A 56,190-nucleotide genomic window follows, 5' to 3' on the forward strand; every position below is an offset into this window, starting at 1 on the left:
CAAGATCGCCACCATGCTGAAGGTGCCCGTCCAGGCCCTGTGGGGGCTGATCCCCGGCATCGAGAAGACCGACGTGGACGAGTGGGCCAGGCTCGTGCAGGCCGACCCGATGGCGGTGCTGGCCGAGCAACTCGAGCGGCAGGCCGTCGAACAGAACAGGGCCTGACCGTGGCCGGCACCGTCCGCGGGCGGGAGCTGACCGACCAGCAGCGCCGTGATCAGCTCGCGATCCGGGCGCGGATGCTGGCCGACATCATCGAGCTGTGGCAGCTGCTCGATCCCGAGCAGCCCGCCGAGACCACGGCGTCGTGGTTGGGGCAGGCCGTGCCCGCGGTGCTGCGCTACCGCAGCGAGTCGGCACGATCGGCCGCCACGTACTACGACGCGTTCCGGCACGCCGAGACGGGCGCCCGGGACTTCCGCGCCAAACCGGCAGAGGACACCGCCGCCACGCGCGCCCGGCTGACTGCCTCGCTGCTCGTGACCGGCCCGACCGAGATCCGCAAGCGCGTCGCCGCCGGCCAAGAGCCTCACGAAGCTGCGCGGGCCGCGCTGGTGATGGTGTCCGGCGCGACCGGGCGGCACACCCTCGACGGCGGCCGCGACACGGTCGTTGCCGCGGCCAAGACGGACAGGCGGGCGATCGGCTACGCCCGGGTGACCGGCGACGACCCGTGCTGGTTCTGCGCGATGCTGGCCAGCAGGGGCCCCGACTACAAGACGGCGGCCAGCGCCGGAGCGGGCCGCAACCGCTCACGGTCCGGTGAGGAGTTCGCGGGCAGCGGGTCGGCGAGGTTTCACGACCACTGTGCGTGCTCGATCGAGCCGGTGTTCCGCCGTGACGCCGCGTGGCCTGGATCGGGGCGCGAGTTCGAGCAGCTGTGGAAGGACTCGACCAAGGGCAAGGCCGGCGTCGCCGCGGTGAGCGCGTTCCGGGCGGCGATCGCCGAGCGGTCGCGCACGATGCGGGAGCAGGACGAGACGCCCGAACCGGCCCAGCCGCCCACCGTGGTGGTCGACGAGGTGGTTGACGAGCCGTCCGGGCCCGTGCCCGTCGCGGTCGACGACCTGTCGACGCTGTCCGAGGCAGCGCTCGAGAACGCGTTCGCCGACGCCACAGAAGCCGAGGACGCCGAGCAGCTCGACGCGGTGCTCGCCGAGATGAACCGGCGGCACGTGGACGGCGACCCCGGCGAGCAGCCGGTCGACGACGAGGGCCAGGAGCCCGAGGAGGAACCGGCGCCGGACCCCGGCACCGAGGTCGATCCGGAGCAGGCCGCGCAGTGGGAGCGCTACGAGCAACTGGTCTCCGAGGGCTACTCCGACGAGGAAGCGTTCGCCGAGGCGTTCAACCGCGACGCCGAGCAGCTGCGGCGTGACGAGGTGATCGCGAAGCTGCGCGCCGAGGGCTACCAGGGCCGCAACCTCGAGGCGCTCACCCGGGCGGCGTGGCGTGACGAGGTGTACCGGCGCTACCTCGAGGCCGAACAGGACACCCGCGGGCACATGCTCACACGGCAGGCGCAGAGCCGCGGGGTCGACCCGCTGTCGCTGTTCACCGGTCCGGCGCACGTCGCGCGCGCGAACGCGTCCGACGAGCTCAAGGAGTGGTGGGACGGCAACGGGCGACCCACCTACGAGCAGTGGGTCGATATGCTGCTGGGCAAGGTGATCGCGTTCGGCGGGACGGCTGGAGACGGGTGGTTGCGATGACCCCGGCAGGCGAGATGCGCGCGGCGCTGCACGCTGGCCGGCGCGCGGCCGAGACCGGGCAACCACCGGCCAACCCCTACAGCGGCACCGCTGGCGACGCGCGCGAGCGGATGCTCGCCCGCATGTGGCGGATCGGCTACCGGGCCGGCAACCCCGTCCGACTCGAGGACTGACCCCACCCCACGTACGCCGACCGGGTGCCTGATCAGGCGCCCGGTCGGCGTGCGCTGCGCCGGCCCTGCACGTGGCTGGCCCACGTCTCCCCGCCCTGGCGGCGGGGTCCATCACCACACGACGCCCCTGGAGGGCTCATGTCCAGCACCATCCTGCCCCTGCACCCCACGCTGCTCGACCCCCGCACCGGTGAGCCCTTGGAGGCCATCGGCGTGATCAACGGCCGGGTCATCTGGCCGCAGATGGGCGGCGCGCCCGACGACGAGGACGACCCGGACGACGACGAGGACGACGAGGGCCCGGAGCCCGACGACGGCCCCGACGAGGACGAGGACGACCCGGACGACGAGGGCAAGGACGCCCCCAAGGGCAAGCGGGCGCTGCGCAAGAAGAACAGCGAGAACCGCAACCTTCGCAAGCGGCTGACCGCCGCCGAGGAGAAGGCGCGCCGGTGGGACGAGCACGAGGCGTCCCAGAAGACCGACGCGGAGAAGAACGCCGACCGGATCGCCGAACTGGAGAAGTCCGCCGCCGACGCTGTCCGGCTGCGTGTGGCCCTCCGGACGGGCCTCACCGAGCGGCAGGCCGCGCGCCTGGTGGGCACCACCGAGGAGGAGCTCGAGGAGGACGCCGCCGCGTACCTCGCCGAGCTCGGCGGCGAGCAGGACGGCAAGACCGACCGCACCGACAAGGTGAAGAACCGCCCGCGCACCACGCTGAAGGGCGGCAGCAAGCCGGACGACGAGCCGGACGAGACCGACCCCCGCAAGCTCGCCGCGCGCGTGTCGCGCCGCGGCCGGGGCGGGTTCTGACCCCTCACCGCACGGCCACGGGCCCGCGGTTCCCTTTGATCCACAGGAGGCACCCGTGGCCATCACGGTGCAGAAGGCAACCAAGATCGCGCGCACCGCGCTCGGCCTGCTCGAGCGCGAGATCATCGTCACCAACCTGGTGTGGCGCGACGCCGGCGGCGAGTTCGCCGGCGCGCAGGGCGACACGATCACCCTGCGCGTCCCGGCCCGCCTCAAGGCCCGCAAGCGCGCCCTGCGCACCGCGCGCCCGTCGGCGTCCGAGGGCGACGGCATCGTGCAGATGGACGGCCTGAACGAGACCAAGGTCGACGTCTCGCTCGACACGGTCGTCTACTCCGCGGTGCCGGTCACCGACGAGGAGCTGACGCTCGACGTCACCGACTTCTCGGGCCAGGTGGTGCAGCCGCAGCTGCGCGGCGTCGTCGAAGGCGTCGAGGAGGAGCTCATCGCGGAGATGGTCGGCGCGACCTACGCGACCACCATCACCCTCGACGAGACCACCCCGCGCAAGACCCTCAACGCCGCGCGCAAGGCGCTGGACAACGCCAAGGTCCCGGCCACCGACCGGTACGTCCTCATGGGCAGCGACGTGGAGGAGATTTTCCTCAACGACGAGAAGCTCACCCAGGTGGACACCTCCGGGTGGTCGGAGACGCTGCGCGAGGCGGTGATCGGCCGCCTGTCCGGGTTCACCCTGTTCAAGTCGATCGCGCTCCCCGCGGACGTCGCGATCGTGTTCCACAAGACCGCTTTCGTGCTGTCGATGCAGGCCCCCAAGGTCCCGCAGGGCGCGAGCGCGGGCAGCTCGCAGACCTACGAGGGCATGTCGCTGCGCTGGATCCTGGACTACGACTTCCGCAACGCCCAGGACCGCAGCATGGTCGACGTGTTCATCGGCACGAACGCGGTGGTCGACGGCGACCTCAGCAACGAGAAGCAGTCGCTGACCCTCACCGGCGGCCCGACCGGCGGCACCTGGACCGCGACCTACAGCGGACAGACCACCGCGGGCATCGCGCACAACGCCACCACCACCACGGTGCGGACCACGCTCGAGGCGCTGTCCACCGTCGGCGTCGGCAACGTGGCGGTCACCGGCGCCCCCGGCGCGTGGGTGGTCGAGTTCAAGAACGCGCTCGGCGGCGCGAACCTCGCGCAGATGACCGCGTCCGGCGCGTCCCTCACCGGCGGCAGCTCGCCGGCGGTGGCCGTCGCCACCACCACCGCCGGCGGCGCGGCGACTTTCGTCCGCGCCGTCAAGATCGTCCGCGCGGGCTGACACCATGCTGCCCGCACTGGCCACCGTGGCGGCCCTCGAGCGGCGCATCGGGGTTGAGGTCGGCACCCTCGAGGGTGCCGACCTCGGCCGTGCCGAGACCGACCTCGAGGACGCGTCCAACCTCGTGCGGGCCGAGACCGGCAACGACTGGATCGGCGACGACGGCACCCCCGCCGCGCCGGCCCCGCTCGTCACGGTCGTGCTCCGCGCCGCGCGTCGCTGCTACCGCAACCCCGACGAGTTCAGCTCGGAGTCCGAAGAGGGCTACACCTGGCGCCGCGACGAAGACGCGGTCAGCCCCTACCTCACCCAGTCCGAGGTGAGCATCTGCCAGCGCTACGCCGGGGCGTCGTCCGGGCTGCACACCATCGCCACCACCCGCCGCGACCCCCGCCGGCTGCGGTACGACGTGCTGCTGTTGCCCACCTCGCACGGCGGCGACCCGCTTCCCGCCTACGACCCCGACGACGTGGGGTGGTGACCGCGTGAGCCTGCTCGACGAGTCCAACGCCCGGATCACCGTCTACCCGCAGGTGCTGTCCACCGACAGCGACGGCAACCCGGTGTGGGTGCCCAGCATCGACGGGGTGCCGCTCGAGGTCATGGTGTGGCCGCTCGACGCCGCCGAGTCGTCCGCGTTGTCGCGGGAGCCCGGGGAGGCGTATCGGGTGCGCCCGGCACGCGGTCAGCCGGTGCCGGTCGGCGCGTTCGCGGCGGTCATGTGGGGCGGCCGCGAGTGGGACGTGCACGGCGAGATCACCCCGCACAGCCGCGGCCGGGCAACCCGCCGAGTCACGTTCGTCATCCGGCCGCGCACCAAGCGGCCCGGCGACGGGGGAGAGGAGTAGCAGTGGCGTTCGTCTACCACGATGCGGCGGAGAAGATCGCGCACCTCGACGGCGTGACGGCTGCGGTCGTCGAAGCGGCCGGGCCGACTCTGCGCAGGGCGCGCGCCCTGCTCGCCGAGCACACCACCGACGACGACGGCGAGCACCACGAGGTGGTGCTCAGGCTCGGTCAGAAGACCGACGCGTTCGTTGACCTGATCGGGCCCGCCCCGGTCGCGCTGGAAATCGGGCACGTCACCCCGAAGGGGAAGATGGTCGAGGGCCGGCACATCCTCAAGCGCGCCCTCGGCGAGTAGGCGCGGTGCTTACCGTTCCCCGGGCGCAGCCGGTCGTGCTCGAGCTGCTGCGCACCGCCCACCCGGGCGTGACGATTCATTCCAGGCTGGACCCGGACGCGCTGGCCAAGCTGCCCTACGTGCTGGCGCGGTTCGGTGAGCGGCAGATCCACCATGCGCGGTTGCGGCTGGTGTCCCCGCTGACCTTGTACGTGATGGTCCGCGGGGACGACGCCGCCGCGGACACCCTCTCGGCCGCGCTCTACCAGACGTTGGAGACCGCGGCCGGTCTCAAGACCCCTATCGGGTCCCCGCCCGCCTACCTCGGCGCGTTCGAGGTGCGGGCGTGGCCGGCGGACTCGCCGCTACCCGGCCAACCCTCCGGCATCACCCGCCAGGAGGCCACCTACCTCGTGGGCATCCGACCGGCGTCGGTCACGCCCTGACCATCCATAGTGGAGGGACACATGGCGGAAAACGACGCCGCCGTCAAGGATCTGGGTAACGCCTACATCTTCCTCGGTGAGGTCGGCGCGCCCGACCCGACCGTTGCGGAGATCCAGGGGTTCGACCCGGCCACGTTCGGCGCGGAACAGCAGACCCTGACCGTCACCGGCGGCCCGACCGGCGGTGACCTCACGCTCACCGCAATGGGCGGCACCACCGGTGACATCGCGTACGACGCGACCGCGGCGCAGATTCAGGCCGCGCTGGTCGCGCTGCCGGCCATCGGCGCGGGCGACGTGGTGGTTACCGGCGGCCCGCTGCCCGCGACCCCGGTGGTGGTGACCTGGACCGGCCGGTACCAGGGGGCGGCGCAGACGCTGATCACCGTGGACGACTCCGGGCTCACCGGCGGCACCACCCCCGAGGCGACGGTCGCCCGGACCCGGGTCGCCAGCGGGCTGATCCCCGGCGGGCACACCAGCTTGGACAACGACTTCAGCCCGTTCTACGAGGGCGGGGAACGCACGGTCAGGGGGAGCAGGCAGAACCCCAACCTGAAGGAGCAGGTCGCGACCGCGCGCGAGGGTGTCGACGTCTCGCTGATCCAGGTCGACAACGAGACGCTGCTGCTGTTCTACGGCGGTGGCAGCGCGAGCGAGGCGGGCAAGTTCCAGCTGCCGAACACCTCGGCGCCGATCGAGCGTTCGTTGCTGATCGTCTACCTGGCCGACGGCGCGCCGGTGGCCCGCTGGTGGCCCAAGGTCAGCATCGGCCGTACCGGCGCGGTGCGCGACGCCAAGGGCGGCTGGCTGGAGTTCCCGATCCGGATCACCTACCTGGACCTGACCGGCCGCGCGCCGGCGCTCTACGGCGGGCAGATCGAGGACGACACCCCCTGATCGGGGCGCGTCCACAGCAGACCCCGAGGGTCGGTGCCTCGCAGGCGCACCGGCCCCCGGCCCTCGTTCCGGCCTGCGACCCGACCGAAAGAGCCTGCGATGACGTCCCTGAACGACACCCTCGCCGACGAGGCGGCCGAGCTGCCCGCCGGGATGCCCGAGTTCCGGCCGCTGCCCGCGCTGGACCGGCGGGACCGCGCCGCGCTGCTGCGCAGCGTGGCCGTGTTGACGCCGCGCCTGGACTCCCTGCGCCCGGCCGCCCCGCCACCCGACCAGGACGCGCCCGAACCGGACGCCGGACGGGCCGCGTGGGCGGCCTACGCCGAGCGGCTCGGCGTGCCGGTCGCCAAGCGCGACACCCGCGACACCATCCGCCAGGCCGTGGACGACCACCGCGCCGCCGAGGTGCCGCGCAGCGTCGAGGACGGGTACCGGCGCACCGCCGACCTGCTCGACCTGGCGGCCGACGTCGCCGACCTGCTCGTCTCGATCGCGGTCGACCCCGACCACGCCCGGCAGTGGGCGGAGCACACCGGCGAGACCGAGTTGCTGAGCGTGTTCTTCGCGTGGCTGCGGGGTGCGCAGCCGGGGGAAGCGAGGCGCTCGTCGAGCTGATCGACCGGCACGGCCGCGAGGTGGAGCGGGAACTCGCCGACAAGGGCCTGGACCTGCGGGACGTCTACCGTCCCGGCGGCGGCCCGTCCCGCCTCACCCCGCGGCGCGTGCTGGCGCTCGTCGAGCACCCGCGCGAGGGCGGTCCGCTGTGGGCGGCGCTGGCCGCCGACGTGCCCGCCGAACCGGCCGTCGAGTCGGCCGAGATGACCCACCACGGGTGGACGCTCGATCGGCACCTGCTCGCCGCGATCGTGGACCTGTTGCAGGCCGCGAACTTCCAGCGCGCCCAGGGCAAGGGACCCAAGCCGGTGCCGATGCCCCGACCGCGGACCACCAGGCGCATCACGGGCCGTGACTTCTTGCGCGCATCGCCGAAAGCGAGGCGCGTGGCAGGGAGGTGAGCGGTGACCGCTCCCGGAGGTGTCGAAGTCGGTCGGGCGAGCGTGCGGTTCGTGCCCGACACGAGCAAGCTGCCCGGCGAGCTCAAGACCCAGTTGGCGGAGATCGAGGCCCAGACGCGCGTCGAACTGCCGGTGTCGCTGGGCCGGGCCGACGTGGTCGCCGACCTGCGGCGGCTCGCCGAGCTGGCCGAGGCCAGCGCCCGCATCCAGCTGGCCGCCGTGCTCGACACCGACGGGCTCGACAAGCAGCTCGCCCAGCTCGGCCAGCAGCAGGCGGCCCCGCCGCTCAAGGTGCCCGTCGCCGACCCGATCGACACCGCGTTCCAGGCGAAGATGCGCGCGGACCTGCGCAAGCTGGCCGGGACGTTGGAGCTCAACGTCCCGGCCGGGGTGCAGGGCGAGGTGCTGCGCCGCCAGGTGTCGGCGCAGATCAAGGCGGTCGAGCGCGGGCTCGAGCTCGAGGTGCCGACCAAGCCCGGCGACGCCGCCGAGTACCGGCGCCGCCTGAACGACCAGCTGCGGCTGATCGAGCGCACGGTCGAGGCGACGGTGCCGGTCGAGATCGACCTCGAGGTGCCCGCGTCCGAGCAGGCCGAGGTGATCGCCAAGACCACCGCCACCAAGAGGCTGCTGGAACGCAACCCCGTCCGCATCCCGCTGGACATCGACACCGCCCAGCTCGACGCGCTGTCGCGCCGGATCACCGCGCTGGGCGGCACGCTGACCGGTCTGGGTGTGGGCGCGGCCGCCGGACAGGCCACCGCGGGCGGCCTGGTGGCGCTGGCCGCCGCAGTCGCGCAGACCGCCGGAGCGCTGGCGCTGATCCCGGCCGCCGGCGCGGCCGGTGTCGCGGTGGTCGGCACGCTCATCCTGGGCCTGCACGGCCTGTCCGACGCACTGAGCGCCGACACCCCCGCCCAGTACGCCGAGGCGCTGAAGAAGGTCAGCCCCGAGGCGCGCGAGCTGGTGCAGGCGCTGCGCGACCTCGCCCCGTTGGCGCAGAGCCTGCGCGAGGCGGTGCAGGACCGGCTGTTGCGCGACCTGTCCGACGACGCGCGCGACCTCGGGCAGGTGTACCTGCCGCTGCTCGAGCACGGGTTCGGCGGCATCGCCGACGAGCTGCGCGGTGCGGCCGGCGATCTCGGTTTGTTCCTGCGCGAGGCGCGCAGCGTCTCGGTGCTGCGGTCCACGCTGGAGGACTCGAAGCGGGCCACCGCGCTGCTGTCGGAGGCGCTGCGCCCGGCCGCTCGCGGCGTGCGGGACTTGGTCGACGTCGGCAGCGACTTCCTGCCCGGGCTGGCCGCGCAGGTGGGAGTGCTGGCCGAGCGCTGGTCGGTGATGATCGAGCGCTCGGCCGACTCCGGCCGGCTGCACGAGTGGATCTCCCAGGCCCTGGACCAGCTCGGCGACCTGCTCGGCATCGTCGGCAACGTCGGCCGCGTGTTCGGCGCGGTGTTCCGGGCGGGCGCGGACGACGGCCGGCAACTGCTGGACATGGTCCGCGACATCACCGGCGAGCTCGCCGATTTCGCGGGCAGCGCCGAGGGACAGGAGGCGATCGGGTCGTTCCTGGGCGCCGCCGCGGACATGGCCCGGGCGCTGCTGCCGCTGCTGCGGTCGGTGGTGTCCGTGGTCGGCGGGGACCTGGCGCCGCTGCTGGCCCGGGTCGGCGAGACCGTGGTGCCCGCCCTGGTCTCCGCAGTCGACGCGCTCGGCCGCGGGTTCGACATCGCCGGGCCGGGGGTCGAGGCGTTCGCCGGCGGCGTGGCGGCCGTGATCGAGGGCCTGGCCGAGGGCGGCGCGATCGAGGCCGTGGCGGAGCTGGCCGGTGTGGTCGGCACCAACCTGGGCCAGGCGCTTACCCTGGTGGGCCCGAAGCTCGGCGAGCTGATCACGGCGCTGGCCGACGAGCTGGCCGAGGCGCTGCCGGAGCTGGTGCCCGCGGCGATTGACCTCGCGCTGGCGCTCGGTGATCTGCTCATCTCCGCCTCACCGCTGATCGGTGTGGTGGCCGGCCTGGTCGGTCAGGTCGGTCTGCCCACGCTGACCCGGGTCGCCGAGCGACTGGCCCCGATCATCGGCGGCCTGGCCGACAAGCTCGCCGGTGGCCGGCTCGATAGGCATTTCGAGGACATCGCCGACGCTGCGGTGGAGTGGGTCGACGCGGTCGCCCCGCTCACCGAAGAGATCGTCGACCTGGCGTGGGAGATCGTCCGCGGGCTGCTGCCCCACCTGCCCGAACTGATCCGGTCCTCTGCCGACCTGGCCGAGGCCATGGTGCCCGTGGCCAAGGCCGTCGTCGCGGTGACCGACGCGCTGGCCGACCTGTCCGAGGCCAGCGACAAGATCGTCGACAGCGTGCCGGGTCTGCGGGCCGCGCTCGGCGCGGAGGGCCTGGTCGGGTCGGCGACGATGATGCTCACGCCCCTCGGCCCGCTCAAGACCCTCTACGACGCCCTGGCCAACATGGACGAGGCCCTGGAAGGCGGCACACGCGGCATCATCTTCCACCGGATCGGTGAGGACCTGGTGTCGCTGGACGAACTCCGCGAGCGCGCGGAGAGCACGTTCCTGGGGCTGCGTGACATTGTCACCACGCACGCCCCGTTCCTGACCGACATCGTGCTGGAGCAGCTGGGGCGGATGCAGGACGGCAGCCTCAGCATCTGGGGCCGGATGCTGGCCGACGCCACCGACCACTGGGGTCGGATGGAGCAGGACATCGCCGACCAGACGCTCGGCATCTCCGACGCGGTCACCGCCGCGTGGGAACGGGTGGCGGCCGAGACGTCGCGGCAGTGGGCCGAAACGGATCGGCGCGTGGCCCAGGGCGTTCGTGACGTGGCCGACGAAACCCGGCTGTTGCCGGGGCAGGTCACCGACGCGCTCGGTCAGATCAACCAGGCCCTCTACCCGGCCGGCGTGTCCCTGATCCAAGGGTTCGTGCTGGGTATGAAGGCCCAGGAGTTCGCGGTGCGACGCGCGGCCGCGTCGATCATGGAGGCGGCCTCCGGGTACTTCCCCCGGTCCCCGGCCAAGTACGGGGCGTTCTCGGGCAGGGGCTGGACCCCGTACCGGGGCGCCGCCCTGGTGGCCGGGTTCGCCGAGGGGATGCGGTCGGAGGTCGCGGGCGTCGTGCGCGCCGCCGACCAGGTCACCCGCTCGGTCAGCGCCCAGCTGCCGACCGCGGGGACGTTCGCGCCCTCCGGCACGGCGCCCGCCGGCGGGGCGACGGTCAACGTCTACCCCCAGCCGGGCCAGTCCGAAGAGTCCATCGGCCGTGCGGCCGCGCGCCGGCTGGCCCGGGGCGGACGAACCCGCTGATCGGAGGTGCGGCAGTGGCCGACGATGTCGAGTGGACACTCGACGGGATCACGTTCAACGTCGGGCCCGACGAGAACGGCGTCGAGTGGGCAGTCGAGTACGAGCGCGGATGGTCGGGCGGGGCAACTCCCCGCTCGGCCCGCTCGGTCCGGGTAAGCGGGCACGGCTCGTACCGCGGGCCCGCCTACCGCGCCGAGCGGCTCGTCGAGCTGACGTGCTGGGCCCACGCCCCGACCCGAGAGGCGCGGCGGCGGGCCGAGCACCGGCTCGCCGCCCTGTGCTCCGACCCGGGCCGGCTCTACCCGCTGCTGTGCCTCGAGGAAACCGGGCCGCTGACTGCCTACGTCGAGCTCGACGACGAGCTCGACCCGATCATCAGCCGTGACGGGCGGTGGCTTGACTTCGTCATCGCGCTGGCCGCGCCGGACCCCCGCAAGTACGGGCCATGGACCAGCGCCGAGGCCGAGCCGCCCAGCGACCCGCCGGGCGGTGTCGACGCCACCACCGCCGGGGGCGTGGACGCGACCACCGCGGGCGGTGTCGACGCCGGCGGCGGTGGTTCCACCGGCCGGCTCTCCATCACCAACGCGGGCACCGCGCTGGTCGGGCCGCTATTCGAGCTGGTCGGCCCGCTGCCCGCGAACACGGAACTGGCCGACACCACCACCGGCGAAACGCTGCGCTACACCGCCGCTATCGCCGCCGGGCAGCTGGTCGTCATCAACGCCGACGAGCACCCCGTCGAGTACGGCGGCGTGATCTACCCGGCCCGCTCGGTGCTGCTGACCAACCCCGCCAACCCCGCCGACGTCGCGGACCGGGGAGCGTTCCTCGGCCTGGTCGGCGACTGGCCCACCATCCAACCTGGACAGACCGGGACGTGGGCATTCCGGCCACCCTCGGGCGCGTCGCCCGCTGCTCGTGCCCGCATCCACCTGCGCCCCGCCAACTGGTGAGCGGCGCCCACCTGACCTGAGGAGGTCACCGTGCCCGCTGTCCTCCAAGGCCCCGACCCGTGGTTTCTCGACAAGGCGCTCGGCCCGCTGGAGCTGCGCGCGGTCCTGGCCGCCGTCATGGGCCACAACTCGTTGGGCGGCACCGGATCCGAGGGCGGCGTCATCCTCGGAGCCGGAGCCAACTTGGCGGTCGCGGCCACCTCGCCGAGCGCGTCCATGCAGCTGACGGTGTCGACCGGGGCCGCAGTCATCCCGCGCGCCGGCCAGCACGCCTACGTCGGACCGTTCGGGCCCGCAGGCAACATCGACATCGACGCGGCCAACGCCACCAACCCCCGCATCGACACCGTCATCGTCCGCGTGCGCGATCCCGAACTGCTCGACCCGAGCAATGGGGTGAGCAACAAGGGTTTGTTCGTCGAGGTGGTCAAGGGCGCCGCGGCCGCCGTGCCGGCCGCGCCCAGCCTGGCCGCGATCCCGGCGTGCCTGCCGCTGTGCGACGTGTTCGTTCCGTCCGCGCCGAACATGCCCAGCACGCCCGCGATCGTGAACGCCAACCTCACCGACCGCCGATGGTGGACCCGGGCGGCGGGCGGCATCCGGTACGCCGCCGGAGCTGAGGCCCGCGGCGGTGCGTACCCGTGGGACATGCGCGTCGGAGCGGCTGGCCTGCTGGACATGTGGGACCCGACCGCGTCCCTGTGGGTAACGCTGCTCAACCCCCGCGCGTGGACGAGCTACACCCCGACCATCACCGCCACCGGCGGGGCGCTCAACCTCGGCAGCGGGACCGGCGTCGGAATCTTCGGGCGGTACGTGCAGATCGGCAAGACGCTGATCGTGCGGATCTGGATGGTCGTCGGATCCGGCAACGACACCCGCAGCGGGCCGGCGAACTTCGGCCTGCCGCCCGGGTTCACCATCGCCAACAACAACGGCGCCGAGCAGGTCGGCAAGGCCAAGTTGTACCACCCGACCGGTGGAACCTTCTACGGTGGCATCTACGCCCAGCCCGGCGCGACGACCATTCAGGCCGTGTTGCCCGTCGACTCGACGCACAGCAACTGCCTGCCGATGCGCTCGGCCGAGCTGCCCGGCGTCACCGGCGGCGGCATCCCGTCCATCCCCGGGCAGTACACCCTGAGGCAGGACTCCAACGTGAACCTTCTCGCGATTCTGGAGATGGCGTGACCGCGCCGGAAGCCGCTGCGCTGGCCGGGCAGTCGACGCCCGCGCCGGTCGCGCCGGGCTGGTCGCTGCTGGCCGCCGAGTCCCGCACCGGCCGCGTGGTCGCCCGGCTGCCGCTCGCCGGCCAGCAGTGGGCCACCGGCCTGACGTTCGGCAGCGGCACGACCTACGAGCCGGAGGTGCGGCTCGATGGGCCACCGCGCGCCGACGGCAGGTCGGTGACCCAGCTCGTGCGGGACCTGTGCGCGCAGGGCCCGCGGGTCATGCTGGTGGGGATCTACGGCCGGCTCCCGGTCACGTACGGGTTCATCACCGCACCGGCCCCGTCGCCGACCGGCGTCCGGATCGGCACGCTGGACCTGGCCGGCCTGCTCCGGCGGCGCAGCATCATCACGCCGGGCCAGCGCGCCAACCCGTCCGCCGCGGCCGCCGACACCACCCTCGGCCCGACCAGCAAGCCCAACTTGGCCCGGCTGCTGTTGCTCCAGGCCCTCGGCGAGACCGATGGCGGCCTCCCGGTCGACGTGTCCACCGTGGCGACGGCCGGGACGCACGCGCGGACCTACCAGGGGTTCCGGTTCACCTCCTACGGCGACGCGCTCGCCGACCTGGCCGACGACGAGGACGGGCCCGACATCCGGGTCACCCCGACCCTGTCCGCCGATCAGCGGTGGGTCCGGCTGCGCGTCGACCTCGGCGAGCCGTACCTCGGCCGGTGGGGCGCCCACCACTGGGAGTGCCCCGGCTCGTGCCTGGGCATCGTCCCGGACTACGACTACAGCCAGATGGGCGCGTGGCACTACGTGCCCGGCGACGGCACCGACTACGGCAAGCCCGTGGGCGTGGCCTACAGCGGCGCCCTGCTGGCCGCCGGCGTGCCGCTGATGGACCGGGTGGACGCCACCCGCAGCCAGCTCGGCGACCTCGGCCAGCTGGCCGCCTACGCCCGCGCGAACGCCGCCGACCTCGAGGGCGGCCTCGAGGCGCTCACCCTCACCGTGTCCGCCGGCGGCGGGCCCGCGCTGGGCAGCTACGCCCCCGGCGACGACTGCACCGTCCGCACCTCGGGGCACTGGTGGCTCGGCAACGGCTTGCACCGGCGCCGGATCGTCGCCATCGCCGGCGACCACACCGAGCAGGTCACCATCACCACCGCACCCGTCCCCGAGGGAGTCCAGTAGTGGCGCAGAACCGGGTGCCCAGCAACGACGTGTGGGACTACATCCGCACCCTCGAGCGCCGCCTCGAGGCGGTCGAGGGCCGCACCCACCGGAACGTCGTGATCCCCGAGGGCGGGGTGAGGATCACCAACGACGGCGAGCTGATCGTGCAGACCGCCAGCGGGGCCTACACGTTCTACCTGATCCAGGGGGGCGACGGCCAACGCGAGTTCGGCGTGACCCGCGACAATGGCTCGTTCGTAATCCGGACGTTCTCGGTGGTCGGTGGCGCTCAGGCGTGGGCGCTGCACGACAACGGCAACGGCATCGTGGTGTCGGACGATGCCGCGTCGGGGCAGGGACTCGCCCGCCCGGCGCTCACCTGGCCCACCAGGCGCGTGCGGTTCGACAGCCTGCCGAACACCGACTCGACGACGTTCGACCCGGTCCTCGACACCGCGTTCGCGTACAAGAGCCACCCCCGCGCGTTCGCCCAGGTAGTGCACTGCGTCACGACCTCGGGCACGACCGGCGAGGCGCGGCTCATGCTCGACGGCGTGCAGGTCGGCACGACCATCCCGGTGGCGTTCAGCGTGGGCTTCGCGAACGTGGGTCCGTTCGACGTGCCCGGCACGCACATGAGCCAGCACCGCCTGGTGCTGGAGTGCCGGCGCACCGGCGGCACCGGCCGCGTGGGCGCGGACATGGTGGTCAGAGTGGAGCAGACGTGACGAGGCCCGAGAACGACCTCGCGGCCGTGCCGGTGGTCGACGCGTCCGAGCGCACCGCCGAGGCGACGGCCACCAGACCCGCGCTGTCGATCCCGCTCATGCCACCGCCCGCCGGCCTCCTCGAGGGAGAGCGGCGGGCGGCTGACGGAGGGGTTGAACCGGCGGGGGCCGACTAAGGGCAGGGCACCCGGATCCCGGTCACCGGGTCGGTGCACATGTCCGGCGGCTTGGGCGGGTCAGCCATCGGCGGCTTGGGCGTCTCCGGCGGCATCTCCACCGTGGTGGTGGTCGTCACCGGCGGCTCGGGGTCGTCAGCCTGCTGCTGCACCGGCTGCTGACGCTGCGCGGGCTGCTCGACGGGCTGCGCCGACGGCAGCACCACCGCGGTGGTCGTCGGCTCGATCACCGAGCTGGACGTCGGCGCGCTTGAGCTGGTGACCGTCACCAGCTGCTCGCCCGCCTCGGCGGGCGCCGGGTCACCCCCGGACGCCGCGGCCACGGCCACGCCGGTGACGGCCAGCACCGCCACCACGCCAGCGGCGGCCAGCAGTGCGGATCGCTTCACCTGCACCTGCATCACTCCCTTCGGTCGGCCGCTGGGCGCGCCGGCCGTTCACCAGATCTATCGGTTCAGGACGCGCAGCGCTACAGCGCGTTCCCACTTGTCCAGTTCTTGACCCTTTTGGAGCCCTCTTGTCCGGCAACGACGACGACGTGCCTCTCCGGTACGTGATGGAGCGCGTGCGCGAGCTTCAGGACGTGGTGGTCGGTGTCGGCCACAAGATCGACGAGCGGTTCGGGGAGTACGCGGTGCGGCTCGCCCGCGCCGAGCTTCGCCTCGACCTCATCGACCGGCGGCTCGACAACGACACGAGCGGGCGCCGCTACGTGATTTCCACGGTGATCGCAACCGTGGCCGTGCTGGTGTCCATCGCCGCCCTGATCGTCACCGTCTCCCTCAGAGGCTGACGGCCAACCCTAGGAGGTGAGCCGTGCGTTACACCCGCGACCTGCCCGAGGACTCCTCGGAGGACGCCATCACCGCGGCGGTCGAGCACGTCCGCGCGCACCTGTCCGCGGTCGCGGCTGCGGACGACGACCCGGAGACCAACGCCGACGACGTACGCGTGCGAGTCGAGCGGCAGCAGGGGCGCATCTGGGTGCTCGGCGAACTCGACGCCGAGCCGGACGCGCCCTACCTCGCGGCCGACTTCGACGCGTTCGCCGGCGTGCCGGCGGAGCTGCTCGAGCAGCTGCACGACGATCCGGAGGTGACCGGGTGAACGCCGTCGAGATCATCCTCCGCATCGTCGCCGTGGTCCGCGCGCTCGGCGTGCGGGTGACGTTCGAGCCCGGTTGGGAGACCAGGGGGAACGGCACGTCCGCGTCCTACGTGGGCGGCATCTGGCACCACACCGCCGGCGCGTACGCGACCAGCTGCCCCGGCCTGCTGATCTACGGCAGGTCTGACCTGTCGGGCCCGTTGTGCAACTTCGCCGGGCTCGCCGGCGGCGGGTTGCACGTGGTGGCCGCGCACCCGGCCAACCACGCGGGTGCCAGCGGCGGGCGCAGCATGGGCCCGCTGCCGGTCACCCGCCTGTTCAACCCGCGAGTGCTGGGGCTCGAGATCTGCTACCCGGGCGACCGGCCGATGACCGACGCCCAGTACCGCACGGCCGCGATCTGGGGTCACGCGGTCGCCCTGGTCCTCGGCGGTGGCGACGTGCAGCGCGTGCGCGCGCACGCCGAGACCTCCGTCGAAGGCAAGTGGGACCCCGGTTACGCACCGTCCAAAACGATCGACGTCAACGCGCTGCGGACCACCGCCGCGCACGTGGAGGAAGACGACATGAGCGAGCACACCGAGCAGCAGGTCGACGACCTGTGGCGAGCGTTCTTCAGTGACAAGAACATCGTCAACCAGACCATCTACCGGGCGGTCTGGAGCAACGGGGACCAGCTGGCCCGGATGTTCGGCGTGCTCCAGTCGCAGAGCGCCGCGCTCGCGGCCATCGCCAACGACCGGGACATCACCCCGGAGCAGCTGACCGCGACCGTGACCGGCGCCGTAGACCGGGCGGTGGACGGCCTGGCGGAGCAGCTGACCGCGAGCCTGTCGGCGCGCCTGCTGGCCGAGGTCGGCCCGGCCATGGTCGCCGTGCTGGGCGAGCTGGCCGAGGGCCAGGCGCACCGCGTGGTCGACGAGATCCAGCGACGCCTGAACGCCGCGCCGCCCGCGCCGCTGGCGATCGAGGCCAGCACCACCTGAACCGTCAACCAGGCCGGGCCCAGTGCGGGCCCGGCCGGACAGGAGTTCGATGACCACCCCCGACACCCCCGCGCCGGACCGGCACCCGCTGGCCCGGATCGCGCGCACCGTCGGCACCGTCCGGGCCGCGGTCGCCGCGGTGCTGGGCGTGCCCGCCGTGGGCCTGCTCGTCGGCGCGGACCTGCCCGGCGCACTCGACGCCGTGCTGGGCGCGCTGGTCGTGCTGCTCGGCGTGCTGGGTCCGCTGTGGACCGCGGTCACCGTGCGCCGGCGCGGCGAGCCGCTCGTCACCCCCGTGGCCGCGCCGCGCACCGCCGATGGCCGCCCGCTGGTGCCCGCCGAGTCGCGGTTCCCCGGCACGTACCCGGCGACCGACCTCGACGGGTGACCGCACAACGGCGGCCCAGTGCGGCCTGTCGTGCGCCAGGTTAGTGGTGCCCGGTGGCCGGGCATGTGAGACGCGACAGCTTCCGCACCAGGGACAGTTCCGTTGGGGAGGCCCTGGCAAGAGCCCTTCGGGGTGCTCAGCGATCAACGGACGCCAGCTCACATCGGGCCGCCGGGTACTTCCATCTGAGACCAACGACCCCCGCACCGCTGCCCCGATGGGGTGGCGGTGCGGGGGTCGTTCGTCGTTCAGCGGCGGCGCGGTCGGCGGACGGGCGGCGGGTCCTGCTCGCCGGGCTCGACCGTGGGCCAGTCGGGCAGCACCGCGTCCACCCGGACCGCGCCCGTGGTGGCGTTCGGGTCGCGACGGGTCCAGCGTTCCCAGGGCACCACCGAGCGCACCTCGAACACCACGCGCAGCGCGGCGACCGCCGCAGCGGCTTCCTTCTCCGTCACGTCGTTGATCCTGATCCGCATGATCTCCCCTATCCCCCTCGACGGTACGGCCGTGCCCGCCCCAGGGAGACCAGGGCGGGCCCGGCGGGGGCTGGTAGTCAGCCGAGGGCCGGGCACCCCGACGCGTGGTTGGTGCCAGCCTTGGCGTTGCAGGTGCAGGCGTTCTGCGTGTTGGTCCCGCGGCCGGCCCAGCGCCCGGCTCCCGGGCGCTCGGGGTTCGGCGATTCGTCCTGCCAGTCGTCGCTGTCGCTCACGGTGGTGCCTCTCTGGTGGTGGGGATGGGGACCGCGCCCGCCCCGGGGGGAGGCCGCAGGGGAGGCGGCACGGGGCGGGCGCGGTGGCGTGCACCTGCGCCCAGTAGATGAGGTGCACGCCGCCGGACCGCATGGGCGGTCCGGGGTCAACTGGCCGGCTCGTTGTCCGGCGGGTCCTCGGAGACCAGCTCGCGGAGCGCGTGCAGGTTGACCGCGCCGGCCGGGTCGCCGTCCACCAGGCGGCCGAGGGCGAGAGCGCGCATCTGCTGGTCTTCCTCGGGGGTGGGCTTGCTGTCACCCATGAGCGCCTCCGCTGGGGTTGGGGTTGGGGGTGCGAGCTCGCCGCGCCGCGCCGCCCACCGCGCCTCGAGCTGATCGGCTTCGACGGTGCCCGCGCGCACCAAGCAGAGCGGGCACAGCGGCGGGGCGTCGCCGGTGGACGCGACCGGGTCGACGGAGTGCGCGCGGACAGCCACGCCGCACGCGGCGAGCACCGGCACGTCCTCGGTGGGGAACGGTTCGGCGAACTGGTGGAACACCTGGTCGGTGTGGCTCATGCGCCACGCGTGGCCGGCCATCGTCATCATGCGGACCCCCCTCCGGGGCGGTTGTCGCACACGTAGCAGCGCTGAACCGGGCCGATGGCGGGCATGAGCAGCGCCCGCGGGGTGTCGCGTCCGCATCGCGCTCGGACCACGTCCGCGGCGCTGACGGGGTACTGGTGCTCGATCCCATCGGACGGGTCGAGCCGCCACGTCGTCGAGGCAGGGGCGGTCATGCCGCGCGTGCCGGTCGCCGGTCGGTGGTGTCGACGCCCGCCGAGGGGCGACCGGCGTCGACACCACCCTTCGCCGGGCCGGGGCCCTGACGGCGCCCGCCCCGGCGGTGCTTGGGGGGGATGGTCGCCGGGTGGCCGAGGTCAACCAGGTCGGCGCGCAGGCGCGCGAACCGCCGCGACCGGGTCAGCCGCACCGCGCCCGCCAGGACCAGGCCGCCGATCACCAAGAGCGACACGAGCCACACGCCGAACCACGTCTCGAACGGTGCTGTGATGCCCACGATCGTCACCAGTCGCCTCCTCTGAGTGGTGCCCGCCCCGGGACTTGTGAGGGTCAGTCACGCCTACCCGGGGCGGGTGCCGCCCCGGCTTCACGAGGAGTCAGGGTGCCACACGAACGTACTGGAGGAAATTCCTGTAGGCGATGCCCCGTATGGGCGGACCGGCTGTGACGATCGGTGACATCGGGGCGCACTGTGGGCACGTCCACCCACGACATGGGAGGTTCACCGATGGGCGAGAGCCCGAGTCCGACCATCCTCCGCGTGCGGCTCGGTCAGCAGCTACGGGACCTGGCGCGGAGTGCCGGGCACACCCCGCAGGCCGTTGCTCACCACCTCGGGCTGAACCCGTCCACCATCAGCAAGATCTACAACGGCCGCCAGGTGGTCAGGGTCAGCGCGGTGCGCTCGCTTGCGGCGCTGTGCGGTGCCGAGGAGCAGCTCACGGCGGAGTTGGTCGAGGTGGCTCGAGCGGCTTCCCAGCCTGGCTGGTGGGCCGCGTACTCCGACACGGTCGCGGAGTGGTTCCGCCAGCTGCTCGGGCTGGAGCAGGCCGCGAGCGTCATCATGATCTACGAGATCCAGTTCATCCCCGGCCTGCTCCAAACCGAGGCGTACATCCGGGCCACCACCCGCCGGGCCCGGCCGGACATCGCCGCCGAGGAGTTGGAACGGCTCGTCGCGTTCCGCATGGCGCGTCAGCAGCACCTGCACGACGACGGCACGCCGCGCATGACGATCGTGTTGGACGAGGCCGTGCTGTGCCGCCCGGTCGGCGGCCCCGCGGTGTGGCGCGCCCAGCTCGAGCGGCTCGTCGAGGTGGCCGAGCAGCCGGACGTCACGCTGTTGGTGCTGCCGTTCGCCGCCGGTGAGCACCCGCTGATGGGGTCGGCGGCGAAGCTGCTGAAGTTCGATTCCGAGCCGAGTCTCGACACGGTGTACCTCGAAAACGACCGGTCCGGTCAGCTGCTCAGATCGTCCGCCGAGGTCAGCGACTACACCAAGCGGTTCGCCAGGCTCGTCGAACAGGCCGCTACGGCGGATGAATCTCACAAGATGCTCGTTACGCTAGCGACGCACTTGTGAGGGTCAATCAGGCAAGGAGGTGCGGATGTGAGTCCGGACCTTGATTTCAAACACTGGAGAAAGAGCAGCTACTCGAACACCAACGGCGGTGACTGCGTCGAGATCAACCTCGGCGACGAAGTCGGTGAGGTTCGGGACAGCAAGGCCAAGGACGCCGGGCACCTGAGGTTCTCGGCGGGCGCGTTCGCCTCGTTCGTCAAGGCCGCACGCGAGTGTCGGTTCGACGGCTAGCTCGCCGCACGAGGGCCCCGACACCACCTCGGTGCCGGGGCCCTCTGCGCTACAGATCCACTACAAAACGCTCTCTGCTCGACCGTGATCCCCCGTGATCGTGCAAACCTATTTTAGCAGCTCATCGGAGGTTCGGCTCCGGTCGTGCCAGGTAAGCCTAGGGGTAGCGCCATTTGAGCGGGTTCTGCCGGGCCACGAGCCACACGCAGAGCGCGCCGGTGACGAAACCCACCACCTCGCCCCAGCTCGTGGTGTCCCCGGCGAAGGTGAGCGCGGGGTTGTCGAAGGGCCACAGGATGACGTCCAGCGGGGACAAGGGAACTCCGTTTGACCGTTGTTCGAACGCGTGTTCGAATGAACTCATGAGGCGGGACGGGCAGGGGGACGGGGCGGACCGGCGGCAGGGCGTGCCGGGGTTACCGGGACTGGTGCGCAGCGTACGAAGTGCCGGCCCCGCCGGCCTTCCCCACCACCGGGCGGACCCCGGACCCGCCCGCTGCCTGGCCGGCGACACGCCGGTGCTGCTGGCCGGCGGCCGCACCAGGCCCATCGCGGAGCTGGCGGTGGGCGAGGAGGTGTTCGGCACGCGCGGGGGCCGGTTCGTGGTCACCCGCGTGCGGGCGCACTGGAAGGCGACCAGGCCCGCCTACCGGCTGACGCTGGGCGACGGCACGCAGGTGGTGGCCAGCGGCGACCACCGGTTCCTCACCGACGAGGGCTGGCGGCACCTCACGCCGGGCCGGTGCGAGGACGCCGGCGAGCGGCCGCACCTGGTGAGGGGCGCGCGCCTGGTCGGCACGGGCCGGTTCGCCGCGCCGCCCGCGCACTTGGCGGAGTACCGGCGGGGTTACCTGTGGGGCGCGGTGCGCGGCGGCCCGTCGTGCGACCCGGACGTGCTGGCGCGCCTGCGCGAGTTCGGCGGCGGCCGGGTGCCCCGGGACGTCGACCTGGCCGAGCCGGGTGCCGGACCGGGCGACGAGTGGTCGAAGGGCTTCCTGGCGGGGTTGTTCGACGCGCGCGGCAGCTCCGCCGGCGGCGAGCTGGTGCTGTCCAGTTCGGACGGCGCGGTGTTCGACGCGGCGGTGCGGGCGCTGCTGCGGCTGGAGGTGCCGCACGCGGTCGAGGTGCGCGGCGTGCGGGTCGTCGGCGGGTTGGCCGCGCGGCTGCGGTTCCTGCACCTGATCGGCCCGGTGCTCGCGCGCGGCAGCGCGGTGGAGGACGTGGCGGTGCCGGTGACCCCCGGGTTGGAGGTGGTGTCGGTGGAGTGGCTGGGCACGTCGCGGGCCCTCTACGACATCACCACCGGCACCGGCGACTTCGTGGCCAACGGCCTGATCAGCCACAACTGCTCCGGCGGCGACCCGCGCGGCTGACCTGGTCCGGCGGTGACCCGGCGTCAGGCCCGGACCGACCGGGGGAACCCCAGCACGCCGTCCGGGTCGTAGCGGTGGGCGATCCGGCGCAGCCTCGGCAGGTTGTGCCGGTAAGCGCTCTCCGCCCAGTCCTCCTGGAGCGGGTCGAGGTAGTTGACGTAGGTGGCCCTGCCCACCAGGGGCACCAGCGCCCGCTGCACCTCGTCGACCTCGCGCGTCACCCGGTCCGGCGGTAGGTCCCCGACGTCCGCGAAGACCTGCACCGAGGTCGTGGCGCCCCGGTGCGGGTAGGCGGTGTCGGTGTCGGCCGGTCGGTCGATCGCGCCGCCCAGCGCGCTGACGACGAGCAGCGCGGCCTCCCGGTCGCGCAGCGTGCCGGCGATGGCGGCGGGGTCGGTCCACGGCCCGTCCGACAGGCGGGACGAGGCGCGGAAGGCGTTGCGCTCCGGCTGGGGCACGGCGGTCAGGGCGACCGCGGTCGCGTGGTCGACCTCGGCGTCCTCCAGGGGCGCCGGTGTGCCGACCGCGGCGAGCAGGCGGGCCACCTCGGCGCGCGTCGCGGCCGCCGGCGCGACGGCGCTGCCCTCCAGCTCCACCGTGCCGTCCGGTCGGACCACGCACACGGTGGACACCGCCTCCGGCGCGGCGGTGCTCCACGGCTGCCACGCGCCCAGCACGTCCGCCGCCGACCCGGCCGGGAACCGCGCCCGGAACACGGTGAACGCGGGCGGGACGGGGGCGGTGGCGAACTCGAACGAGGTGACCACGCCGAAGTTGCCGCCGCCACCGCCGCGCAGCGCCCAGAACAGGTCCTCGTGCTCGGCCCCGGACGCGGTCACCTCCCGGCTGTCGGTGGTGACCACCCGCGCCGACCGCAGTCGGTCGCACGTCAGGCCGAACGCCCGGTCCGCCCAGCCGATCCCGCCGCCCAGGGTGAGTCCCGCGATCCCCACGGAGTGGCAGTTGCCCAGCGGCAGGAAGCGGCCCGCGGCGATCAGCGCGGCGTAGACGTCGCGCAGCCGCGCGCCCGCGCCGACCACCGCCGTGCCGTCCGGCCGCACCTCGACCCCGGACAGCGGCGCGAGGTCGACCACCAGGCCCCCGTGCGGGACGCAGTCGGCGGCGTAGCCGTGCCCGCCGCCGCGCGCCGCCACCGGGAGCCCGGAGCGCCTCGCCTCGGCCAGGCAGTGCCGCACGTCGTCGGGGCTCGCGCACCGGGCGACCGCGGCGGGGACCCGGTGGTCGTACAGGGAGTTGAACGGCAGCCGCGCGGTGTCGTAGCCGTCGTCGCCGGGCAGCAGCAGGTCGCCGGCCAGCCGCTCCCGCAGCAGTGCCCACCGCGGTCCGACCACCTCGACCTCCTCGTCCGCACCAGCCTGCGCCTCCGGCACGCGCCCTGACAGCACCCATCGGGTGACGCCTTCGCCGGACGGGTCCACCAGCTTGGCGTACGGCATACGGTACGCTGTACGGCATGACTTCGGCACCGGGCGTCGGGGCGGGTTTCGCGCCGACCGGGGAAGACGTGGCGGGCGTGCTCGCGTGGTTCGCGCAGTGGGACGCCCTGGCGGTGGCCAAGGACGTCGAGGGGATGGCCGACCTGGCGCTGTTCCCGGTCAACGCGGTCACCGAGGGGTCGGCGCAGGCGTGGGACCGGGAGCGGTTCCTGCGGGACATGGCGGCGAGCCTGGGCGACGGCGAGGTGGGGATGGAGTCGGTCCGCACGCCGCACTTCGTCTCCGCCGACCTGGTGTTCGTGATCACCGACGCGACCATCACCGCCGGGGACTTCTCGCAGGTCGTGCGCTACGGCGACCTGCTGGTCAAGAGGGACGGGGAGTGGCTGTTCCAGACCATGGTCCAGGGCGGGTGGTGAGGGGCCGGCTCACCGCGCGGTGACAGGCTGGTGAACGGCGGCCGGGCGGTGTCGTAGCCGTCGTCGCGGGGGAGCGGCAGCCCGCCGGACAGCCGCTCCCGCAGCCGTGCCCACCGCGGCGGCGAACCGGTCGTCCCGGCCGGCGCCCCGACCGCGCTGGTCCCCGTCCACCGCGGCACGTCCCGCCGTGGCACGACCATGCCGGACATCATCACACCGGGTGACGTCGACCGCGCCGACCGTTCGGCCGCGCTACTAACAAACAGTCTTGACTGTTTGTTAGTAGCGGGGAACACTCGCCCGCATGGCCACCGAGACCAGGCAGCGGCAGGCCGACCGCAGCCGCGAGACCCGGCGCAAGCTCATGGAGGCGACCGTCGACTGCCTCGTGGAGCTGGGCTGGTCCGGCACGACGACGACGGTGGTGGCGGAACGCGCGGGCGTCTCCCGCGGCGCCCAGCTGCACCACTTCCGCACCCGCGGCGAGCTGGTCGCCGCCGCGGTCGAGCACCTGGGCGCGGAGAGCGTCCAGCACCTGAGGGACCGCGCCCGCGAGGCCGGGAGCACCACGGTCGCCGTGGTCGGGCTGATCGCCGACTTCTACGCCAGCGACCTGTTCACCGCCGCGCTGGAGCTGTGGGTCGCGGCCCGCACCGACCCGGACCTCAGGACCGTAGTGGTGCCGCTGGAGACCCGGCTCGGCCGGGAGACGCACCGGCTGGCGGTGGAGCTGCTGGACGCGGACGAGGGCGAGCCGGGCGTGCGCGAGGCCGTGCAGATCACCCTGGACCTGGTGCGCGGCCTGGCCCTGGCCAACCAGCTCACCGACGACCGCCGGCGCCGCGAGCGCATCGTGCGGCACTGGGCGCTGATGCTGGAGACGGCCCTGGGGAGGGCACGGTGATCCACGAGCTGCTGGCGGACCTGCGCGACGAGAGCCGCGTGCTCGACGACCTGGTGGCCGGGGCCGACTGGTCGCGGCCCACGCCCGCGCCGGGCTGGACGATCGCCCACCAGGTCGCCCACCTGCGCTGGACCGACCGCGTCGCCGTGCTGGCCGCCCGCGACCCGGCCGCGTTCGCCGAGCTGCTGCGGACGGCGACGCCCGACCTGGTCGACCGGGGCGCGGCGGAGCCGGTCACCCTGGCGGACTGGCGCGCGGGCCGGGAGGAGCTGGCCGGGGCGCTGACGGCCGTGCCGCCGGGCACGAGGGTGCCGTGGTTCGGCCCGCCGATGAGCCCGACGTCCATGGCCACCGCCCGCCTGATGGAGACGTGGGCGCACGGCCAGGACGTGGCCGACGCGCTCGGCGCGGTCCGCGAGCCCACCCGGCGGCTGCGGCACGTCGCGCACCTCGCGGTCCGCGCGTTCGGCTTCGCGTTCCTGGTCAACGGCCTGCCCGTGCCGCCGGAGCCGGTGCGGGTCGAGCTGACCGGGCCCGGCGGCGAGCCGTGGGCGTGGGGCTCGGAGGACGCGCGGGACCGGATCACCGGCCCCGCGCTGGACTTCTGCCTGCTCGCCACCCGGCGCCGCCACCGCGACGACCTCGCGGTCACCGCGGTCGGCCCGGTGGCGACCGCCTGGCTGCCCATCGCCCAGGCGTTCGCGGGTCCGCCCGGCCCGGGGCGGGAGCGCTCGTGATCCGCATCGGCAACGCCTCGGGCTTCTACGGCGACCGCTTCTCCGCGGTCCGCGAGATGCTGCGCGGCGGCGAACTCGACGTGCTCACCGGCGACTACCTGGCCGAGCTGACCATGCTCGTCCTGGGCCGCGACCGGGCCCGGGACCCGGAGCTGGGTTACGCGCGCACCTTCCTGCGCCAGCTGGAGGACGAGCTCGGCGAGGCGCTGGAGCGCGGGGTGCGGATCGTGTCCAACGCGGGCGGCCTCAACCCCGCCGGCCTGGCCAGGGCGATCGACGCGCTGGGCACCGGCGCCAAGGTCGCCCACGTGACCGGCGACGACCTGCGCGCGGACTTCCCCGGGGCGCTCACCGCCAACGCCTACCTGGGCGCGTGGGGCATCGCCGAAGCGCTCGGGGCGGGCGCGGACGTCGTGGTCACCGGCCGCGTCACCGACGCCTCGCTGGTCGTCGGCCCCGCCGCCGCGCACTTCGGCTGGGGCCGCGCGGACTGGGACCGGCTGGCCGGCGCGACCGTCGCCGGGCACGTGCTGGAGTGCGGCGCCCAGGCCACCGGCGGCAACTACGCGTTCTTCACCGAGATCGACGCCGCGCGGCCCGGGTTCCCGATCGCGGAGGTCGAGGCCGACGGGTCGGCGCTGATCACCAAGCACGCCGGCACGGGCGGCGCGGTCACCGTCGACACGGTCACCGCGCAGCTGCTCTACGAGATCGGCGACCCGGCCTACCCCGGCCCGGACGTGGTCAGCCACTTCGACACGATCCGGCTCGACCCGCACGACCGCGGGGTGCGGATCTCCGGGGTCCGGGGTTCGCCGCCGCCGGACACGCTCAAGGTCTGCCTCAACACCCTCGGCGGGTTCCGCAACTCCACCACGTTCGTGCTCACCGGCCTGGACGTGGGCGCCAAGGCGGACCTGGTGCGCCGCCAGCTGGAGGGCGCGCTCGGCGCGGACGGCCTGACCTGGACCCTGGCGCGCACCGACCGCGCCGACGCCGACACCGAGGAGACGGCCAGCGCGCTGCTCCACGTCACGATCAAGACCCCGGACCCGAAGCGCGCCAAGGCGTTCTCCCGGGCCGGCGTCGAGCTGGCACTGGCCTCCTACCCGGGCTTCCACGTCACCGCGCCGCCCGGCGACGGCACCCCGTTCGGCGTGTACCGGGCCGCCTACGTGCCGCGCGGGTCCGTGCCGCACCGGGTCGTGCTGCCCGGCGGGGAGGTGGTCGAGGTATGAGCGGGCCCACCCGAGGGGTTCCCACCCGAGGGGTGCCCACCCGGAGGGTCCCGCTCGGCACCATCGCCGGCGCCCGCTCGGGCGACAAGGGCGGCGACGCCAACCTGGGCGTCTGGGTGCGCACGGACGCCCGGTACGAGTGGCTGCGCGCCGAGCTGACCGCCACCCGGCTCGGGGAGCTGCTGCCCGAGGCGGGCGAGGTCGTCCGGTACGAGCTGCCCAACCTCAGGGCGCTGAACTTCGTGCTGCGCGGCCTGCTCGGCGACGGCGTCGCGTCCTCGACCCGGTTCGACCCGCAGGCCAAGGCACTGGGCGAGTGGCTGCGCTCCCGGCACCTGGACGTCCCGGAGGACCTGCTGTGACCACGACCGACCTGTTCGACACCCCGGAGCGCCGCGACCTGCGCGCCACCGTCCGCCGGTTCACCGAGCGGGAGGTGGTGCCGCACCTGGCCGACTGGGAGCGCGCGGGCGAGCTGCCCCGCGAGCTGCACCGGCGCGCCGCCGCCATCGGCCTGCTGGCCATCGGCTTCCCCGAGGCCGCGGGCGGCGCGGGCGACCTGCTCGACACCGTCGTGGTGACCGAGGAGCTGATCCAGGCGGGCGGCTCGTCCGGCCTGGTCGCCGCGCTGTTCACGCACGGCATCGCGGTGCCGCACATCATCGACGCGGGCGACCCGGGGCTGGTCGACCGGTTCGCCCGGCCCGCGCTGGCGGGCGAGCTGATCGGGGCGCTGGCCATCACCGAGCCCGGCGGCGGGTCGGACGTGGCGGCGCTGCGGACCACGGCGCGCCGCGACGGCGACCACTACGTGGTGGACGGGGCCAAGACCTTCATCACCTCCGGCGCGCGGGCCGACTTCGTGACCACGGCCGTGCGCACCGGCGGTCCGGGCCACCAGGGGGTGAGCCTGCTCGTGGTCGAGCGGGGCACGCCCGGCTTCGCCGTCGACCGCAGGCTGGAGAAGATGGGCTGGCACTGCTCCGACACCGCGGAGCTGTCGTTCGTCGGGGCCCGCGTGCCCGCGGCGAACCTGGTGGGCGCGGAGAACTCCGGGTTCGGGCTGATCATGCGGCAGTTCCAGGCGGAGCGGATCTCCCTGGCCGTGCAGGCGTACGCGACGGCGCAGCGCGCCCTGGACCTCACCGCGGCCTACGTCCGGCGGCGCGAGACGTTCGGCAAGCCGCTCATCGCCCGCCAGGTGGTGAGCCACCGGCTGGTGGGGATGGCGCAGCGCGTCGACCTCGCCCGCACCTACACCCGCGAGGTGGCGGCGCGCGTGGCGCGCGGCGAGGAGGCCGTGGCGCAGGTGTGCTTCGCCAAGAACGCGGCCGTCGAGGCGTGCTCCCACGTGGTGGACCAGGCCGTGCAGCTGCACGGCGGCGCGGGCTACCTGCGCGACACCGAGGTCGAGCGCCACTACCGGGACGCGCGCATCCTGGGCATCGGCGGCGGCGCGACCGAGGTGATGACCGAGCTGGCGGCGAGGCGATTGGGGTACACGGCATGAGCACGCTGCGGACCGCGCTGGACACCCGCTCCCCGGAGTACGCCGCGAACCGGGAGGCCCTGCTGGGCAAGCTCGCCGAGCTGGACGCCGAGCACGCCAGGGCGCTCGCGGGCGGCGGGCCCAAGTACACCGAGCGCCACCACCGGCGCGGCAAGCTGCTCGCCCGCGAGCGGATCGAGCTGCTGGTGGACCCGGACGGCCCGTTCCTGGAGCTGTCGCCGCTGGCCGCGTGGGGCACCGACCACCCGCTGGGCGCGAGCGTGGTCACCGGCATCGGCGTGGTCGAGGGCGTGGAGTGCGTGGTCGTCGCCAACGACCCGACCGTGCGCGGCGGCGCGAGCAACCCGTGGACGCTGCGCAAGACCTTCCGCGCCAACGACATCGCGCTGGCCAACCGGCTGCCGCTGATCGGGCTGGTCGAGTCGGGCGGCGCGGACCTGGCGAGCCAGAGCGAGATCTTCATCCCCGGCGGCCGGGCGTTCCGCGACCTGACCAGGCTGTCCGCGGCGGGCGTGCCGACGATCAGCGCGGTGTTCGGCAACGCCACCGCGGGCGGCGCGTACGTGCCGGGCCTGTCCGACTACGTGATCATGGTGAAGGACCGCGCCAAGGTGTTCCTCGGCGGCCCGCCCCTGGTCAGGATGGCCACCGGCGAGGAGTCCGACGACGAGTCGCTGGGCGGCGCGCGGATGCACGGCACCACCTCCGGCCTGGCGGACTTCGTGGCGGAGGACGAGGTGGACGCGATCCGGCTCACCCGCCGCGTGGTGGCCCGGCTGAACCGGCGCAAGCTCGGCCCGGCGCCGGGGCCCGTCGAGGCGCCGCTGTTCGACGAGGAGGAGCTGCTGGGCCTGGTGCCCACCGACCCGCGGGTGCCGTTCGACCCGCGCGAGGTGCTGGCCCGGCTGGTCGACGGCTCCCGGTTCGACGAGTTCAAGCCCGACTACGGCACGAGCCTGGTCACCGGGTGGGCCGACCTGCACGGCTACCCGGTCGGGGTGCTGGCCAACGCGCGCGGCGTGCTGTTCAGCGAGGAGGCGCAGAAGGCCACCCAGTTCATCCAGCTGGCCAACGCCGCCGACACCCCGCTGCTGTTCCTCCAGAACACCACCGGCTACATGGTCGGCGAGCGCTACGAGCAGGGCGGCATCGTCAAGCACGGCGCGATGATGATCAACGCGGTGTCCAACAGCACCGTGCCGCACCTGACCGTGGTCATGGGCGCCTCCTACGGCGCGGGCAACTACGGCATGTGCGGCCGGGCTTACGACCCCCGGTTCCTGTTCACCTGGCCCAACGCCAGGTCCGCGGTCATGGGCCCGGCCCAGCTCGCGGGCGTGCTGTCGATCGTGGCGCGGCAGGCCGCCGCCGCGAAGGGGCAGCCCTACGACGACGGGCACGACGCCGCGATGCGCCGCGCGGTCGAGGAGCAGGTCGAGCAGCAGTCGCTCGCGCCGTTCCTGTCCGGGCGGCTCTACGACGACGGCGTGATCGACCCGCGCGACACCCGCACGGTCCTCGGCCTGTGCCTGTCCGCGATCCACAGTGGACCGATCAGGGGCGCCGACGGCTACGGCGTCTTCCGGATGTGAGGTGGGGATGATCCGCAGGCTGCTGGTCGCCAACCGGGGCGAGATCGCGCGCCGCGTCGTGCGGACGTGCCGCGAGCTGGGCGTCTCGCCGGTGGCGGTGTTCTCCGACCCCGACGCGGGCGCGCCGCACGTGCGCGAGGCCGACGCGGCGGTGCGCCTGCCCGGCGCCGCGCCCGCCGACACCTACCTGCGGGCGGACCTGCTGGTGGCCGCCGCGCTGGAGGCGGGCGCGGGCGCCCTGCACCCGGGCTACGGGTTCCTGTCCGAGAACGCGGCGTTCGCCCGCGCGGTCCTGGCCGCCGGGCTGACCTGGGTCGGGCCCGACCCGGGGGTGATCGAGGCGATGGGCTCCAAGGTCACCGCGAAGCGGCGGGTGGCGGCGGCCGGCGTGCCCGTGCTGCCCGACCTGGACCCCGATGTCGTCACGGAGTTCCCCGTGCTGGTCAAGGCGTCCGCGGGCGGTGGCGGGCGCGGGATGCGCGTGGTGCGCTCGCGCGCGGAGCTGGCCGGGTGCCTGGAGTCGGCGCGGCGGGAGGCCGAGTCGGCGTTCGGCGACGGCACGGTGTTCTGCGAGCCGCTGCTGGAGCGCGCCCGGCACGTCGAGGTGCAGGTGCTCGCCGACGCCCACGGCACGGTGTGGGCGCTGGGCGAGCGGGAGTGCTCCGTGCAGCGCCGCCACCAGAAGATCATCGAGGAGACGCCGAGCCCGGCGGTGACCCCGGCGGCGCGGGCGCGGCTGGTCGACGCCGCGGTGTCCGCCGCGCGGGCCATCGGCTACGTCGGCGCGGGCACGGTGGAGTTCCTCTACGCCGACGACGGCGCGTTCCACTTCCTGGAGGTCAACACCCGCCTCCAGGTGGAGCACCCGGTCACCGAGGAGGTGTTCGGGCTCGACCTGGTGGCCTGGCAGCTCGCCGTCGCCGAGGGCGAGCGCCTGCCCGCCGCGCCGCCCGCGCCGAACGGCCACGCCGTCGAGGCCCGCCTCTACGCGGAGGACCCGGCGCGCGACTGGCGGCCCGCGAGCGGCACGCTGCACCGGTTCGCCGTGCCCGGCGCGGGGCTGCCCGGCGGCGTGCGGGTGGACAGCGGCGTGGAGGACGGCAGCGAGGTCGGCGTGCACTACGACCCGATGCTGGCCAAGGTGATCGCGTGGGCCCCGACCCGGCGCGCGGCGGTGCGCAAGCTCGCCGCCGCGCTGGCGGGCGCGCGGCTGCACGGCCTGGTCACCAACCGCGACCTGCTGGTGCGCACGCTGCGCCACCCCGCGTTCGAGGCGGGCGACACCCACACCGGGTTCCTCGACGAGCACGGCCTCACCGCGGCCCCCGAGGTGGACGCGCGGCCCGCCGCGCTGGCGGGGGCGCTCGCGCTGGCCGAGCGCCGCCGCACCGCCCTGCCGCCGGGCTGGCGCAACCTGCCCTCGCAGCCGCAGCGCGTGGTGTTCGGGCACGGAGACCGGGAGGTGGCGGTCGAGTACCGGCACACCCGCGCGGGCGTGGTGACGGACGTCGACGCGACCGTGGTGGCCGCGTCGCCGGACGCCGTCACGCTGGAGCTCGGCGGCGTGCGCGAGACGTTCCCGGTCGAGGTGCGCGGGGACCGGGTGGAGGTCGGGCCGGTGGCGCTGGTGCTGCGGCCCCGGTTCCCCGAGCGGCGGGCCGCGGGGGTCGAGGGCGCGACCGCGGCGCCCATGCCGGGCACCGTGGTGCGGGTGTCGGTCGAGGCCGGGCAGCGCGTGGAGGCGGGCGCGGAGCTGCTCGTGCTGGAGGCGATGAAGATGGAGCACCGCGTGCTCGCCGCGCACGGCGGCGTGGTCGAGCGGGTGCTCGTCGAGGCGGGTCGGCAGGTCGGTGCGGGCGAGCTGCTCGCGGTGGTGGAGGCGGGGGCGTCATGACGATCAACTTCACCGAGGGCGAGGAGCGGCGGGACCTGCGCGCGGCGGTCGCCGCCCTGGGCCGCCGGTACGGCCACGAGTACTTCACCGCCAAGGCCAGGGCGGGGGAGAAGACCGACGAGCTGTGGGCCGACGCGGGCCGGCTCGGCTACCTCGGGGTGGCCGTGCCCGAGGAGTACGGCGGCGGTGGCGGTGGCATCGGCGACCTCGCCGCGGTCTGCGAGGAGCTGGCCGCCGCCGGGTGCCCGCTGCTGCTGACGGTGGTCTCGCCCGCCATCTGCGCCACGGTCATCGCCCGCTTCGGCACCGGGGAGCAGAAGCGCCGGTGGCTGCCCGGCTTCGCGGCCGGCACCACGAAGATGGGGTTCGCCATCACCGAGCCGGACGCGGGCTCCAACGCACACCGGCTCACCACCACCGTGCGCCGCGACGGCGACGAGTGGGTGCTCGACGGCGGCAAGTACTACATCTCCGGGGTCGACGAGGTCGAGGCGGTGCTGGTGGTGGCCCGGCACGTGGCCCCCGGCGCCCCGCGCGGCGCGGGACCGGGCGACCGGCTGCGGCCGTCGCTGATGATCGTGCCGACCGACGCTCCCGGCTTCACCCACCGGCACATCCCGATGGAGCTCGTGTCCCCGGAGAAGCAGTTCACCTGCTTCTTCGACGACGTCCGGCTGCCCCTCGACGCGCTGGTGGGCGCCGAGGACGCGGGGCCGGCCCAGCTGTTCGCCGGGCTCAACCCGGAGCGGATCATGGCGGCGTCGTTCGCCACCGGCATGGCCCGCCGCGCACTGGACCTGGCGGGGGAGTACGCCCGCACCAGGACCGTCTGGGACACGCCGATCGGCGCGCACCAGGGCGTCGCGCACCCGCTGGCGCAGTGCGCGATCCAGGTCGAACTGGCGAGACTGATGACCCAGAAGGCCGCGGCTCTCTACGACGCTGGGGAGGACCGGGCCGCGGGTGAAGCGGCCAACATGGCCAAGTACGCGGCGGGGGAAGCGGTGGCGGGGGCGGTGGACCAGGCCATCCAGGTGCACGGCGGCAACGGGCTGTCGTCCGAGTACGGACTGGGCGCCATGCTGGCCGCGTCCCGGTTGTCCCGGATCGCCCCGGTCAGCCGGGAGATGATCCTGAACTTCGTGGCACAGCACACCCTGCGGCTGCCGCGCTCCTACTAGTCCCCGCCGGGGTCACCAGTCCCAGCGCAGACCGACCACGCCGGGGCCGGAGTCGAGCGCCACCGCGTAGGCGTAGCCCCAGGTGTCCACCGGGGTCTCGTGCACGTCGGTCGGTTCCCCGCCGGTCAGGCCGGTCGTGAACTGCTCGCAGCGGGAGGGCCGGCACCGCGAGTCGTACCTGACCTCCAGGACGTACTCGCGCACCGGGTGCCGGAAGCGGCGCGAGTAGGTGTTGTCGAACGTCGGGTGGTGCGGTGCGACGTGGATCAGCTCGTACTCGACGGCGGTCCGCTCGCCGCGGCGCAGCGGGCGGTCGAACAGCAGCTCGGCGACCATCAGCCCGTTGCGCGGGTCGGCGGACACCCGCCCGAGCCGGCACGAGCGCAGCGTGCCGATGACCGGCAGCGGGTCGCCGGGCAGCCGGGTGTCGTACCCCAGCAGCACGCGGTCCACGCCCGACCGCTCGGCGCGCAGCACCTGCCGCGAGCGCACCCGCCGGGTGCTGCCGTCCATGGCCAGCTCGACCTGATCGCGCAGGCTGAGCCGGGTCAGGTCCTGGTCGGTGGTGGTGTCGACGTCGGCCAGCAGCTCCGCGATCGACGCGTAGTCGTTCTCGCCGACCCAGCCCTCCGGTCCCGGCACCCGTGTCCTCGGCCTGGCCTTGCCGCGTGGCCGCGGCGGACCCAGCAGCGCGCTCAGACCCCCCTCGCCGACCTCCAGGATCTCCTCCAGGTGGCCCACGGCGGCCAGCGAGTCCGGTCGTTCGGGTCGCCGCCTGCCGGACTGCCAGTAGCTCAACGCGGCGATGCTCACGGCCACCCCGCGCCCCCGGAGCTTGTGCTGGACCCGCTCCAGGCTCAGGCCCTTCGCCCGGATCGCGGCCCGCAACGCGTCCGCGAAGGGGTCGGCCCCCGTGTCGACCCGTCGGGGATCGCGCAGTCGCGATTCCTGTCCGACGACTGGCGTTGGCATCTTCGCTCCGTTCTCCCTGTGGACAAGGCGAGCGACGTTATCGCGCGAAATCGCCGGCGCGGTACAGCCGATCGGGTTTGTCGACGTGAATTTAACCGAATCGGCCGCCGAATCCCGTCGGCGGTGGAATGTTTGAATTCTCATTAACAGCAGGGGTGTGAAGGCCCTGTTCGGGCCGATCCGGGCACCGGGCCACCCCGGTCCGCCCACCGTCGAGCATCCCGCACAGCCTTGGCTACGTGGGGTGATGTGGGGCACATCGGCGTGGTCAAGATCACTTCAGAGAGAGGTAACGAGCGCACGCGGGCGCATGTGCAGGCGCACGCGCGCCGACCTGCGGCAGGCCGCCCGGGTCGGCATAAGCGCTGGTCACACCGTCGTACCCGGACTGCGGAACGGTGTTCCACCGAGAACTGTCGAACGAGTTCTCCGCAACGGCGCGGAGAAGCCGCGCACTTCTTTCGCAAAGGCTTCGTCGGTATTTCTCCACAGTGTTGAATGGATGTCCAATGACCGACGGGCGCGGTTCTCCCCGAACCCGCGCCCGCGACGCCTCCCCGCGACCCGGCCGGGTTCGGCACACTGGGTTCCCGGCGCGCGACCCGCTCCGGTTCCCCCACCCCGCGGAGGAACGCCCATGCGCAAGCCCCCACCGGGCCTCGCCGGCGCGACCCCGGCCGCCGCCCCCGCCCCCGCCCACGCACACGCACACGCCGAGGCTGCGGTCCCGCACGCGGGCTCGCCCGACGCCGTCCCCGGCGGCTACGTGGTCAAGCCGGCCGACGTCGCGGCCGCCGACCGGGTGACCGCGCGGTACCTGGAGGCCGACCCCGCCGCCACGCCCGCGCGGGCGCGCGCCGACATCGTGCGCGAGGCCACCCCGCTGCCGTGGGCGGTCGGCTCCCGCACCGACCCCCACCCGGTGAAACCCCCTGCCACCCCTCCGGTGAACCCCCTGCCACCCCTGAGGAAGGACCTGCCGTGCGCAAGCTCCTGCCCGGCCTGGGCGTCGTAGCCCTGGCCCTCACCGCCTTCACCGTCCCCGCCCACGCCGAGGCCGCGGTCCTGCACGCGGGCTCGCCCGACGCCGTCCCCGGCAGCTACGTCGTCAAGGTCAGGGACGGCGCGCCCGACCCGGCCGACCGGCTCGCCGGGCAGGTCACCCGCACCTACACCGGCCCGTTCCGCGGTTTCGCCGCGACCCTGACCGAGCGGCAGGCGCGCCGGCTGGCCGCGGACCCCGCCGTCGAGTACGTCGAGCAGGACCAGGTCGTGCGGCCCTACGCCACCCAGGTCAACCCGCCGTGGAACCTGGACCGCATCGACCAGCGCGCCCTGCCGCTGGACCGCGCCTACAGCTACACCTCCACCGGCCGCGGCACCCGGGCCTACGTCATCGACACCGGCCTGAACACCACCCACCCCGAGCTGGTCGGCCGCGCCTGCGGCGGCTGGGACGTGATCGAGAACGACGGCGTCCCGCAGGACGGCAACGGCCACGGCACCGCCGTCGCGGCGGTGATCGCCAGCCGGACCTACGGCGTGGCCAAGGAGGGCCTGGTGTGCGGCGTCCGGGTGCTCGACGCCTCCGGCAGCGGCACCACCGCCGGCGTCGTCGCGGGCATCGACTGGGTGGCCCGCAACCACGTCAAGCCGGCCTCGGCGAACCTCAGCCTGGGCGGCGGCGCCTCGACCGCGGTCGACGACGCCGTGCGCCGGCTCATCGCGGCGGGCGTCACCGCCTCGGTGACCGCGGGCGGCAGCAACACCGACGCGGCGAACTCCTCCCCGGCCCGGGTGCGCGAGGCCATCACCTCGGGCGCGTCCACCGCCACCGACACGCGCGCCCCGTTCTCCAACTACGGCAGCGTGGTCGACGTGTACGCGCCGGGCGTGAACATCACCGTGCCGTGGGGCTCGGGCGGGACCAACACGCTCAGCGGCACGTCGTTCGCCACCGCGCACGTCACCGGCGTGACCCTGCGGTACCTCCAGTTCAACCCGACGGCGACCCCGGCGCAGGTGCACGCCGCCGTGGTCGCCGAGGCGACGCCGCTGTCCTGGGGCCGGCTGCTCCACTGGTCACCCACCAGGTGAGCCGAGGGGGTGAGCCGGCGGCGCGCCACCGGCTCACCCCGGCCACCCCGCCCCGGTGAAGCCGAACGCGGTGGCCGGGCGGGACGGCGGCGCCGAGGGTTCTACCACGTCTCCCACTTTTCGGGAAACCGCAGGTCACTCGGATTGTTGACGCAGTCGAACCAACTGGGAAAAGTTCACACTTCCGGACAAACCACCTGGTTGCTTACGTTGTGACCGTCAGCGAGGGCAAGGTGGCCCAACGTCACCCACCCGAGCCCTGCAAGCTCCTCGGGTTGAGGTCGGGCCACCGCATCGTAGAAGGAAGCCGCATGCGACAGTCACGACAGGTCCGGGTCCTGGCCGGTGTCGGGGCGACGGCGCTCGCCGTTACCGCGACGTCCCTGTTGGCCGCCCCGGCGCAGGCCGCCGAGGGCGAGATCCGCGCCGCGGACGCCGCGCACAAGGTGCAGAACCACTTCATCGTCAAGCTCAAGGACGGCTCCGCCGCGTCCGCGGACGGCCTGGCGAAGCAGTACGGCGGTCAGGTCGACACCGTCTTCAGCAAGGCGCTCAACGGCTTCACCGTGTCGCTGCCCGAGAAGGCCGCCAAGCGGCTCGCGGCCAACCCGGCCGTCGAGTACGTCGAGCAGGACCAGGTCTTCACCACCCAGGCCACGCAGACCAACGCCACCTGGGGCATCGACCGCATCGACCAGCGCAACCGGCCGCTGAGCACCACCTACAACTACACCTCCACCGGCTCGGGCGTGAACGTCTACGTCATCGACACCGGTGTGCGCATCTCGCACAACGACTTCGGCGGCCGCGCCCGCAACGGCTACGACGCGGTCGAGAACGACAGCGTCGCCCAGGACGGCAACGGCCACGGCACGCACGTCGCGGGCACCATCGCCGGCAGCACCTACGGCGTGGCCAAGGGCGCGACCGTCTACGGCGTCCGCGTGCTGAACAACGCCGGCTCCGGCACCACCGCCGACGTGGTCGAGGGCATCGACTGGGTGACCAACAACCACGTCAAGCCGGCCGTGGCGAACATGTCGCTGGGCGGCGGCGCCTCCACCACCATCGACGCGGCCGTGCGCCGCTCGATCGCGGCGGGCGTCACCTACTCCCTCGCGGCGGGCAACAGCAACGCCAACGCGTCGGGCTTCTCCCCGGCCCGCGTGACCGAGGCCATCACCGTCGGCGCGACCACCAACACCGACGCCCGCGCCAGCTACTCGAACTACGGCTCGGTCGTGGACATCTTCGCGCCCGGCTCGTCGATCACCTCGGCGTGGTACACCAGCAACACCGCCACCAACACCATCAGCGGCACCTCGATGGCGGCCCCGCACGTCGCCGGCGCGGCGGCCCGCTACCTCCAGGGCAACCGCGCGGCCACCCCGGCCCAGGTGGCGAGCTACCTGGTCGCCCAGGCGACCACCGGCGTGGTGGGCAGCCCCGGCTCGGGTTCCCCGAACCGCCTGCTCTACCTGGCGCCGACCGCCTGACCCGCTCCACCCGCCGGTTCGGGGCCGTCCCTCCACGGGGGCGGCCCCGTCCGCGTTCGCGGCCCCGGTCCGGCCCGGCCCGGTCCTCCCGGAGCCGCCGCGGACCGCCGCCCCGGTCGTGGGCGAAACCTGGTGGCGCCGGCCACGGGGCCGTTGGCTAGCCTTGACGACCGACCGTCAGTTGAGCTACCCCGAGGAGAGCTGTACCCGTGATGCGCACGCACGAGGCCGGGAAGCTCCGCGCCGAGCACGCCGGGCAGTCCGTCACCCTGACCGGGTGGGTGGCCCGCAGGCGCGATCACGGCGGTGTCATCTTCATCGACCTGCGGGACGCCTCCGGCGTGGCCCAGGTGGTGTTCCGCGAGGGCGAGATGGCCGAGCGCGCCCACCGCCTCCGCTCGGAGTTCGTGGTCAAGGTCGTCGGCGAGGTGTCGCGCCGCCCCGAGGGCAGCGAGAACCCCGACCTGCCCACCGGCCAGGTCGAGGTCTACGCCTCCTCCCTGGAGGTGCTCAACGAGGCGGCCCCGCTGCCGTTCCAGCTCGACGACCACCTGGAGGTCGGCGAGGAGGCCCGCCTCCGGCACCGCTACCTGGACCTGCGCCGCAGCGGCCCGGCCAAGGCGGTCCGCCTGCGCAGCGAGGCCAACCGGATCGCCCGCGAGGTGCTGCACGCGGAGGACTTCGTCGAGGTCGAGACCCCGACGCTGACCCGCTCCACCCCTGAGGGCGCCCGCGACTTCCTGGTGCCCGCCCGCCTGCGCCCCGGCTCCTGGTACGCGCTGCCGCAGTCGCCGCAGCTGTTCAAGCAGCTGCTGATGGTCGGCGGCCTGGAGCGCTACTACCAGATCGCCCGCTGTTACCGGGACGAGGACTTCCGCGCCGACCGGCAGCCGGAGTTCACCCAGCTCGACATCGAGATGAGCTTCGTCGAGCAGGACGACGTGATCGCCCTGTCGGAGAAGATCATCCGCGCGCTGTGGAAGGACCTGGCCGGGCACGAGGTCAGCCTGCCGATCCGTCGGATCAGCTACGCCGAGGCCATGGCCAAGTACGGCTCGGACAAGCCCGACCTGCGCTTCGGCCTGGAGCTGACCGAGCTGACCGAGTACTTCAAGGACACCCCCTTCCGGGTGTTCCAGGCCCAGTACGTGGGCGCGGTCGTCATGCCCGGCGGCGCCTCCCAGCCGCGCCGCACCCTCGACGCCTGGCAGGAGTGGGCCAAGCAGCGCGGCCACCGGGGCCTGGCCTACGTGCTGGTCGGCGAGGACGGCACGCTCGGCGGCCCGGTCGCCAAGAACCTCTCCGACGCCGAGCGCGACGGCCTGGCCAAGGCCGTGGGCGCGAACCCCGGCGACTGCGTGTTCTTCGCCGCGGGCGACCCGGACGGCGCGCGCGCCCTGCTCGGCGCGGCCCGGGTGGAGATCGCCCACCGGGTCGGCCTCGTCGAGGAAGGCGCCTGGTCGTTCGTCTGGGTCGTCGACTTCCCGATGTTCGAGGCCGCCGACAAGAGCGACGACGTCGCGGTCGGCAGCGGCAAGTGGACCGCCCTGCACCACGCGTTCACCTCCCCGACCCCGGAGTGGGCCGACCGGCTGGAGGAGGAGCCGGGCAGCGCCTTGGCCTACGCCTACGACATCGTCTGCAACGGCAACGAGATCGGCGGCGGCTCGATCCGAATCCATCGTGCCGACGTGCAGCAGAAGGTCTTCGGGATCATGGGCATCGGCCCGGAGGAGGCGCAGGAGAAGTTCGGCTTCCTGCTCGACGCCTTCAAGTACGGCGCCCCGCCGCACGGCGGCATCGCGTTCGGCTGGGACCGCATCGCCATGCTGATCGGCGGTTACGACTCGATCCGCGAGGTCATCGCGTTCCCCAAGAGCGGCGGCGGCTACGACCCGCTGACCGCGGCGCCCGCGCCGATCACCGCGCAGCAGCGCAAGGAGGCGGGCGTGGACGCCAAGCCCGCGGCGGACAAGCAGCAGTAAGACCGTGCTGCACCTGCGGGCCGTGAGCCCGGTCGACCGCACCGACCGGGTGCTCGACCTGCTCCGGGAGCACCCCGGCGTGACGCACCTGGTGCTGGTGCGCGGCGCCGCCGTCCGCCCCGCGGGCGACGTGGTCGAGGCCGACGTCGCGCGGGAGGCCACCGACGAGGTGGTGGCCTCCCTGTGCGCGCTCGGCCTGGACCGCGACGGCGGGGTCACGCTGGAGGTCATCGACACCGCGCTGTCCGACGCGGCCGACCGCGCCGAGGCGTCCGTGCCGGGCGACGGCGCGGACGCCGTGGTGTGGGAGGAGCTGATCGCCCGCACCGGCGAGGAGTCCCGGCTCAACACCACGTTCCAGGCGTTCCTGACCATCGCGTGCCTGCTCACGGCGGTCGCGGTGGTCACCGACTCCCCGGTCACCCTGGTCGGCGCGATGGTGGTGGGCCCGGAGTTCGGGCCGCTGGCCGCCATCGCGGTCGGCCTGGTGCTGCGGCGCTGGGACCTGGTGCGCCGGGCCGGCGCCGCGCTCGCCCTCGGGTTCCCGCTGGCGATGCTGATCACCGCGTTCGGCGCGTGGCTCGGCTCCTACACCGACCTGTTCGACCGGGACCTGGCGCTGGCCGGGCACCAGGTGGACTTCGTGTTCGAGGTCGGCCCGTTCTCCTTGATCGTGGCCCTGCTGGCGGGCGCGGCCGGGATGCTGTCGATGACGTCGGCCAAGTCGGCGGCGCTCGTCGGGGTGTTCATTTCGGTCACCACCGTGCCCGCGGCGGGCTACGCCGCGGTCGCCGCCGTTCTCGGGGAGTGGGACATATGCCTCCGTTCGATCACGCAGCTGGCGGTGAACCTGGTGGGCGTCGTGGTGGCCGCGGCGCTGGTCCTGGCGGTGCGCAACCGGCGTCGCCGGCCCCGTGACGTGGGCAGACCGCTGTCGACCGGCTGATCGGCGCGCCAATCCGGCCAAAAGGTGGCACCGGGTGCCGGGTGAGCACTACCGTCACGGTGCCCGGACGGGTTCTGTCACGTCGGTCGCCACCGGGGGTAGGGTCGGAGGCAATGAGCTTGGACATCACCGCCGGCCCCCAGGACATCGACGACGCTGCCCCCTCCGAGCTGGACGACGCGGTGAAGGCGGCGGAGTCCGTGTTGAGCGGGAGGTTCGGAGCGCCGGTCCGGCTGGCCGACCCGGAGGACCTCGGGGGAGCGGGCCGGTCCGTGGTGGCGCGCGTCCGCGTGACGCGCACCCCGTTCTCGCTGCCCCGCACGCTGGTGCTCAAGCGCTACCCCTCGCCGGTGGCCGACCGCGACCCGTTCGCGCACGAGGTGGTGAGCCACAAGCTGCTCACCGCGCTGCCCGGCGAGGACCGGCTGACCCCGGAGCTGGTGGCGCAGGACAACGCCAAGCGGCTCGTCGTGCTGGAGGACCTCGGCAAGGCGCCCCGGCTGGCGGAGAAGCTGCTCGGCTCGGACGCGCGGACCGCCGAGCGGGGCCTGCTGGCCTGGGCGCACGCCATGGGCCGGCTGCACGCGGCGACCGCCGGGCGCGACGCCGACTTCGACGCGCTGATGCGCCGCCAGGGCAGCCAGTGCTGCGCCGACCCCATCGCGGTGGACGTGCACGCGGCGCTGGCCGGCCTGCCCGACCTGCTCGCCGGGTCGCTGGGGGTGTCCACGCCGGAGCCGGTGCGGGAGTTCTCCGACCAGGCCGTGCGCGGGTTCGCCACGTCCCGCAGGCGGGCGTTCAGCCCGTCCACCTCCTGCCCGGACAACCACCTGGTGACCAGCCGGGGCGTGCGCTTCCTGGACTTCGAGGGCGGCTGCGTGCGGGACGTCGTGTTCGACGCCGCGTGCCTGCGGGTGCCGTTCCCGTCGTGCTGGTGCGCCTACGGCCTGCCGGCGGGCATGTCGGAGGCGATGGTCGCGGCGTGGCGGGCCGAGGTGTCGTCGGTGTGGCCGGACCTGGACGACGACGCGGTCTTCCTGCCCCGGCTGCTGGAGGCGCAGCTGCTGTGGGTGTGGCTGGGCACGTGGCGCGCCCTGCCCGGCCTGGGCGCGGCGCTGCCCTCGGGCCACCGGCCGCTGGACTCGCCGCCGCGCGGCCAGGTGCTGGTGGCGCGGTGGGTGCGGCTGCGGGCCGACGCGCTCGCGCTGGGGGTCAAGCACGTGGCGGCGCACGCCGATGACGTGGTCTCGGCGCTGGTCTCGCGGTACGGGGCGGCGGTGGTGGAGCTACCGCTGTACCCGGCGTTCCGCTAGCGTTTCGCCGCCGGCCGCCGGCCGGCGGCCGCCAGCCGCCAGCTGGCCCGGCTGGCCCCGCTGTCCAGCCTGCCAGCCCCGCCGGCCAGCCAGCCCGGCGGCTGGCCAACCAGCCCGGCCAACCCCAGCCCGGCGAGCCGCCTCCGCCCCGCGACGGCTAACCCAGCGGGTAGACCGTAGACCCGCCCACGTCGACCGCCTCGAAGTTGGCCGCCACCCACTCGGAGATCTCCCCGCCCCCACCCCGGCCACCCGGACCAGGTCCCTCGCCGACGAAGTAGCCGACCCGCCCCTCGGCGACGTAGCGCTGGAACTCCTCCAGCGTGGGCGCGGGGTCGCCGCCGCTCCAGCCGCCGATGCCGATGACCGACCTGCCGGAGGCCAGGGCCAGCCCCGCGGCGCTCTGCGCGCTGAGCGTGGCGGCGGCCCACGTGCGGTCGGTGCCCTTGAGCAGGTCGACCAGCTCGGCGGAGACCCCGCCGGCGATCTCGTCGCCCCCACCGGGACCGCCGCCCGCCCCCGCGTACGCCGCGGGCCCGGACAGGGGGATGGACCCGCTGTGCGGGGTGGCGGCGGTGGCGAACCCGAACGCGGCCGAGGACAGCACCGCGGTGAGCGCGGCGAGGGCCGCGACCCGGCGCACGCCCATCACGACCGCCGTGGCCACCGGCACGGTCAGCGCGAGCACCACCCAGCGGAGGGCGGGCGCCCAGTCGGGGTGGCGGGCGAGCAGCGCGAAGCCCCAGAACCCGGCGGCGGCCACCACGAGCGCGAGCGCCACGCGCGCCGGCAGGTGCCGACGACCCCGCCACAGCTCGCGCCCGGCGATGGCGACGAGCGCGGCGACGCCCGGTGCCACGGCGACCGTGTAGTACGGGTGGGTGATGCCGCTCATGAAGCTGAACACGACCCCGTTGACCAGCACCCACAGGCCCCAGAGCACCAGCGCGGCGCGGGTGCGGTCGGTGCGCGGCGCGCGGCGGGTGAACCACAGCCCGGCCACCAGCCCGATCAGCGCGGCGGGCAGCAGCCACGAGATCTCGCCGCCCATGCTCGCCCCGAACAGCCGGTCGGCGCCGGTGCGGCCGCCGAAGCCGATGTTGCCGTTGCCCGTGCCACCACCCACACCACCCGCACCGCCGCCGCCACCGAAGATGCGGCCCAGGCCGTTGTAGCCCAGCGCCAGCTCCCACAGCGAGTCGTTGGAGGAGCCGCCGATGTAGGGGCGCGACCCCGCCGGCCACAGCTCGACCAGCAGGACGAACCACCCCGCCGACCCGACCACCGCGAGCCCCGCGCCCAGCAGGTGCAGGAACCTCCGGCCCGGGGAGGTCGGCGCGGCCAGCAGGTAGGCCGCGGTGAACGCGGGCAGCACCAGCAGCGCCTGGCCCATCTTGGCCAGGAACGCGAACCCGACCGCCACGCCGGCCAGCGCCAGCCACCGACCGGAGGCCGTCTCCAGCGCCCGCACCGTGCAGTAGGCCCCGGCGACCAGGAGCAGCACCAGCAGCGCGTCGGGCAGGTTGAACCGGAACACCAGCACGGCCACCGGGGTCACCGCGAGCGCCGCGCCCGCCAGCAGCCCGGCTACCGGGCCGGAGGTCCGCTTCACGGTGGCGTGCAGCAGCCACACCGCCAGCACGCCCTCGATCGCCTGCGGCGCGAGCGCGGTCCAGCTGGAGAAGCCGAAGACCCGCGCGAACAGCCCGCTGACCCACAGCGCGGCCGGCGGCTTGTCGACGGTGATCACGCCACCCGCGTCCGAGCCGCCGAACAGCCAGGCGGTCCAGCTCCGCGCGCCCGCCTGGGTGGCGGCGGCGTAGTAGCTGTTGCCCCAGCCGGAGGCGGTGAGGTCCCACAGGTACAGCACCGCGGTGCCGGCCAGCAGCACGACCAGCGCGGGGGTGGTCCAGCCCCGGTCCGGGGTCGGCGCGTCGTGCGCCGCCGGGGCGGGTGCGCTCAGGGTCGCGGTCATCGGGTGGTCTCCAGGGTTCGGGTGTCGGTGTTCTCGGGGACGACGTCCGCGTGCGCGCCGGTCCCGGCGGGCGGGCGCAGGCGGAAGACCCAGTTGCGCAGCAGGAGGAACCGCAGCACGGTGGCCGGCAGGTTGGCCACCACGACGGCGGCCAGCTCGGCGTGACCGCCGGGCGGAGCGATCCGGTGCGCCAGCGCGAGCGCGCCGCTGGTCAGCCCGAGGCCCAGGGCGAGGACGAGCAGCCCCTCGAACTGGTGCCGCCCCGCGTGCCGCCTCCCGCGCACGCCGAAGGTGAACCGGCGGTTCGCCGCGGTGTTGCCGATCGCGGTGACCAGCAGCGCCACCAGGTTCGCGCCCTGCGCGCCCACCCCGCCGCGCAGCAGCACGAACAGCAGCAGGTAGGCCAGGGTGCTGACCACGCCGATCGCGCTGAACCGCACCAGCTGCCGCACCAGCCCCGCGGGGACGCCGGGCGCGTGCGGCTCCAGCGGTCGCCTGCCCAGTTGGGCGCTCAGCTCGCCGACGGGGATGCGCCCGGTCGCCAGGCCGCGCATCACCCGGGCCACGCCCCGCAGGTCGGCCACCGCGGTGGGGACGATGTCCACCCGGCTGTCGGGGTCGTCGACCCAGTCCACCGGGACCTCGTGGATGCGCGCGCCCGCGCGTTCGGCCAGCACCAGCAGCTCGGTGTCGAAGAACCAGCCGGTGTCCTCCACGTGCGGCAGCAGCCGGCGCGCCACGTCGGCGCGGATGGCCTTGAACCCGCACTGGGCGTCGGTGAAGCGGGCGGCGAGCGTGCCGCGCAGGATCAGGTTGTAGCAGCGGGAGACGAACTCCCGCTTGGGCCCGCGCACGACCCGCGCGCCGCGGGCGAGCCGGCTGCCGATCGCCAGGTCGGAGTGGCCGGAGACCAGCGCCGCCACCAGCGGCGCCAGCGCGGCCAGGTCGGTGGACAGGTCGACGTCCATGTAGGCCAGCACCGCGGCGTCCGAAGTGGACCAGACGGCCTTGAGCGCGCGGCCCCGGCCCTTGTGCGGCAGGTGCACGGCCGTCACGCCGGGCAGCTCGCGGGCCAGCGCGTCGGCGACCTCGGCGGTCCGGTCGGTGCTCGCGTTGTCCGCGATGGTGATCCGGAAGGTGTAGGGGAAGCCGCGGACGAGGTCGGCGTGCAGCCTGCGCACGCACGGCGCGAGGTCGCGTTCCTCGTCGTGCACGGGGACCACCACGTCGAGGACCGTGGTCGTCGGGAACGTCGCGGGTGTCATGGGCCCACCGTCGCGGGACGGGCTGGGCGCTTCGTGTGTCATGCCTGTGCCCCGGCTGTGAGGTCGTAGACGGCCACGCCGTCCACGGTGGTGGCGGTGAAGTTCTCCTCGACCCACTCGGCGATCCGCTCGGACGCGTCGCTGCCGCTCTCGGCGGGCATCCCCGCGCCGCCGAGGAAGTAGTGGACCTGGCCCTCGGCCACGAGCCGCCGGAACTCCTCCGGCGTCGGCGCGGGATCGGTGCCGTTGAACCCGCCGACGGCCATCACCGGCTTCCCGCTGCCGAGCTGGAACCCGGCCGCGTTGTTGGACCCCACCGCCGCCGCGGCCCACGTGGAGCCGTCGCTGTCGCGCAGCAGCGCCACCAGTTCCTCGCCGGGCTCACCGGCGTTCAGCAGGCCACCGGGCCCGCCCTTGCCGCCGACGCGCGAGAGGAACGTCCCGCCGCCGGTCCGGGCCGGTCCCGCGCTGGGGATCGCGCCGGAGTGCGGGGTGGCGGCCGTGGCCACCGAGTAGGCGCCGGGCCCGAGCAGCGCGGCGACCAGCGCGACCGGCACGACCACCGCGGCGGGCGCGACCGCGGCCAGGAACAGGCCCACCGCGGCCACCAGGCCGAGCACCAGCACCACCGAGGCGAGCGGCACGGACCAGTCCCGCAGCAGGAGGTGGCACTGGAGCGCCGACACGGCCGCCGCGCCCGACAGCGCCGCCGCGGCGACCGGTTCCCGCCGCTCGCGCCACAGGGCGACCGCGCCGATCCCGACCAGCCCGCCGACGGCCGGCGCCAGGGCCACCGTGTAGTAGGCGTGGATGATCCCGTTCATCGAGCTGAACACCGCGGCGGTGACCACGAGCCAGCCACCCCACAGCGCCAGCCCGACCCGCTCGGCCCGGCCCTGTCCGGTCGGCCCCCGCCCGGCGCGGTCCTGCCCGGCTTGGCCCTGCCCGATCCCGCCCCGCCCGGCCGCCCACCAGCCCGCGACGAGCAGCACCACCGCGGTCGGCAGCAGCCAGGCGATCTGGTCGCCCATCTCCGCGCCCAGCAGCCTGCTCCACCCGGTGGCGCCCCAACCGCCACCACCGCCGACGCTGCCGACCTCCTCCCCGGTCAGCCGGCCCAGACCGTTGTAGCCCAGCGCGAGTTCGAGCACGCTGTTCTCCTGCGAGCCGCCGATGTGGGGCCGGAAGTCGGCGGGCACCAGCTCGACGACCAGCACCCACCAGCCGCCCGCGACCACCACCGCACCCAGCGCGGCGACCAGGTGCCCGACCTTCCGGCCGAGCCCGGCGGGCGCGAACGCCAGGTACACCAGGCCGAAGGCGGGCAGCACCAGGAACGCCTGGAGCATCTTGGCCAGGAACGCGAAGCCCACCGCCGCGCCCGCCAGGACCAGCCACCGGGGCGAGGCGGTCTCGGTGGCCCGCACCACGCAGTACGCCCCGGCCACGAGCAGCAGCACCAGCAGCGCGTCGGGGTTGTTGAACCGGAACATCAGCACCGCGACCGGCGTCAGCGCCAGCACCGCGCCCGCGATCAGCCCGGCCGCCTCACCGGCCGTGCGGCGCACCGCGGCGTGGAGCAGCGCCACGCTCGCCACGCCCATCAGCGCCTGGGGGACCAGGATGCTCCACGCGTCGACCCCGAACAGCCGGGCCGACAGTCCCATGACCCACGTCGCCGCCGGCGTCTTGTCGACGGTGATGGCGCCCGCGGCGTCGGTGGCGCCGAAGAACCACGCGTGCCAGCTCTCCGCCCCGGCCTGGGCGGCGGCGGAGTAGTAGGCGTTGGCCCACCCGGAATCGCCCAGGCGCCACAGGTACAGCACCGCCGTCCCGACCGACAACAGCAACAGGGGTAGTCGCGCTCGCATGGGCCGAGCGTGTCCGGCCGGCCTGGGTGGTCCTTGTGGCCGCGCTGTGAGCCGGCTGTGCGCGTCGCGGCACCCGCGTCGGTAACGCCTTCGCCTTCGCCGGCGGCAGTGCCGGCACCAGCACCAGCACCAGCACCGGCGTCAGCGCGGCAACCGGACCGTGAACGTGGTCCGGCCCGGCCGGCTCGTCACCCGCACGTCGCCCCCGTGCGCCGCCACCACGGCGGCCACGATCGACAGCCCCAGCCCGGTGCTGCCCGCCGCCCGCGAGCGGGACGTGTCGCCGCGCGCGAACCGCTCGAACACCTCGCCCTGCGCCTCCTGCGGGATGCCGGGCCCGTCGTCGGTGACCGCCACCTCCACCGCGCCGCCGCCGGTGGACAGCGACGTCACCACCGTGGTCCCGGGCGGGGTGTGCACGCGGGCGTTGGACAGCAGGTTCGCCAGCACCTGGTGCAGCTTGTGCTCGTCCCCGGTGACCAGCACCGCCTCCGGCGGCAGCCGCAGCCGCCACTCGTGGTCGGGGCCCGCGATCCGCGCGTCGGCGGCGGTGTCCACCACCAGCCGCGACAGGTCGACCGGCTCGCGGCCCAGCGGCCGGCCCGCGTCCAGCCGCGCGAGCAGCAGCAGGTCCTCCACCAGCGAGGTCATCCGCACCGCCTCGGACTCCACCCGCCGCATGGCGTGCCCGACCTGCGGCGGCACCTCGTCGGTGCTGCGGCGGGTCAGCTCGGCGTACCCGCGGATCGCGGCCAGGGGCGTGCGCAGCTCGTGGCTCGCGTCGGCGACGAACTGCCGGACCCGCGTCTCGCTGGCGTGCCTGGCCTCCAGCGCGCCACCGACGTGGCCGAGCATCCTGTTCAGCGCCAGGGCGACCTTGCCGACCTCCGTGCCGGGGTTGGTGTCCTGCTCGGGCACCCGCTCGGCCAGCGCCACCTCACCCTGGTGCAGCGGCAGCTCCGCCACGCGGGCGGCGGTGTCGGCGACCCGGTCCAGCGGCCGCAGCGCGCGGCGCACCACGAACGTCCCGGCCAGGCTCACCGCCAGCAGCCCGGCCAGCGACACCCCGCCCAGGATCAGGCCCAGCCGCCACACCGTGCTGTTCACGCCGTCCAGCGACAGGCCGGTGAACACCACCTCGCCCGTCCGCGCGGGGGTGGCGACCACCCGGAACTCGCCGAGGTCCCCGCCCAGGTCCACGGTGCGCGGCGCGGCGCCCGTGCCCGAGGCCACCAGCGCGCTCACGTCGGCGGGCAGGTCCTCGGCCTCGGCGCTGTCGTCGAGCCGCACGCCCGCGGGCGCGCGGCCCGGGTCGAGCACGACCAGCAGCGTGCCGGTGCCGACCCCCGGGCCGGTCAGCGGGTCGTCGGGGCGCTTGCCCGGCGGTGGCGGCAGCGCGCGGGTGACGCGGTCGGCGGTGCGGCCGAGCTCCTCGTCCAGCTTGTCGGTCAGGAAGTCGCGCAGCGCGAACCCGCTCACCACGCCGATGACCGCGCACACCACGGCGAGCAGGGCCAGCTGCCCCACGACCAGCCGCGTGCGCAGCGACCACGCCCTAGGGCGCAGGTTTGAGGACATAGCCCGCGCCCCGCATGGTGTGGATCATCGGCGGCCGGCCCGCGTCGATCTTCTTGCGCAGGTAGGAGATGTAGAGCTCGACGATGTTGGCCTGGCCGCCGAAGTCGTAGCTCCACACCCGGTCCAGGATCTGCGCCTTGGACAGCACCCTGCGGGGGTTGCGCATCAGGTACCGCAGCAGCTCGAACTCGGTCGCGGTCAGGTCGACCGACGTGCCCCCGCGGCGCACCTCGCGCGTCTCCTCGTCCAGCACCAGGTCGCCCACCACCAGCTCGGTGCCCGCGGTCGCCCCGGTGACGCCGGTGCGGCGCAGCAGGCCGCGCAGCCTGAGCACGACCTCCTCCAGGCTGAACGGCTTGGTGACGTAGTCGTCGCCACCCGCGGTGAGCCCGGCGATGCGGTCCTCCACGGCGTCCTTGGCGGTCAGGAACAGCACCGGCAGGCCGGGCGCGTCGGCGCGCAGCCGGCGCAGCACCTCCAGGCCGTCGAAGTCGGGGAGCATGACGTCCAGCACGACCACGTCCGGGTGGAACCCGCGCGCCACGCGCACGGCGGACGTGCCGTCCAGCGCGGTGCGCACCTCCCACCGCTCCATCCGCAGCGCCATGCACATCAGCTCGGCGAGGGTGGACTCGTCGTCCACCACCAGGACGCGCACGGGACTGCCGTCCGGGCGGCGGAGTTCGGGGGACGGCCCTGCTGCGGACACTGAGCGCATGCTCCCATCGTGTGCGCGGCCCTTGAGCCCCTGCTGTGCCGGTCCTGTGTACCACCTGTGAACCACCGCCGGGGCTGCCGAGGCACGGCGGCCGACGCACAGCGGCCGCCCAAGGACCGCACAGCCCACGCACAGGCGGGCCCGCGACCGTGGTCGCCATGAGCACCGAACCCGAGAACCCGACCTGGGGGGACCCGCCGCCGCAGGCCGCCCCCGGTCCCGGCTGGAACGGCCGCCGGACCCTCGTCGCGATCGCCGTCGCCGTGGGCATCGCCGCGGCCGGCGGTGGCGTCATCTACGCCGCCGGCAACTCCGAGGCCGCCCGGCAGGGCCTGGGCGGACCGCGCGGCTACGGCGTGAAGGGCGGTCCCGGCGGCCTGGTGGTGATGGGCGGCCCGTTCGGGGACGCGCAGCACGGCGAGTTCCAGAACGGCGAGGTCACCGAGGTCTCCGACGCCTCCATCACGGTCAAGAGCCCCGACGGCTACACCACGACCTACCGGGTGGACGAGGACACCCGGGTCAACGGCGGCCAGGGCGACCTGGCCGACATCGACACCGGCGACACCGTCACCGTCGTGGCCTCCGGCGCCACCGCCGACGCCGTGCTGGAGGGCAATGCCGTGCGGGGCGACGGCGGCGGCAGGCAGCAGTCCGGCGACCGGCCGCCGGCGGACGGGCGGGGAACGCCCCCGACCCGGTAGAACTACCGGTATGAAGCGACTGGCGCTCTCGGCGCTGCTGGCCGTGCTGGCCCTGGTCGGGGTCGCGTCCCCGGCGTTCGCCCACACCGAGCTGATCTCCAGCGACCCGGCCGACGGGGCGACCCTGGCCCAGCGGCCCCAGCAGCTGACGCTGACGTTCAGCGAGCCGGTGCCCGCGGAGAGCGCCGGCATCACCGTGACCGGCCCGGACGGCGCGGCGTGGCCGCTGGGCGAGATCAGCGCCCGGGGCTCCAGCCTGGTCGTGCCCCTGAAGGCGAGCGGCTCGCCCGCCGGGCAGCACGCGCTGGCCTGGCGGGTCGAGTCCCTCGACGGCGACTTCGTGGACGGCGTGATCACCTTCACCCTGCCCGCGCCGGCCACCGGGCAGGCCCCGACCACCAAGGCCGGGACCCCGCCCACCGAGGCCCCTCCGGTCACCACGACGGAGGCCGCCACCAGCAGCGCGGCGGCGACCACCACCACCGCGACCACGGCGGCCACCACGTCGTCCGCCGTCGCCACCGCCACCGCCGCGGAGGAGGACGGCGGCGGGGTGCCGGTGTGGGTGTGGGTGCTGGCCGCGGTCGCGCTGGCGGCCGTCGGCGTGGCGGTCGCGCTGGGCCGCCGCCGCTCCGCCGCGGCCGACGACGGGGCGTCCACCGGGGCGACCGACGGGGCCGCGACCACCGCCGACCGCGCCGACGACGCCGGTTGAGGGTTTTCCGGTCGAGCGGTCAACCGTCAATGGCTACGGTCACCCCATGACCGGATCCCCCCTGCACCGCCGCGCCCTCCTCGCGGGCGGTGCCGCGACCGTGCTCGCCGCGACCGGTTTCCACTCGACGGCGCACGCCGCCCCGGACGACCGGACCGCCGGCGCGCGCCGGTTCACGCTGACCGTGCTCGGCACCACCGACCTGCACGGCAACGTCTTCAACTGGGACTACTTCGCCGACCGCGAGTTCGACGACAGCGCCCACAACGACATCGGCCTGGCGAAGCTGTCCACCCTGGTCAAGGCGATCCGCCGGGAGCGCGGCGCGCACCGCACCCTGCTCGTCGACGCGGGCGACACCATCCAGGGCACCCCGCTGGCCTACTACTACGCCAAGGTGGAGCCCATCGGCCGCCGCAAGGCGCACCCGATGGCCACCGCCATGAACGAGCTGGGCTACGACGCCGCGGCCCTGGGCAACCACGAGTTCAACTACGGCATCCCCCTGCTGCGCGAGTTCGAGAAGCAGCTCGACTTCCCGCTGCTGGCCGCCAACGCGGTCGACTCGGCCACCGGCCGGCCCGCGTTCCGCCCCTACGTGGTCAAGACCGTGTGGCGCACCGGCTCCGCGCCGCTGCGGGTGGGCGTCCTCGGCCTGACCAACCCGGGCATCGCCATCTGGGACAAGGCGCACGTCGAGGGGAGGATGACCTTCCCGGGCGTGCTGGAGCAGGCGCGCCACTGGGTGCCGAGGGTCCGCGCCGCGGGGGCCGACCTGGTCGTCGTCGCCGCGCACTCGGGCGCGGACCTGTCCTCCTCGCTGGGCGACCTGCTGCCGTTCCCGGAGAACTGCTCGGCGCTGGTCGCCGAGGAGGTGCCCGGCATCGACGCGATCCTGGTCGGCCACGCGCACACCGAGATCGCGCAGCGGTTCGTCACCAACCGGGACACCGGGCGGCAGGTCCTGCTGACCGAGCCCCTGTTCTGGGGCAAGCGGCTCAGCGTGATGGAGTTCGACCTGGAGTGGACGCCCCGGCGGGGCTGGCAGCCGACCGCGTCCCGCTCCCGGGTGCTCGACACCACCACCTCGGCCGAGGACCCGGTGATCGTCCGCAAGCTGCGCGACGACCACGAGCGCGTGGTGGCCTACGTGAACTCGAGGATCGGCACGTCCCGGGCCGCGATGTCCGCCGCGACCGCCCGGTACGAGGACACCGCCGTGCTGGACCTCGTCAACCGCGTGCAGGGCGAGGCGCTCAAGGCGGGCCTGGCCGAGGCGCTGCCGGTGCTGTCGCTGGCCTCGCCGTTCAACAAGGCCGCGGCGATCCCGACGGGCGAGGTGTCGGTGCGCGACGTGGCCGGCCTCTACGTCTACGACAACACCCTGCTCGGCGTGCGGCTCACCGGCGCGCAGCTCAAGGACTACCTGGAGCGCTCGGCGGGCTACTTCAAGGCGGTGGGCACGGCCGGACCGCACCAGCCGGACGCGCTGACCAACGCCAACGGCACGCCCGACTACCTCTACGACGTGGCCGCCGGCCTGGACGCGCCGCTGACCTACGACATCGACCTGGCCCGACCGGTCGGGCAGCGGGTGGTGGGCCTGGCCTACGACGGCGCGCCCGTGGCGCCCGACCAGGCGTTCGCGGTGGCGGTGAACAACTACCGGCAGTCCGGCGGCGGCAACTTCCCGCACGTGGCCACCGCCCCGGTGCTGCACAACCAGCAGTTGGAGATCCGGCAGCTGATCATCGAGTGGGTGCGGGAGCACGGCGAGATCGACCCGGCCGCGTTCTCCTCCACGGACTGGCGGCTCGTCGTCGACGGTGTCCCGGTGGTGGTGGCGTGACGCTGTCCGACGTGCTGAAGCCGGGGTTGGACGTGCTGTTCTGCGGGATCAACCCCGGTCTGGTGTCCGCGTCCCGGGGGCAGCACTTCGCCCGGCCGGGCAACCGGTTCTGGCCCGCGCTGCACCTGTCCGGGTTCACCCCGCGCCGGTTCGACCCGTCCGAGCAGGACGAGCTGCTCGACCTCGGGCTGGGCATCACCAACCTGGTGGCGCGGCCGAGCGCGCGGGCCGACGAGCTGACCGCCGAGGAGCTGCGGGCGGGCGGCGAGCGGCTGACCGAGGTGGCGCGGGAGCACCGGCCGAGGTTCGTGGCGGTGGTGGGCGTGACGGCCTACCGGACGGCGTTCGGGCGCAAGGCGGCCAAGGTGGGGCCGCAGCCCGAACTCATCGCGTCGTCGCGGCTGTGGCTGCTGCCGAACCCGAGCGGGCTCAACGCGCACTACCGGCCGGCCGACCTGGCGGAGTTGTTCGGCGAGCTGCGGTCAGAGGTCGCGCAGACCGGCTAACACCCGTTCGAGCAGCGTCAGGTCGGGTCCGCCGGGCGCGGCGGCGTTGTGGTGCGCCGCCACCACGCCCATGCCGATCAGGTCGCCGACGAGCACCCGGGCCACGCCCAGCGGCACCGCCAGCAGTGCGGAGACCTCCGCGACCGACCGCGGTCCGGTCGCGCACATCTCGACGATCGAGCGCTGCTCGGAGGTGCTGTCGCGCAGGGCGGTCGTGATGCCGCCGCCCTCCAGCGAGAGCAGCGTCTCCAGCCGCAGGTCGTAGGCGGCGGACGTGCGACCGCCCGTCCACGCGTAGGGGCGCACCAGCGGCCCGGAGAACTCCTCGACCACCGGCTCCGGTTCGGGCTCGTGGCCGGCCGGCACCACCGGCCACGTGTCGCTCCCGGGGTCGGGCAACGGGACGGTCCCGGCCCACCGCTCCGCCTCCGATCCGCCGGCAGTAGGCTCCCGATGGCGCTCCCTCCCCGTCCCGCCGGCGGCGGGCTGCTCCCCTTCCACCCCGCCGGCAGGAGGCTCCGGACGACGCTCCTCGGGCTCGTCCTTCTCCTCCAGGCTGCGGCGCAGGGCGGCGGAGCCGAACCGGGCGCCCGTGGCGCCCACCTCGCCGCGCAGGGACCGGCGCCGCCTGACCGGCTTCGGCTGTTCGGGTGGTTGTTCCTCCCACCCGCGGCGAAGCGCCTGCGAGCCGAACCGCGCGCCGGTCGCGCCGACCTCGCCGCGCGGCGACCGACGGCGCCCGCGCTCCGCGCCGCCGGTGGGCTCCGGCTCCGACCTGCCTGTGCTCACATCTCGGGAACCTAGACGCCGGCGCGTCCGGCTGATGTCGATCGTGTTTCGAGTCCGTGCAATCCTCGTTAACCAGGTGCCCGTGCGTCCGCACGTGCACCCGTGCGCGATGATGGGCCGGTGCGGATCCGCGAGGTGGAGATCACCGACGACATGATCAGGTTGGGCCAGTTCCTCAAGCTGGCCGGCCTGGCGGACAACGGCGCCCACGCCCGTGAGCTGGTCGAGGCCGAAGAGGTGATGGTCAACGGCCGCCCCGAGACCCGCCGCGGCGCCCAGCTCAAGCACGGCGACGTCGTGGCCGTGGGCCCCGAGAAGGCCCGCCTGGTCACCGCCCGCTGACCCATCCGTGAACGACCGCTCACCCTCCCGAACGCTCAACTCGGGGGTCGCGGAGGTACGACTCGCCGGGCCCGGACGTACGACTCGCCGGGGTGTCCGCGAGTCGTACGTTCGCGACCCCCGTGTCGTACGTTCAGGACCCCCGAGTTGAGCGTTCGGGACAGCGGGGATTGTTCCGGAGAAGTGGTGTTGGTCACCCCTGTCCGGCCGAGTGGGCGGAATTGGTTCACGGCGGTCACCTGAAGTGCCGGTCCCGTTGCGCCGAATAGCTGCTTCCACTCTGTGAAAGGGTGACCCCGGTCCGCCGCGGTGCGGGTTCGCGGGTGGCGCGTCCAGTCCTTTTTCCGCTACTTTCCGCACCTGTCCGATCCGTGCGGGAGAACCCCTGTAACGCGGTGCGGGCGCACAGCGATGGTCCTGGTCCGCCACGTCAAAGGCCACTGTGGACGCCTGCGGACGCCTGTCGCCCGGTGTCGGCGCGGGTTTTTCCGCCCCGTCGGGGGCGGTGACCTGAAGTCACCCGGTGAACCTCCTGGGTGTGCGCCGTGTGCCGCACCGATGAATCAGCATCCGGTCCACCTTCACCGCGTGTGTAACGCGCGACCGGCGTGTGACGAATGACGGTTCGCGAGGCTGAAAAACGCCGACCGCACATTTGCTGCACACCACACGCGGGTCCGTCGGGGATGCCCTGCGAAAGATGCACGTCCGTACCGGCTCAACCGGGGGAGCACCACGATGAGCGAGCAGGTCCAGCACGCGAGGCACAGACCCGTCACCCGGGTCCGGGTCACGCGCCGCACCACGCACCCGACCGTCAGCGGCTGGGAACCCGCCTACCGCTACGGCGTGATCGCCGCCGACGTCCTGTGCACCGTCCTGGTCGTCGTGCTCGCGGGCGCCGTGCTCCAGGCCCGGCACGCCTCCTTCGGGCCGCTGCCGATGCTCGCCCTGGAGGCGGTCACCGTCGCGGTGGTCCTCGGCTCGCTGTTCCTCAACCGGGTCTGGAACCCCATGGTGCTCGGCCAGGGCGCGGAGGAGTTCCGCCGCCTGGGCCGCGGCCTGTTCGGCTCCGTCGTCGCGCTGGGCCTGGGCGCCCTCGCCGCGGGGCTGCCCGGCGCCCGCCTGTGGGTCTTCGTCGTCGGACCGGCCGTCGCGCTGGTCGCGTTCCCGGTCCGCTACGCCCTGCGCCGACCGCTGCACCGGGCCCGCGGCGAGGGCCGCTGCCTGCTGCCGGTGCTGGCCGCGGGCAACGTCGACACCGTCGCCGACCTGATCTCCCGCACCCGCCGCGCCCCGCACCTGGGCTGGCGCGTGGACGCGGTGTGCACCGTCGACGGCCGCGCCGAGATCGGCGTGGAGCTGGAGGGCATCCCGGTCGTGGGCCGCTTCGGCGAGCTGGCCGAGCAGGTGCGCCGCGGCGGCTACCGGATCGTCGCGGTCACGCCCGACGCCTACTGGACGCCCCGCCGGCTCCAGCAGCTGGCCTGGGACCTGGAGGGCACCGGCACCGAGATGGTCGTCGCGCCAGCCCTGATGGACTTCGCCGGTCCCCGCCTGCACGTCACCGGCGTGCTGGGGATGCCGCTGCTGCGGGTGAGCGAGCCGTCGTTCACCGGCTTCCGCCGCGTGGTCAAGGCGACCGTGGACAAGGTCGGCTCGACCCTGCTGCTGGCCCTGCTCAGCCCGGTGCTGCTGGCGGTCGCGGTGGCGATCATGATCGACACCAGGGGGCCGGTGCTCTACAAGCAGCGCCGCGTCGGCAAGGGCGGCGCGACGTTCACCATCCTGAAGTTCCGCACCATGGTCACCGACGCCGACGCGCTGCGCGCGAAGCTCCAGCAGCTCAACGAGGGCGCGGGCGTGCTGTTCAAGATGAAGCACGACCCCCGGGTCACCGCGGTGGGCCGCTTCCTGCGCCGCTACTCCCTCGACGAGCTGCCGCAGCTGCTCAACGTGCTCACCGGCGCGATGTCGCTGGTCGGCCCGAGGCCGCCGCTGCCCGAGGAGAGCGCCAAGTACGGGCCGGACATGCGCCGCCGGCTGCTGGTGAAGCCGGGGCTGACCGGCCTGTGGCAGGTCTCCGGCCGCAGCGACCTGTCCTGGGAGGAGTCCGTGCGGCTCGACCTGCGCTACGTCGAGGACTGGTCGCTGGCCCTGGACGCGCTGATCCTCTGGAAGACCTTCCGCGCCGTGTTCG

General features: G+C 74.0%; 56 protein-coding genes and 1 pseudogene (2 of these 57 running past the window's edge). 44 read left to right on the forward strand and 13 right to left on the reverse strand.

Features of this window, described 5'->3' with window-relative positions; all coding sequences use genetic code 11:
• From ACFP3R_RS16420 to ACFP3R_RS16500, 17 genes are all read left to right on the forward strand, one after another.
• Positions 1-166, forward strand: partial view of a phage portal protein gene (locus ACFP3R_RS16420; RefSeq protein ID WP_380637142.1) — the final stretch only. The gene continues 1,199 nt to the left of window position 1, outside the view; only the last 166 of its 1,365 coding nucleotides appear in the window; the start codon falls outside the window, past its left edge; the stop codon is at positions 164-166.
• Between the two features lie 2 nt (positions 167-168).
• Positions 169-1,713 (forward strand): VG15 protein, encoded by a 1,545-nt coding sequence (locus tag ACFP3R_RS16425; protein WP_380637067.1) that lies wholly within the window; start codon positions 169-171, stop codon positions 1,711-1,713.
• A complete protein-coding gene (locus tag ACFP3R_RS16430; protein WP_380637068.1) occupies positions 1,710-1,886 on the forward strand; it encodes a ribosome modulation factor in 177 nt (58 codons plus the stop codon). The genes ACFP3R_RS16425 and ACFP3R_RS16430 overlap by 4 nt, the downstream gene beginning before the upstream one ends.
• A 138-nt stretch (positions 1,887-2,024) precedes the next feature.
• Positions 2,025-2,699, forward strand: a complete 675-nt coding sequence (locus ACFP3R_RS16435; RefSeq protein WP_380637069.1) for a hypothetical protein — start codon at positions 2,025-2,027, stop codon at positions 2,697-2,699.
• A gap of 55 nt (positions 2,700-2,754) precedes the next feature.
• Entirely contained in the window at positions 2,755-3,978 is a 1,224-nt protein-coding gene (locus ACFP3R_RS16440) for a major capsid protein (RefSeq protein WP_380637070.1), read from the forward strand.
• Between the two features lie 4 nt (positions 3,979-3,982).
• The gene (locus tag ACFP3R_RS16445) at positions 3,983-4,459 is read left to right on the forward strand and encodes a hypothetical protein (protein ID WP_380637071.1); all 477 of its coding nucleotides are present in this window, start codon (positions 3,983-3,985) and stop codon (positions 4,457-4,459) included.
• 4 nt (positions 4,460-4,463) lie between these two features.
• Positions 4,464-4,826, forward strand: coding sequence for a hypothetical protein (locus tag ACFP3R_RS16450; protein ID WP_380637072.1), 363 nt, complete (start codon positions 4,464-4,466; stop codon positions 4,824-4,826).
• Positions 4,827-4,828: 2 nt separating this feature from the next.
• Positions 4,829-5,122: a DUF5403 family protein gene (locus ACFP3R_RS16455; RefSeq protein ID WP_380637073.1), complete on the forward strand. Its 294-nt coding sequence runs from the start codon at positions 4,829-4,831 to the stop codon at positions 5,120-5,122.
• A 5-nt stretch (positions 5,123-5,127) separates the two neighbouring features.
• Positions 5,128-5,547 (forward strand): hypothetical protein, encoded by a 420-nt coding sequence (locus tag ACFP3R_RS16460; RefSeq protein ID WP_380637074.1) that lies wholly within the window; start codon positions 5,128-5,130, stop codon positions 5,545-5,547.
• 21 nt (positions 5,548-5,568) lie between these two features.
• Complete coding sequence (locus ACFP3R_RS16465) at positions 5,569-6,447, forward strand: phage tail tube protein (protein WP_380637075.1); 879 nt, start codon at positions 5,569-5,571, stop codon at positions 6,445-6,447.
• Positions 6,448-6,546: 99 nt separating this feature from the next.
• Complete coding sequence (locus ACFP3R_RS16470) at positions 6,547-7,062, forward strand: hypothetical protein (protein WP_380637076.1); 516 nt, start codon at positions 6,547-6,549, stop codon at positions 7,060-7,062.
• A 20-nt stretch (positions 7,063-7,082) separates the two neighbouring features.
• Positions 7,083-7,463, forward strand: a complete 381-nt coding sequence (locus tag ACFP3R_RS16475) for a hypothetical protein (protein WP_380637077.1) — start codon at positions 7,083-7,085, stop codon at positions 7,461-7,463.
• 3 nt (positions 7,464-7,466) lie between these two features.
• The gene (locus ACFP3R_RS16480) at positions 7,467-10,787 is read left to right on the forward strand and encodes a phage tail family protein (protein ID WP_380637078.1); all 3,321 of its coding nucleotides are present in this window, start codon (positions 7,467-7,469) and stop codon (positions 10,785-10,787) included.
• Positions 10,788-10,801: 14 nt separating this feature from the next.
• Positions 10,802-11,743: a phage tail family protein gene (locus ACFP3R_RS16485; RefSeq protein ID WP_380637079.1), complete on the forward strand. Its 942-nt coding sequence runs from the start codon at positions 10,802-10,804 to the stop codon at positions 11,741-11,743.
• Positions 11,744-11,773: 30 nt separating this feature from the next.
• On the forward strand, positions 11,774-12,934 hold the full coding sequence (locus ACFP3R_RS16490; RefSeq protein WP_380637080.1) for a hypothetical protein: 1,161 nt from the start codon (positions 11,774-11,776) through the stop codon (positions 12,932-12,934).
• Positions 12,931-14,112 (forward strand): hypothetical protein, encoded by a 1,182-nt coding sequence (locus ACFP3R_RS16495; RefSeq protein ID WP_380637081.1) that lies wholly within the window; start codon positions 12,931-12,933, stop codon positions 14,110-14,112. The genes ACFP3R_RS16490 and ACFP3R_RS16495 overlap by 4 nt, the downstream gene beginning before the upstream one ends.
• Positions 14,112-14,822 carry a hypothetical protein gene (locus ACFP3R_RS16500; RefSeq protein ID WP_380637082.1) on the forward strand — a complete coding sequence of 237 codons (711 nt, stop codon included), beginning with the start codon at positions 14,112-14,114 and terminating at the stop codon, positions 14,820-14,822. Before ACFP3R_RS16495 ends, ACFP3R_RS16500 begins: the two co-directional genes overlap by 1 nt.
• Positions 14,823-14,994: 172 nt before the next feature.
• Here ACFP3R_RS16500 and ACFP3R_RS16505 read toward each other — a convergent pair whose 3' ends face one another.
• The gene (locus ACFP3R_RS16505; protein ID WP_380637083.1) at positions 14,995-15,387 is read right to left on the reverse strand and encodes a hypothetical protein; all 393 of its coding nucleotides are present in this window, start codon (positions 15,385-15,387) and stop codon (positions 14,995-14,997) included.
• A 128-nt stretch (positions 15,388-15,515) separates the two neighbouring features.
• Here ACFP3R_RS16505 and ACFP3R_RS16510 point away from each other — a divergent pair, with 128 nt between their 5' ends.
• The 4 genes from ACFP3R_RS16510 to ACFP3R_RS16525 are packed head-to-tail and all read left to right on the forward strand — an operon-like array spanning position 15,516 to position 17,479.
• Complete coding sequence (locus tag ACFP3R_RS16510) at positions 15,516-15,791, forward strand: hypothetical protein (protein WP_380637084.1); 276 nt, start codon at positions 15,516-15,518, stop codon at positions 15,789-15,791.
• 23 nt (positions 15,792-15,814) lie between these two features.
• A complete protein-coding gene (locus tag ACFP3R_RS16515; RefSeq protein ID WP_380637085.1) occupies positions 15,815-16,105 on the forward strand; it encodes a hypothetical protein in 291 nt (96 codons plus the stop codon).
• The gene (locus tag ACFP3R_RS16520; protein ID WP_380637086.1) at positions 16,102-17,091 is read left to right on the forward strand and encodes a peptidoglycan recognition protein family protein; all 990 of its coding nucleotides are present in this window, start codon (positions 16,102-16,104) and stop codon (positions 17,089-17,091) included. Before ACFP3R_RS16515 ends, ACFP3R_RS16520 begins: the two co-directional genes overlap by 4 nt.
• A gap of 49 nt (positions 17,092-17,140) precedes the next feature.
• On the forward strand, positions 17,141-17,479 hold the full coding sequence (locus ACFP3R_RS16525; protein ID WP_380637087.1) for a hypothetical protein: 339 nt from the start codon (positions 17,141-17,143) through the stop codon (positions 17,477-17,479).
• A 248-nt stretch (positions 17,480-17,727) separates the two neighbouring features.
• On the opposite strand, the gene ACFP3R_RS16530 is transcribed toward ACFP3R_RS16525, so the two are convergent.
• The 3 genes from ACFP3R_RS16530 to ACFP3R_RS16540 all read right to left on the reverse strand — a co-directional run bounded on the left by ACFP3R_RS16530 (position 17,728) and on the right by ACFP3R_RS16540 (position 19,256).
• Positions 17,728-17,955 carry a hypothetical protein gene (locus ACFP3R_RS16530; RefSeq protein ID WP_380637088.1) on the reverse strand — a complete coding sequence of 76 codons (228 nt, stop codon included), beginning with the start codon at positions 17,953-17,955 and terminating at the stop codon, positions 17,728-17,730.
• Positions 17,956-18,334: 379 nt separating this feature from the next.
• Positions 18,335-18,775, reverse strand: coding sequence for a hypothetical protein (locus tag ACFP3R_RS16535; RefSeq protein ID WP_380637089.1), 441 nt, complete (start codon positions 18,773-18,775; stop codon positions 18,335-18,337).
• 187 nt (positions 18,776-18,962) lie between these two features.
• Positions 18,963-19,256: a hypothetical protein gene (locus ACFP3R_RS16540; RefSeq protein WP_380637090.1), complete on the reverse strand. Its 294-nt coding sequence runs from the start codon at positions 19,254-19,256 to the stop codon at positions 18,963-18,965.
• 222 nt (positions 19,257-19,478) lie between these two features.
• Between ACFP3R_RS16540 and ACFP3R_RS16545 the strand changes: the two genes are divergently transcribed.
• Complete coding sequence (locus ACFP3R_RS16545; RefSeq protein WP_380637091.1) at positions 19,479-20,333, forward strand: helix-turn-helix domain-containing protein; 855 nt, start codon at positions 19,479-19,481, stop codon at positions 20,331-20,333.
• A gap of 27 nt (positions 20,334-20,360) precedes the next feature.
• On the forward strand, positions 20,361-20,564 hold the full coding sequence (locus ACFP3R_RS16550; RefSeq protein WP_380637092.1) for a DUF397 domain-containing protein: 204 nt from the start codon (positions 20,361-20,363) through the stop codon (positions 20,562-20,564).
• Between the two features lie 157 nt (positions 20,565-20,721).
• Here ACFP3R_RS16550 and ACFP3R_RS16555 read toward each other — a convergent pair whose 3' ends face one another.
• Positions 20,722-20,880 (reverse strand): hypothetical protein, encoded by a 159-nt coding sequence (locus ACFP3R_RS16555; protein WP_380637093.1) that lies wholly within the window; start codon positions 20,878-20,880, stop codon positions 20,722-20,724.
• Between the two features lie 46 nt (positions 20,881-20,926).
• On the opposite strand from ACFP3R_RS16555, the gene ACFP3R_RS16560 reads away from it, so the two are divergent.
• Positions 20,927-21,937, forward strand: a complete 1,011-nt coding sequence (locus tag ACFP3R_RS16560) for a hypothetical protein (RefSeq protein ID WP_380637094.1) — start codon at positions 20,927-20,929, stop codon at positions 21,935-21,937.
• Positions 21,938-21,960: 23 nt separating this feature from the next.
• On the opposite strand, the gene ACFP3R_RS16565 is transcribed toward ACFP3R_RS16560, so the two are convergent.
• A complete protein-coding gene (locus ACFP3R_RS16565) occupies positions 21,961-23,394 on the reverse strand; it encodes an FAD-binding oxidoreductase (protein ID WP_380637095.1) in 1,434 nt (477 codons plus the stop codon).
• A gap of 17 nt (positions 23,395-23,411) precedes the next feature.
• On the opposite strand from ACFP3R_RS16565, the gene ACFP3R_RS16570 reads away from it, so the two are divergent.
• From ACFP3R_RS16570 to ACFP3R_RS16605, 8 genes and pseudogenes are all read left to right on the forward strand, one after another.
• Positions 23,412-23,813 carry a nuclear transport factor 2 family protein gene (locus tag ACFP3R_RS16570; RefSeq protein WP_380637096.1) on the forward strand — a complete coding sequence of 134 codons (402 nt, stop codon included), beginning with the start codon at positions 23,412-23,414 and terminating at the stop codon, positions 23,811-23,813.
• Between the two features lie 304 nt (positions 23,814-24,117).
• Positions 24,118-24,717 carry a TetR/AcrR family transcriptional regulator gene (locus ACFP3R_RS16575; RefSeq protein WP_380637097.1) on the forward strand — a complete coding sequence of 200 codons (600 nt, stop codon included), beginning with the start codon at positions 24,118-24,120 and terminating at the stop codon, positions 24,715-24,717.
• Positions 24,714-25,454: a TIGR03084 family metal-binding protein gene (locus ACFP3R_RS16580; protein ID WP_380637098.1), complete on the forward strand. Its 741-nt coding sequence runs from the start codon at positions 24,714-24,716 to the stop codon at positions 25,452-25,454. The genes ACFP3R_RS16575 and ACFP3R_RS16580 overlap by 4 nt, the downstream gene beginning before the upstream one ends.
• Positions 25,455-25,510: 56 nt before the next feature.
• Positions 25,511-27,054, forward strand: a pseudogene (locus tag ACFP3R_RS16585) (acyclic terpene utilization AtuA family protein).
• Entirely contained in the window at positions 27,051-28,202 is a 1,152-nt protein-coding gene (locus ACFP3R_RS16590; RefSeq protein ID WP_380637099.1) for an acyl-CoA dehydrogenase family protein, read from the forward strand. The pseudogene ACFP3R_RS16585 and the gene ACFP3R_RS16590 overlap by 4 nt, the downstream one beginning before the upstream one ends.
• The gene (locus tag ACFP3R_RS16595; RefSeq protein ID WP_380637100.1) at positions 28,199-29,794 is read left to right on the forward strand and encodes an acyl-CoA carboxylase subunit beta; all 1,596 of its coding nucleotides are present in this window, start codon (positions 28,199-28,201) and stop codon (positions 29,792-29,794) included. Before ACFP3R_RS16590 ends, ACFP3R_RS16595 begins: the two co-directional genes overlap by 4 nt.
• 7 nt (positions 29,795-29,801) lie before the next feature.
• Complete coding sequence (locus ACFP3R_RS16600; RefSeq protein WP_380637101.1) at positions 29,802-31,688, forward strand: acetyl/propionyl/methylcrotonyl-CoA carboxylase subunit alpha; 1,887 nt, start codon at positions 29,802-29,804, stop codon at positions 31,686-31,688.
• A gap of 2 nt (positions 31,689-31,690) precedes the next feature.
• Positions 31,691-32,869, forward strand: a complete 1,179-nt coding sequence (locus ACFP3R_RS16605) for an acyl-CoA dehydrogenase family protein (protein WP_380637143.1) — start codon at positions 31,691-31,693, stop codon at positions 32,867-32,869.
• A 12-nt stretch (positions 32,870-32,881) separates the two neighbouring features.
• Here ACFP3R_RS16605 and ACFP3R_RS16610 read toward each other — a convergent pair whose 3' ends face one another.
• Positions 32,882-33,841, reverse strand: a complete 960-nt coding sequence (locus ACFP3R_RS16610; protein ID WP_380637102.1) for a hypothetical protein — start codon at positions 33,839-33,841, stop codon at positions 32,882-32,884.
• Between the two features lie 637 nt (positions 33,842-34,478).
• On the opposite strand from ACFP3R_RS16610, the gene ACFP3R_RS16615 reads away from it, so the two are divergent.
• The 6 genes from ACFP3R_RS16615 to ACFP3R_RS16640 all read left to right on the forward strand — a co-directional run bounded on the left by ACFP3R_RS16615 (position 34,479) and on the right by ACFP3R_RS16640 (position 41,678).
• Positions 34,479-34,856: a hypothetical protein gene (locus ACFP3R_RS16615; protein ID WP_380637103.1), complete on the forward strand. Its 378-nt coding sequence runs from the start codon at positions 34,479-34,481 to the stop codon at positions 34,854-34,856.
• Positions 34,823-35,938 (forward strand): S8 family peptidase, encoded by a 1,116-nt coding sequence (locus ACFP3R_RS16620; RefSeq protein WP_380637104.1) that lies wholly within the window; start codon positions 34,823-34,825, stop codon positions 35,936-35,938. Before ACFP3R_RS16615 ends, ACFP3R_RS16620 begins: the two co-directional genes overlap by 34 nt.
• Positions 35,939-36,249: 311 nt before the next feature.
• The gene (locus ACFP3R_RS16625) at positions 36,250-37,434 is read left to right on the forward strand and encodes a S8 family peptidase (protein ID WP_380637105.1); all 1,185 of its coding nucleotides are present in this window, start codon (positions 36,250-36,252) and stop codon (positions 37,432-37,434) included.
• A gap of 209 nt (positions 37,435-37,643) precedes the next feature.
• Positions 37,644-39,419, forward strand: coding sequence for an aspartate--tRNA ligase (gene aspS, locus ACFP3R_RS16630; RefSeq protein WP_380637106.1), 1,776 nt, complete (start codon positions 37,644-37,646; stop codon positions 39,417-39,419).
• Between the two features lie 4 nt (positions 39,420-39,423).
• Entirely contained in the window at positions 39,424-40,365 is a 942-nt protein-coding gene (locus tag ACFP3R_RS16635) for a DUF389 domain-containing protein (protein WP_380637107.1), read from the forward strand.
• Between the two features lie 113 nt (positions 40,366-40,478).
• The gene (locus ACFP3R_RS16640) at positions 40,479-41,678 is read left to right on the forward strand and encodes a hypothetical protein (RefSeq protein WP_380637108.1); all 1,200 of its coding nucleotides are present in this window, start codon (positions 40,479-40,481) and stop codon (positions 41,676-41,678) included.
• A 157-nt stretch (positions 41,679-41,835) separates the two neighbouring features.
• Here ACFP3R_RS16640 and ACFP3R_RS16645 read toward each other — a convergent pair whose 3' ends face one another.
• The 5 genes from ACFP3R_RS16645 to ACFP3R_RS16665 form a co-directional block, all read right to left on the reverse strand.
• Positions 41,836-43,653, reverse strand: a complete 1,818-nt coding sequence (locus ACFP3R_RS16645; RefSeq protein ID WP_380637109.1) for an ArnT family glycosyltransferase — start codon at positions 43,651-43,653, stop codon at positions 41,836-41,838.
• Positions 43,650-44,960 carry a bifunctional glycosyltransferase family 2/GtrA family protein gene (locus ACFP3R_RS16650; protein WP_465269993.1) on the reverse strand — a complete coding sequence of 437 codons (1,311 nt, stop codon included), beginning with the start codon at positions 44,958-44,960 and terminating at the stop codon, positions 43,650-43,652. The genes ACFP3R_RS16645 and ACFP3R_RS16650 overlap by 4 nt, the downstream gene beginning before the upstream one ends.
• A complete protein-coding gene (locus tag ACFP3R_RS16655; protein WP_380637111.1) occupies positions 44,957-46,789 on the reverse strand; it encodes an ArnT family glycosyltransferase in 1,833 nt (610 codons plus the stop codon). The genes ACFP3R_RS16650 and ACFP3R_RS16655 overlap by 4 nt, the downstream gene beginning before the upstream one ends.
• Positions 46,790-46,930: 141 nt before the next feature.
• Positions 46,931-48,367, reverse strand: coding sequence for a sensor histidine kinase (locus ACFP3R_RS16660; RefSeq protein WP_380637112.1), 1,437 nt, complete (start codon positions 48,365-48,367; stop codon positions 46,931-46,933).
• Positions 48,345-49,085, reverse strand: coding sequence for a response regulator transcription factor (locus ACFP3R_RS16665; protein ID WP_380637113.1), 741 nt, complete (start codon positions 49,083-49,085; stop codon positions 48,345-48,347). The genes ACFP3R_RS16660 and ACFP3R_RS16665 overlap by 23 nt, the downstream gene beginning before the upstream one ends.
• Positions 49,086-49,243: 158 nt before the next feature.
• On the opposite strand from ACFP3R_RS16665, the gene ACFP3R_RS16670 reads away from it, so the two are divergent.
• From ACFP3R_RS16670 to mug, 4 genes are read left to right on the forward strand one after another with little or no spacing between them, the layout of a single operon-like run.
• Entirely contained in the window at positions 49,244-49,789 is a 546-nt protein-coding gene (locus tag ACFP3R_RS16670; protein ID WP_380637114.1) for a hypothetical protein, read from the forward strand.
• Between the two features lie 10 nt (positions 49,790-49,799).
• Positions 49,800-50,504 carry a copper resistance CopC family protein gene (locus ACFP3R_RS16675; protein ID WP_380637115.1) on the forward strand — a complete coding sequence of 235 codons (705 nt, stop codon included), beginning with the start codon at positions 49,800-49,802 and terminating at the stop codon, positions 50,502-50,504.
• 46 nt (positions 50,505-50,550) lie between these two features.
• Positions 50,551-52,353, forward strand: coding sequence for a bifunctional metallophosphatase/5'-nucleotidase (locus tag ACFP3R_RS16680; protein WP_380637116.1), 1,803 nt, complete (start codon positions 50,551-50,553; stop codon positions 52,351-52,353).
• On the forward strand, positions 52,350-52,859 hold the full coding sequence (gene mug / locus ACFP3R_RS16685) for a G/U mismatch-specific DNA glycosylase (RefSeq protein ID WP_380637117.1): 510 nt from the start codon (positions 52,350-52,352) through the stop codon (positions 52,857-52,859). The genes ACFP3R_RS16680 and mug overlap by 4 nt, the downstream gene beginning before the upstream one ends.
• On the opposite strand, the gene ACFP3R_RS16690 is transcribed toward mug, so the two are convergent.
• Entirely contained in the window at positions 52,836-53,648 is an 813-nt protein-coding gene (locus tag ACFP3R_RS16690; RefSeq protein ID WP_380637118.1) for a DUF742 domain-containing protein, read from the reverse strand. The genes mug and ACFP3R_RS16690 overlap by 24 nt on opposite strands.
• 120 nt (positions 53,649-53,768) lie before the next feature.
• Between ACFP3R_RS16690 and ACFP3R_RS16695 the strand changes: the two genes are divergently transcribed.
• Positions 53,769-53,990, forward strand: coding sequence for an RNA-binding S4 domain-containing protein (locus tag ACFP3R_RS16695; protein ID WP_380637119.1), 222 nt, complete (start codon positions 53,769-53,771; stop codon positions 53,988-53,990).
• Positions 53,991-54,728: 738 nt separating this feature from the next.
• Positions 54,729-56,190: the 5' portion of a sugar transferase gene (locus ACFP3R_RS16700; RefSeq protein ID WP_380637120.1), read on the forward strand. 20 nt of this gene lie beyond the right edge of the window; only the first 1,462 of its 1,482 coding nucleotides appear in the window; its start codon is at positions 54,729-54,731; its stop codon lies beyond the right edge, outside the window.

The sequence above is a fragment of the Saccharothrix lopnurensis genome (genome assembly GCF_042658445.1).
In the GTDB taxonomy this organism is placed as follows: domain Bacteria; phylum Actinomycetota; class Actinomycetes; order Mycobacteriales; family Pseudonocardiaceae; genus Actinosynnema; species Actinosynnema lopnurensis.

Bases quoted from the DNA above. Each gene is read 5' to 3' on its own strand.
- ACFP3R_RS16570 (WP_380637096.1), top strand. From the start codon at position 23,412: ATGACTTCGGCACCGGGCGTCGGGGCGGGTTTCGCGCCGACCGGGGAA.
- ACFP3R_RS16435 (WP_380637069.1), top strand. From the start codon at position 2,025: ATGTCCAGCACCATCCTGCCCCTGCACCCCACGCTGCTCGACCCCCGC.
- ACFP3R_RS16600 (WP_380637101.1), top strand. From the start codon at position 29,802: ATGATCCGCAGGCTGCTGGTCGCCAACCGGGGCGAGATCGCGCGCCGC.
- ACFP3R_RS16575 (WP_380637097.1), top strand. From the start codon at position 24,118: ATGGCCACCGAGACCAGGCAGCGGCAGGCCGACCGCAGCCGCGAGACC.
- ACFP3R_RS16525 (WP_380637087.1), top strand. From the start codon at position 17,141: ATGACCACCCCCGACACCCCCGCGCCGGACCGGCACCCGCTGGCCCGG.
- ACFP3R_RS16445 (WP_380637071.1), top strand. From the start codon at position 3,983: ATGCTGCCCGCACTGGCCACCGTGGCGGCCCTCGAGCGGCGCATCGGG.
- ACFP3R_RS16465 (WP_380637075.1), top strand. From the start codon at position 5,569: ATGGCGGAAAACGACGCCGCCGTCAAGGATCTGGGTAACGCCTACATC.
- ACFP3R_RS16610 (WP_380637102.1), bottom strand. From the start codon at position 33,841: ATGCCAACGCCAGTCGTCGGACAGGAATCGCGACTGCGCGATCCCCGA.
- ACFP3R_RS16470 (WP_380637076.1), top strand. From the start codon at position 6,547: ATGACGTCCCTGAACGACACCCTCGCCGACGAGGCGGCCGAGCTGCCC.
- ACFP3R_RS16645 (WP_380637109.1), bottom strand. From the start codon at position 43,653: ATGACCGCGACCCTGAGCGCACCCGCCCCGGCGGCGCACGACGCGCCG.
- ACFP3R_RS16680 (WP_380637116.1), top strand. From the start codon at position 50,551: ATGACCGGATCCCCCCTGCACCGCCGCGCCCTCCTCGCGGGCGGTGCC.
- ACFP3R_RS16670 (WP_380637114.1), top strand. From the start codon at position 49,244: ATGAGCACCGAACCCGAGAACCCGACCTGGGGGGACCCGCCGCCGCAG.
- ACFP3R_RS16665 (WP_380637113.1), bottom strand. From the start codon at position 49,085: ATGCGCTCAGTGTCCGCAGCAGGGCCGTCCCCCGAACTCCGCCGCCCG.
- ACFP3R_RS16660 (WP_380637112.1), bottom strand. From the start codon at position 48,367: ATGTCCTCAAACCTGCGCCCTAGGGCGTGGTCGCTGCGCACGCGGCTG.
- ACFP3R_RS16595 (WP_380637100.1), top strand. From the start codon at position 28,199: ATGAGCACGCTGCGGACCGCGCTGGACACCCGCTCCCCGGAGTACGCC.
- ACFP3R_RS16560 (WP_380637094.1), top strand. From the start codon at position 20,927: ATGAGGCGGGACGGGCAGGGGGACGGGGCGGACCGGCGGCAGGGCGTG.
- ACFP3R_RS16535 (WP_380637089.1), bottom strand. From the start codon at position 18,775: ATGATGACGATGGCCGGCCACGCGTGGCGCATGAGCCACACCGACCAG.
- ACFP3R_RS16545 (WP_380637091.1), top strand. From the start codon at position 19,479: ATGGGCGAGAGCCCGAGTCCGACCATCCTCCGCGTGCGGCTCGGTCAG.
- ACFP3R_RS16650 (WP_465269993.1), bottom strand. From the start codon at position 44,960: ATGACACACGAAGCGCCCAGCCCGTCCCGCGACGGTGGGCCCATGACA.
- ACFP3R_RS16625 (WP_380637105.1), top strand. From the start codon at position 36,250: ATGCGACAGTCACGACAGGTCCGGGTCCTGGCCGGTGTCGGGGCGACG.
- ACFP3R_RS16640 (WP_380637108.1), top strand. From the start codon at position 40,479: ATGAGCTTGGACATCACCGCCGGCCCCCAGGACATCGACGACGCTGCC.
- ACFP3R_RS16430 (WP_380637068.1), top strand. From the start codon at position 1,710: ATGACCCCGGCAGGCGAGATGCGCGCGGCGCTGCACGCTGGCCGGCGC.
- ACFP3R_RS16615 (WP_380637103.1), top strand. From the start codon at position 34,479: ATGCGCAAGCCCCCACCGGGCCTCGCCGGCGCGACCCCGGCCGCCGCC.
- ACFP3R_RS16565 (WP_380637095.1), bottom strand. From the start codon at position 23,394: ATGCCGTACGCCAAGCTGGTGGACCCGTCCGGCGAAGGCGTCACCCGA.
- ACFP3R_RS16655 (WP_380637111.1), bottom strand. From the start codon at position 46,789: ATGCGAGCGCGACTACCCCTGTTGCTGTTGTCGGTCGGGACGGCGGTG.
- ACFP3R_RS16675 (WP_380637115.1), top strand. From the start codon at position 49,800: ATGAAGCGACTGGCGCTCTCGGCGCTGCTGGCCGTGCTGGCCCTGGTC.
- ACFP3R_RS16530 (WP_380637088.1), bottom strand. From the start codon at position 17,955: ATGCGGATCAGGATCAACGACGTGACGGAGAAGGAAGCCGCTGCGGCG.